The organism is Mycobacterium sp. E1214 (genome assembly GCF_001666755.1).
Taxonomy (GTDB): Bacteria; Actinomycetota; Actinomycetes; order Mycobacteriales; family Mycobacteriaceae; genus Mycobacterium.
In genome coordinates, this window is sequence record NZ_LZJC01000072.1 from 57,672 (window position 1) to 114,373 (window position 56,702).

54 protein-coding genes and 1 pseudogene (2 of these 55 cut by a window edge) are annotated in these 56,702 nt (G+C 68.4%); 36 read left to right on the plus strand and 19 right to left on the minus strand.

Annotation, left to right across the window (positions count from 1 at the left end; translation table 11 throughout):
• Positions 1-385, minus strand: partial view of a transcriptional regulator gene (locus A5700_RS08260; protein ID WP_068073062.1) — the 5' portion only. The gene continues 320 nt to the left of window position 1, outside the view; only the first 385 of its 705 coding nucleotides appear in the window; it begins with the start codon at positions 383-385; the stop codon falls past the left edge of the window.
• A gap of 116 nt (positions 386-501) precedes the next feature.
• Between A5700_RS08260 and A5700_RS08265 the strand changes: the two genes are divergently transcribed.
• From A5700_RS08265 to A5700_RS08300, 10 genes are all read left to right on the plus strand, one after another.
• Positions 502-777 (plus strand): helix-turn-helix domain-containing protein, encoded by a 276-nt coding sequence (locus A5700_RS08265; protein ID WP_369828247.1) that lies wholly within the window; start codon positions 502-504, stop codon positions 775-777.
• Positions 778-1,170 (plus strand): DUF2742 domain-containing protein, encoded by a 393-nt coding sequence (locus A5700_RS25230; RefSeq protein WP_082960621.1) that lies wholly within the window; start codon positions 778-780, stop codon positions 1,168-1,170.
• The gene (locus tag A5700_RS26915) at positions 1,167-2,444 is read left to right on the plus strand and encodes a hypothetical protein (RefSeq protein ID WP_068073060.1); all 1,278 of its coding nucleotides are present in this window, start codon (positions 1,167-1,169) and stop codon (positions 2,442-2,444) included. Before A5700_RS25230 ends, A5700_RS26915 begins: the two co-directional genes overlap by 4 nt.
• A 226-nt stretch (positions 2,445-2,670) precedes the next feature.
• Positions 2,671-3,129, plus strand: coding sequence for a hypothetical protein (locus A5700_RS08275; RefSeq protein WP_068073058.1), 459 nt, complete (start codon positions 2,671-2,673; stop codon positions 3,127-3,129).
• Positions 3,122-3,451, plus strand: a complete 330-nt coding sequence (locus A5700_RS26020) for a helix-turn-helix domain-containing protein (RefSeq protein ID WP_156671139.1) — start codon at positions 3,122-3,124, stop codon at positions 3,449-3,451. The genes A5700_RS08275 and A5700_RS26020 overlap by 8 nt, the downstream gene beginning before the upstream one ends.
• Before the next feature lie 166 nt (positions 3,452-3,617).
• Positions 3,618-4,214: a hypothetical protein gene (locus tag A5700_RS08280; protein ID WP_068073056.1), complete on the plus strand. Its 597-nt coding sequence runs from the start codon at positions 3,618-3,620 to the stop codon at positions 4,212-4,214.
• 234 nt (positions 4,215-4,448) lie between these two features.
• Positions 4,449-5,039, plus strand: coding sequence for a hypothetical protein (locus A5700_RS08285; RefSeq protein WP_068073054.1), 591 nt, complete (start codon positions 4,449-4,451; stop codon positions 5,037-5,039).
• 189 nt (positions 5,040-5,228) lie between these two features.
• Complete coding sequence (locus tag A5700_RS26920; RefSeq protein ID WP_068073052.1) at positions 5,229-10,277, plus strand: hypothetical protein; 5,049 nt, start codon at positions 5,229-5,231, stop codon at positions 10,275-10,277.
• Positions 10,278-11,046: 769 nt separating this feature from the next.
• Positions 11,047-11,349: a hypothetical protein gene (locus A5700_RS08295; RefSeq protein ID WP_068073051.1), complete on the plus strand. Its 303-nt coding sequence runs from the start codon at positions 11,047-11,049 to the stop codon at positions 11,347-11,349.
• Positions 11,346-11,723: a hypothetical protein gene (locus A5700_RS08300; protein ID WP_068073050.1), complete on the plus strand. Its 378-nt coding sequence runs from the start codon at positions 11,346-11,348 to the stop codon at positions 11,721-11,723. Before A5700_RS08295 ends, A5700_RS08300 begins: the two co-directional genes overlap by 4 nt.
• A gap of 94 nt (positions 11,724-11,817) precedes the next feature.
• Here the strand turns inward: A5700_RS08300 and A5700_RS08305 are convergent, their stop codons facing one another.
• Together A5700_RS08305 and A5700_RS08310 are read right to left on the minus strand one after the other, a co-directional pair.
• Positions 11,818-12,087 (minus strand): hypothetical protein, encoded by a 270-nt coding sequence (locus A5700_RS08305; protein WP_197502910.1) that lies wholly within the window; start codon positions 12,085-12,087, stop codon positions 11,818-11,820.
• A gap of 31 nt (positions 12,088-12,118) precedes the next feature.
• Positions 12,119-12,847, minus strand: a complete 729-nt coding sequence (locus A5700_RS08310) for a RelA/SpoT domain-containing protein (RefSeq protein ID WP_068073046.1) — start codon at positions 12,845-12,847, stop codon at positions 12,119-12,121.
• Positions 12,848-12,991: 144 nt separating this feature from the next.
• On the opposite strand from A5700_RS08310, the gene A5700_RS26025 reads away from it, so the two are divergent.
• A complete protein-coding gene (locus A5700_RS26025) occupies positions 12,992-13,180 on the plus strand; it encodes a hypothetical protein (protein ID WP_068073042.1) in 189 nt (62 codons plus the stop codon).
• Positions 13,181-13,201: 21 nt separating this feature from the next.
• Here A5700_RS26025 and A5700_RS26030 read toward each other — a convergent pair.
• Both A5700_RS26030 and A5700_RS08330 read right to left on the minus strand, forming a co-directional pair.
• Positions 13,202-13,387 (minus strand): annotated as a pseudogene (locus A5700_RS26030) (DNA-binding protein); the annotation flags it as partial.
• A 406-nt stretch (positions 13,388-13,793) separates the two neighbouring features.
• Complete coding sequence (locus tag A5700_RS08330) at positions 13,794-14,120, minus strand: hypothetical protein (RefSeq protein WP_068073037.1); 327 nt, start codon at positions 14,118-14,120, stop codon at positions 13,794-13,796.
• A gap of 297 nt (positions 14,121-14,417) precedes the next feature.
• Between A5700_RS08330 and A5700_RS08335 the strand changes: the two genes are divergently transcribed.
• Together A5700_RS08335 and A5700_RS08340 are read left to right on the plus strand one after the other, a co-directional pair.
• Positions 14,418-14,717 (plus strand): hypothetical protein, encoded by a 300-nt coding sequence (locus A5700_RS08335; RefSeq protein WP_068073036.1) that lies wholly within the window; start codon positions 14,418-14,420, stop codon positions 14,715-14,717.
• Positions 14,718-14,778: 61 nt separating this feature from the next.
• Positions 14,779-15,096, plus strand: a complete 318-nt coding sequence (locus A5700_RS08340; RefSeq protein ID WP_068073034.1) for a hypothetical protein — start codon at positions 14,779-14,781, stop codon at positions 15,094-15,096.
• Here the strand turns inward: A5700_RS08340 and A5700_RS08345 are convergent.
• Entirely contained in the window at positions 15,093-15,530 is a 438-nt protein-coding gene (locus tag A5700_RS08345; RefSeq protein WP_068073032.1) for a thiol-disulfide oxidoreductase DCC family protein, read from the minus strand. The genes A5700_RS08340 and A5700_RS08345 overlap by 4 nt on opposite strands.
• 90 nt (positions 15,531-15,620) lie before the next feature.
• Between A5700_RS08345 and A5700_RS08350 the strand changes: the two genes are divergently transcribed.
• The 4 genes from A5700_RS08350 (at position 15,621) to A5700_RS08365 (ending at position 21,831) form a co-directional block, all read left to right on the plus strand.
• A complete protein-coding gene (locus A5700_RS08350) occupies positions 15,621-16,334 on the plus strand; it encodes a TetR family transcriptional regulator (RefSeq protein ID WP_068073030.1) in 714 nt (237 codons plus the stop codon).
• A complete protein-coding gene (locus tag A5700_RS08355) occupies positions 16,334-18,952 on the plus strand; it encodes an ABC transporter ATP-binding protein/permease (RefSeq protein ID WP_068073028.1) in 2,619 nt (872 codons plus the stop codon). Before A5700_RS08350 ends, A5700_RS08355 begins: the two co-directional genes overlap by 1 nt.
• Positions 18,949-20,682, plus strand: coding sequence for an ABC transporter ATP-binding protein (locus tag A5700_RS08360; protein ID WP_068073158.1), 1,734 nt, complete (start codon positions 18,949-18,951; stop codon positions 20,680-20,682). Before A5700_RS08355 ends, A5700_RS08360 begins: the two co-directional genes overlap by 4 nt.
• Positions 20,683-20,754: 72 nt before the next feature.
• Positions 20,755-21,831 (plus strand): phosphotransferase family protein, encoded by a 1,077-nt coding sequence (locus tag A5700_RS08365; RefSeq protein WP_068073026.1) that lies wholly within the window; start codon positions 20,755-20,757, stop codon positions 21,829-21,831.
• Between the two features lie 3 nt (positions 21,832-21,834).
• Here the strand turns inward: A5700_RS08365 and A5700_RS08370 are convergent, their stop codons facing one another.
• The 3 genes from A5700_RS08370 to A5700_RS08380 are packed head-to-tail and all read right to left on the minus strand — an operon-like array spanning position 21,835 to position 24,336.
• The gene (locus tag A5700_RS08370) at positions 21,835-22,263 is read right to left on the minus strand and encodes a pyridoxamine 5'-phosphate oxidase family protein (RefSeq protein WP_068073024.1); all 429 of its coding nucleotides are present in this window, start codon (positions 22,261-22,263) and stop codon (positions 21,835-21,837) included.
• Positions 22,264-22,308: 45 nt separating this feature from the next.
• Positions 22,309-23,130: a mycofactocin-coupled SDR family oxidoreductase gene (locus A5700_RS08375; protein WP_068073023.1), complete on the minus strand. Its 822-nt coding sequence runs from the start codon at positions 23,128-23,130 to the stop codon at positions 22,309-22,311.
• 33 nt (positions 23,131-23,163) lie between these two features.
• On the minus strand, positions 23,164-24,336 hold the full coding sequence (locus tag A5700_RS08380) for an acyl-CoA dehydrogenase family protein (RefSeq protein WP_068073021.1): 1,173 nt from the start codon (positions 24,334-24,336) through the stop codon (positions 23,164-23,166).
• A gap of 117 nt (positions 24,337-24,453) precedes the next feature.
• Here A5700_RS08380 and fabG point away from each other — a divergent pair, with 117 nt between their 5' ends.
• The 6 genes from fabG to A5700_RS08410 all read left to right on the plus strand — a co-directional run bounded on the left by fabG (position 24,454) and on the right by A5700_RS08410 (position 30,014).
• The gene (fabG, locus tag A5700_RS08385; protein ID WP_068073019.1) at positions 24,454-25,233 is read left to right on the plus strand and encodes a 3-oxoacyl-ACP reductase FabG; all 780 of its coding nucleotides are present in this window, start codon (positions 24,454-24,456) and stop codon (positions 25,231-25,233) included.
• Between the two features lie 14 nt (positions 25,234-25,247).
• Positions 25,248-26,465: an acetyl-CoA C-acetyltransferase gene (locus A5700_RS08390; protein ID WP_068073017.1), complete on the plus strand. Its 1,218-nt coding sequence runs from the start codon at positions 25,248-25,250 to the stop codon at positions 26,463-26,465.
• The gene (locus tag A5700_RS08395; RefSeq protein WP_068073015.1) at positions 26,462-27,667 is read left to right on the plus strand and encodes a CoA transferase; all 1,206 of its coding nucleotides are present in this window, start codon (positions 26,462-26,464) and stop codon (positions 27,665-27,667) included. The genes A5700_RS08390 and A5700_RS08395 overlap by 4 nt, the downstream gene beginning before the upstream one ends.
• 13 nt (positions 27,668-27,680) lie before the next feature.
• Positions 27,681-28,874 carry an acyl-CoA dehydrogenase family protein gene (locus A5700_RS08400; RefSeq protein ID WP_068073013.1) on the plus strand — a complete coding sequence of 398 codons (1,194 nt, stop codon included), beginning with the start codon at positions 27,681-27,683 and terminating at the stop codon, positions 28,872-28,874.
• A gap of 4 nt (positions 28,875-28,878) precedes the next feature.
• On the plus strand, positions 28,879-29,571 hold the full coding sequence (locus A5700_RS08405) for a GntR family transcriptional regulator (RefSeq protein ID WP_068073011.1): 693 nt from the start codon (positions 28,879-28,881) through the stop codon (positions 29,569-29,571).
• An 80-nt stretch (positions 29,572-29,651) separates the two neighbouring features.
• On the plus strand, positions 29,652-30,014 hold the full coding sequence (locus A5700_RS08410) for a hypothetical protein (RefSeq protein ID WP_068073009.1): 363 nt from the start codon (positions 29,652-29,654) through the stop codon (positions 30,012-30,014).
• A 21-nt stretch (positions 30,015-30,035) separates the two neighbouring features.
• Here the strand turns inward: A5700_RS08410 and A5700_RS08415 are convergent, their stop codons facing one another.
• On the minus strand, positions 30,036-30,818 hold the full coding sequence (locus A5700_RS08415) for a TetR/AcrR family transcriptional regulator (RefSeq protein WP_197502909.1): 783 nt from the start codon (positions 30,816-30,818) through the stop codon (positions 30,036-30,038).
• Between the two features lie 220 nt (positions 30,819-31,038).
• Here A5700_RS08415 and A5700_RS08420 point away from each other — a divergent pair, with 220 nt between their 5' ends.
• Both A5700_RS08420 and A5700_RS08425 read left to right on the plus strand, forming a co-directional pair.
• Positions 31,039-31,836: an SDR family NAD(P)-dependent oxidoreductase gene (locus A5700_RS08420; protein WP_068073005.1), complete on the plus strand. Its 798-nt coding sequence runs from the start codon at positions 31,039-31,041 to the stop codon at positions 31,834-31,836.
• A gap of 34 nt (positions 31,837-31,870) precedes the next feature.
• Positions 31,871-32,878: a dihydrodipicolinate synthase family protein gene (locus A5700_RS08425; RefSeq protein ID WP_068073003.1), complete on the plus strand. Its 1,008-nt coding sequence runs from the start codon at positions 31,871-31,873 to the stop codon at positions 32,876-32,878.
• An 81-nt stretch (positions 32,879-32,959) separates the two neighbouring features.
• On the opposite strand, the gene A5700_RS08430 is transcribed toward A5700_RS08425, so the two are convergent.
• Complete coding sequence (locus tag A5700_RS08430; protein WP_068073001.1) at positions 32,960-33,196, minus strand: general stress protein CsbD; 237 nt, start codon at positions 33,194-33,196, stop codon at positions 32,960-32,962.
• A 251-nt stretch (positions 33,197-33,447) separates the two neighbouring features.
• Here A5700_RS08430 and A5700_RS08435 point away from each other — a divergent pair, with 251 nt between their 5' ends.
• Positions 33,448-34,494 carry an acyl-CoA dehydrogenase family protein gene (locus A5700_RS08435; RefSeq protein ID WP_068072999.1) on the plus strand — a complete coding sequence of 349 codons (1,047 nt, stop codon included), beginning with the start codon at positions 33,448-33,450 and terminating at the stop codon, positions 34,492-34,494.
• 66 nt (positions 34,495-34,560) lie between these two features.
• Here A5700_RS08435 and A5700_RS08440 read toward each other — a convergent pair whose 3' ends face one another.
• Genes A5700_RS08440 through A5700_RS08450 form a run of 3 tightly spaced genes read right to left on the minus strand, consistent with a single transcriptional unit; the run spans position 34,561 to position 38,116 of the window.
• Positions 34,561-35,772: a CaiB/BaiF CoA-transferase family protein gene (locus A5700_RS08440; RefSeq protein WP_068073156.1), complete on the minus strand. Its 1,212-nt coding sequence runs from the start codon at positions 35,770-35,772 to the stop codon at positions 34,561-34,563.
• 59 nt (positions 35,773-35,831) lie between these two features.
• On the minus strand, positions 35,832-37,487 hold the full coding sequence (locus A5700_RS08445; protein WP_068072997.1) for an acyl-CoA synthetase: 1,656 nt from the start codon (positions 37,485-37,487) through the stop codon (positions 35,832-35,834).
• Positions 37,488-37,495: 8 nt separating this feature from the next.
• Positions 37,496-38,116 (minus strand): PaaI family thioesterase, encoded by a 621-nt coding sequence (locus tag A5700_RS08450; RefSeq protein WP_068072995.1) that lies wholly within the window; start codon positions 38,114-38,116, stop codon positions 37,496-37,498.
• 138 nt (positions 38,117-38,254) lie between these two features.
• On the opposite strand from A5700_RS08450, the gene A5700_RS08455 reads away from it, so the two are divergent.
• Entirely contained in the window at positions 38,255-39,388 is a 1,134-nt protein-coding gene (locus A5700_RS08455; RefSeq protein ID WP_068073154.1) for a PHB depolymerase family esterase, read from the plus strand.
• Positions 39,389-39,433: 45 nt separating this feature from the next.
• Positions 39,434-40,486: a TIGR03857 family LLM class F420-dependent oxidoreductase gene (locus A5700_RS08460; RefSeq protein WP_068073153.1), complete on the plus strand. Its 1,053-nt coding sequence runs from the start codon at positions 39,434-39,436 to the stop codon at positions 40,484-40,486.
• On the opposite strand, the gene A5700_RS08465 is transcribed toward A5700_RS08460, so the two are convergent.
• The gene (locus tag A5700_RS08465) at positions 40,473-41,972 is read right to left on the minus strand and encodes an acyl-CoA carboxylase subunit beta (protein ID WP_068072993.1); all 1,500 of its coding nucleotides are present in this window, start codon (positions 41,970-41,972) and stop codon (positions 40,473-40,475) included. The genes A5700_RS08460 and A5700_RS08465 overlap by 14 nt on opposite strands.
• Before the next feature lie 145 nt (positions 41,973-42,117).
• Here A5700_RS08465 and A5700_RS08470 point away from each other — a divergent pair, with 145 nt between their 5' ends.
• The 5 genes from A5700_RS08470 to A5700_RS08490 all read left to right on the plus strand — a co-directional run bounded on the left by A5700_RS08470 (position 42,118) and on the right by A5700_RS08490 (position 47,610).
• Entirely contained in the window at positions 42,118-43,338 is a 1,221-nt protein-coding gene (locus tag A5700_RS08470) for a cytochrome P450 (RefSeq protein WP_068072991.1), read from the plus strand.
• 168 nt (positions 43,339-43,506) lie between these two features.
• Entirely contained in the window at positions 43,507-44,331 is an 825-nt protein-coding gene (locus A5700_RS08475) for an SDR family NAD(P)-dependent oxidoreductase (protein ID WP_068072988.1), read from the plus strand.
• 57 nt (positions 44,332-44,388) lie between these two features.
• Positions 44,389-45,015: a TetR/AcrR family transcriptional regulator gene (locus A5700_RS08480; protein WP_068072987.1), complete on the plus strand. Its 627-nt coding sequence runs from the start codon at positions 44,389-44,391 to the stop codon at positions 45,013-45,015.
• Between the two features lie 13 nt (positions 45,016-45,028).
• Positions 45,029-45,703, plus strand: a complete 675-nt coding sequence (locus tag A5700_RS08485; RefSeq protein ID WP_068072985.1) for a hypothetical protein — start codon at positions 45,029-45,031, stop codon at positions 45,701-45,703.
• 2 nt (positions 45,704-45,705) lie between these two features.
• Positions 45,706-47,610, plus strand: coding sequence for a YhgE/Pip domain-containing protein (locus A5700_RS08490; protein WP_068072983.1), 1,905 nt, complete (start codon positions 45,706-45,708; stop codon positions 47,608-47,610).
• Positions 47,611-47,619: 9 nt separating this feature from the next.
• Here A5700_RS08490 and A5700_RS08495 read toward each other — a convergent pair whose 3' ends face one another.
• Positions 47,620-48,777: a Zn-dependent alcohol dehydrogenase gene (locus A5700_RS08495; RefSeq protein ID WP_068072981.1), complete on the minus strand. Its 1,158-nt coding sequence runs from the start codon at positions 48,775-48,777 to the stop codon at positions 47,620-47,622.
• 7 nt (positions 48,778-48,784) lie between these two features.
• Complete coding sequence (locus A5700_RS08500; RefSeq protein ID WP_068072978.1) at positions 48,785-50,011, minus strand: cytochrome P450; 1,227 nt, start codon at positions 50,009-50,011, stop codon at positions 48,785-48,787.
• Positions 50,012-50,207: 196 nt separating this feature from the next.
• Between A5700_RS08500 and A5700_RS08505 the strand changes: the two genes are divergently transcribed.
• The 3 genes from A5700_RS08505 to A5700_RS08515 all read left to right on the plus strand — a co-directional run bounded on the left by A5700_RS08505 (position 50,208) and on the right by A5700_RS08515 (position 53,663).
• On the plus strand, positions 50,208-51,179 hold the full coding sequence (locus A5700_RS08505) for an alpha/beta hydrolase (protein ID WP_068072976.1): 972 nt from the start codon (positions 50,208-50,210) through the stop codon (positions 51,177-51,179).
• Positions 51,180-51,264: 85 nt separating this feature from the next.
• Positions 51,265-52,407 (plus strand): acyl-CoA dehydrogenase family protein, encoded by a 1,143-nt coding sequence (locus tag A5700_RS08510; protein ID WP_068072974.1) that lies wholly within the window; start codon positions 51,265-51,267, stop codon positions 52,405-52,407.
• Entirely contained in the window at positions 52,404-53,663 is a 1,260-nt protein-coding gene (locus tag A5700_RS08515) for an acyl-CoA dehydrogenase family protein (RefSeq protein WP_068072972.1), read from the plus strand. The genes A5700_RS08510 and A5700_RS08515 overlap by 4 nt, the downstream gene beginning before the upstream one ends.
• Here the strand turns inward: A5700_RS08515 and A5700_RS08520 are convergent.
• Positions 53,660-55,627, minus strand: coding sequence for a SpoIIE family protein phosphatase (locus A5700_RS08520; RefSeq protein WP_068072970.1), 1,968 nt, complete (start codon positions 55,625-55,627; stop codon positions 53,660-53,662). The two genes, A5700_RS08515 and A5700_RS08520, sit on opposite strands and share 4 nt — an antisense overlap.
• A gap of 374 nt (positions 55,628-56,001) precedes the next feature.
• Positions 56,002-56,702: the 3' portion of an amidohydrolase family protein gene (locus A5700_RS08525; RefSeq protein ID WP_068072968.1), read on the minus strand. The gene runs 505 nt beyond the window's last position; 701 of the gene's 1,206 nt are visible here — the last part of the coding sequence; the start codon falls outside the window, past its right edge — the gene reads right to left on this strand; its stop codon occupies positions 56,002-56,004.

Genomic DNA, 56,702 nt, shown 5'->3' on the forward strand with positions numbered 1-56,702 from the left:
GCAGACGCGTAAAGCCGTACTTTTTCCGCTGACCGGGCTCCGTGAAGTTCTTGCCGCGGCAGACATCGGCCAGGTGATCGCCTGGTACGTCCAAGGTGTCCGTGAGTTGCACTAGGCCGTTACCGGCCAACAAATCGGCCAGCGTGAAACCGCCAGCGTCGGCTTCGCCCGAATCTGCGGCCGCGAGGTTCAATGCGAGGAGTACAACGAGCACTGTGGCGAAGGTGGGCGCGTAGCGGCCCGCTTCGAAGTCGCCCACCTTGCTTGCGGTCCACCGCAGCCCGAGACCCTTGGTATATCGCGCCAAATCGTCTTGGGTGATGCCGAGCTGGGTGCGGATACGGCGGCAGCTCGCGCCGACTACCCACCCCAACGACTCGCTCACAACACGCACCGTAACGCGAAACCGCGATGCTTGACAAGGAATCACGCGGATGCAATTCTCGGAGCCACATATCACGCGTAATCGCATGACATGAGAGTAGAGAAGGGAACCGCGAAGTGAGCACTCCAGACTCTTCGACCATCGAGGCGGCCGCCAGATCAGCGGCACCCCTGTCCTGCATAGATACCGAGTTGCCGGCGGTGGCCACCCCGGAACAGACGGCGAAATTCATCCAGACCAGCGAGGGCAGCCTCGCGCAGGACCGCTACCGCGGCACGGGCATCCCCTTCGTCAAGATCGGCGGCCGCGTCCGCTACCTACGGCAGGACATCCTCGACTACCTCGCCGCCAACCGGATGCAGCGCACTGACGACCCTAGGGGCGCGGCATAGGTGCTTCAACGAAGAAGCCCGGGCTCAGAGGCCCGGGCACCCTCGACGACGCCAATCGCTGCCGCAGAGTCTACCGCCGGATCATCCAGGCAAGCGGCGTGGTGGCCCTGCCACGAGTTTCTCGAAGCTGTTCTTGCGCAGGCAAATGTCGGACCGCTACCGCACGCGGGAACACCAGCATGGTGTGCTCTGGGCGCAGAAGATCCGCGAAAGCTTCTGGCCCTCGCGGTCGCCGGGGAGCACCACGTTCTGAGGGTCGAAACCGCACAAACCGCGTGCGCCGACGCCAGTCGGGCGATATCCGCGACCGCTGACTGGGCCGCCGTCAGCCGTGAAATCCGCACCCGCACAGAGTTTTCACGGCAGAAGCCCTGGATGAGGCGATCGCGATGACGTACCTCGAAACGAACCTGTACGGCCTCGAGGCACCGCCGCCGGATGAACCATCCAGCGACGACCGCCAGCGCAACGGCGCACAAGCGCAGGAGGCGCCCACCACGTGGGAAGCGATCGACCTCGGACCCTACCTCCGCGGCGAAGTCGATAGACCCCAGCCGAGCATGGGAATCGCCCGCTCCGATGGCACACGGGTCATCTACCCCGGACTCGAACATGTCGTCCTCGGCGAAACAGAGTCGGGCAAAACGTGGTTCGCGGACGCCTGCGTCGCCGCCGAGCTCAGGCAAGGTCGCTACGTCCTGTACGTGCACTACGAGGAGTCCGATCCGACCAGCACGGTAGAACGGCTACTGCTCCTCGGCGCCGACCCCGTCGTCATTGCCGCGCGGCTGCGGTTCGTCGCACCTTCACGGCCCCTGCATAAGGGCTGGCTCGAGCCGCTTCTGGACCCGGCCCCCTCCCTGGCCGTCCACGACGGCGTCAACGAGGCCATGGCGCTGCACGGCGCGGACATCATGGCCGCCGAGGGTGCCTCGCTGTTTCGCCGGCGCCTGATCATGCCCTGCTTGCGGGCTGGTGCGGCGACGCTGGCCTGTGACCACCTGCCCAAGTCAGCGCGGGAAAGCGGGCGCCGCGACGCGGCTTACGGCTCGGTCCACAAGGGCAATGCGATCAACGGCGCGCGGATTCTGCTGGAGAACGTGGAGCCATTCGGCCGCGGCCTCCGCGGCCGCTCCCACGTGTTCATCACCAAGGACCGCCCGGGCAGCTTGCGCGCGCTGGGACGGCCGACGAAAACCCCCGGCACCACGTTCGTGGGCTCGCTGGTGGTCGATGACTCCCAGACATTCGGTCCCGACTTCGTGATGCGGTTCTACGCGCCAAGAGACGACGAATCACAGCCCGTAGAAGACGATCCGGGTGGCGAGCTGGCCAACGCCGTGCACGACGTCATCTGCGCCCTACCCGATCACGAAGTCGGGTCGATGCGGCTGCTCCTCGCCGAACTCCGCAAAGCAGGCCACGGCTTCAGGCACGCCGCTGTCCGGGAAGCCGTCGACGACCTGATCGTGGCGGGTCTCGTCACCGAGATTCAGGGCCCCCGAAACGGGAAACGGTACCGAGCTGCTCCGACCGTTTCCGCGACCGTTTCCCCGAGCGTTTCCCTCTTAGGGAGGGAAACGCGGGAAACGGTCGCACACGGACCGCTGCCCACCGTTTCGGAAACGGTGGGAAACACTCGGAAACAGTCGGAGGGCAAGCAATGAAAGGTCGACCTATCCGGGCCGCATACACCGATACCGGTGCTCTGGACATCAGCTGCGCGCACTGCGGCGCTGAGCCTGGCCAGTGGTGCATGACCGATGACGGTGCTGCGCGCCGCGTCCCCTGCGTCGATCGCGCAACTGCTGGCGTCGGCACTGGAGACGGCAAGGTATACGCCCGCGATTTCTCCGAACCATGCCACCCCGCACCCGACACTGAGGAGACACAGTGACACAGCAAGGCGCCCTCGACGCCCTGAAATTCCTTGCGGCCGAAGGCCACGGGCAGTTGGGCGCCGTGCTCGGCCGCTTGCGCAGTGTTGCCGTCAAGCAAGGTTCCGAGGCGGAGTTGGAGACCGCCATCGACCTGGTTCGGCAATTCCGCGGCCTGGCGGTTGAACTGGCCTCCCGCTTGTGCGCGGACGCTCACGATTTCAACCACTACTCCGATGGCCGCCAAATCCAAACGAGCGTCGAGATCGAACCGGGCTGCCGTTTGGATTACCGCTGGTTCCCGGACCCCGCTGATCCCGCCAACCAGCCGCGGACGCTGGTGGAGCGGCATGTGTGCGCCAACGGTCGGCAGGTGTCCGTAGTGGTCAGTGCGCCGGGGATTCTGGATGTCGTCGGCGCGGACCGGCCACCGATGTTCATTGATGCTCCGGCTGAGGGTGACGCTGATGCGTGACGAGGACGTCACTGCCGCCTTGGCGTGCGCGTCAAAGCTGCTCGACACTTGGCGGCTTCAAGGTATCCCGCTACCTGCATGGCTGGTTCGTCATCATGGCCGCATGCAGGCACTTTCCGCACGCGGAACGCGGAGTGGCACTGGCACAACATCATTGGGTCATGAGCCCGCGCTCAACTCCCAGGACGTCGCGGTGATGCTGAACGTGTCGACGCGGTGGGTACGTAAGCACGCCGACGAGCTCGGTGGCGTGAAGACGGGTCGCGACTGGGTGTTTGATCGTCGCGCGGTGCTCGAGCATGACGAAGGACGTAGGTCGTGATGATGGGAACGATGCCGGCGTTGGAGCTATTCGACGCCGCAGTGCGCGAGCGTGTCCGCTTGATGTCGGCCGAGGAGTTCCAGCTCTTCATCGTCGAGACTCGGCCACCTGACGAGCCACAGCTGCAAAGAACCGCCAAGTAAGCACAACCCAAGGAGAACTCCCGATGCCCACCCTTGACTACGACGAACCGAAGCGCCATGCGGCTGTTATCCAGCAGCGCCTCAACGCGGCAGTGGAGGAGATCCGCGCGAATCGATCCCTGACGCAGGAAGGCAAGCGCCGTGAGTTGGCCTTGGCGACGTTGTCAGCCCGCCGTAGCGCCGATAAGGCACGCCAGGAGCGGGCTGCCGAGCGTGAACAGCAGCTGGCAACAAGCCGTCGGATCGCCTTCGGCAACTTCGCGGGCGACATGACGGCGGCCGACGCGATGTCGGCGCGCGACGCGGCCGACCGGGCGGCCAAGATCACCAACCACGCCGCCGCCAAAGCCGCGTTATCGCAGGCCATCTTGCTCGACGACCAACCGTATGCGAAGGCTATCGCGGCCCACGCGCACAGCCGTGGATGGTCCGACGTCACCAACACCTACGGCCAAGAGTTCGGCGTGCAAAGCTTCATCGACGACCTCAACAACATCCCGAGCGGCCCCCGCACGGACGCAGCCGATGCCATCATCTGGCGCGTCGCGCCGCCCGACGAGCTCCGCCACTACAGCAACGAGGCCCTGCAGCAACTCGCGGACTCGAAGGTCGGCGAGTAAGGCCGAGATGGTTCCCACAAGCAGCGCGCTCCCCAGGGCATGGGCCGAAGTTTCGGCGGCTCTCCTTTCGCCCCATGGCGACTTCGGTCGGGGATGTTGCGCGTCAGCCCGCCGCGGCGCCGGAAGTCATGCCGCCCCGGCGCTGCGGCGGGCGCACCGGGTGCCCGGGGCGGTCAAAGGGAAGGCACGCCCTGGGCATTCGGGTTCACGCCGACACGGGTTGGAGGACGGCTAGTGACGGCGACTAACGGGCGCACCTTCACGCAGGCGCAGCTCAACTCCTACCTCGCACAAGAACGGCGCCGGGTCGAAGCCAGGTACGCGGACTACGACGACTTGAAGGCCAGAGTCGACCAGTTCGATGCGCTGCTCGCGACGGCATCCGCCGGCGACGACTCCCACACCACCGGCACCGAGGACGAGAGGGGCAGTGGCTCAGCGCATACCCCGCCCGTCGTGTCGGCGCCCAATGATGCTGAAGACGATGCGCTGGCCGCTTCGGTTGCGCCCAAGGGTGATTCGCAAGGAAACTCTTCAGAAGCGTCTCATCAGGACGGCACCCTCGAGGCCGACAACCAGAGCTTGAAGACGCAGCTCCTGCGTCAGCAGATTAGTGCCAAGGCTCACCTTGACCCGGACCTGTGGGACCGAGTCACGGGAAGCACCGCCGATGAGATCGCGGCCGACGTCGCGACCCTTGTCGGAAAGTTCGGTGCCCACACCTCGCGTCCCCCGCGGAGCCTCCAGTCGGGTGCATCGGTTCGTGACTTCTCCACGCCGAAAGAACGTGCGGTCGCTGCGCTGCGGGGAATGGGTAGGGCGTGATGGCGGAGGGAGGCGGGTCCGATCACTGATTACAACCTGGGCACCGCGCGCGGAAAGCTCGAGATCGACTACGAAGACAGCGGCATCAGCAAGGCGATCGTCGACCTCGACAAGGCCACCGGCTCGGCGGGGAAGCTCGAAGACCAGCTGACCGAGACCAACAAGGCGCTCGGCGACACCGACAAGCAGATGCGGCAGTCGGGCACCGCGGCGCAGGGTTACGAGCAACGTCTGCGCGACGTGCAACGCACCGGCGCCGAGGTCAACCAGGCCGAGAAGGCGTACAACGCGACCCTGCTCGACACGCGGGCATCGCTGCGCGACGTCCAGGTGGCGCACGAGCGGGTCACCGAGGCCAAGAAGCAGCACGCCGCGGCGACCAACGCGGAGCGCGACGCGTCGCGGGCGCTGAGCAATGAGCTGAACGTCGGCGGCCGCGTCATGCGCTCGCTGAGCGGCATCATCCCGGCGCTCGAGCGCAACATCACCCGCCTGTCCACGGTGCAAGAAGACGCCGAACGCAAGTCGACCGCGCTGGCCCGCGGACTGACCGGCGTCGCGAAAGTCCTCACCGTGCTCGGCCCCGAGGCCGAAGGTGTCGCTGGCGGACTCGAATTGGCCGCCAAGGGATTCGACGGTATCAGCAGGAGCGCATCAGCCGGATCGCAGCACGTCCGGAACTTCATCCGCGACATCGCGGGATTCGAGGCCGCGTTCGCCAAGATCGGCGGCATGACGCTGGCGCTGCCGTCACTCGGCGGCCTGGCCGGGCTTGCCGGCGCAGCTGGTGTCCAAGGCATCATCGAGGTCGCCGACGCGGTGCGGCAACTCTCCGGTGGTCTCGGACTGCTGCCCAGCGTGATAGCTGGCGTCGGATTCTCCATGGGCACACTGAAGCTCGCATTCCACGGGGTCAGTGACGCGCTCAAGGACATGATGAGCGACGACCCGAAGAAGTTCCTGCAGGACATCGCGGAGATGGGTCCGGCGGCCGCGCACACCATGCTGCAGATCGCCAACTTCCGCGACATGTTCAAGCTCGCCGGGGGCGCGGTACAGGACTCGTTCTTCACGAAGGTGATGAATGACGTTGCGCCGCTTATCCAAACGTGGCTTCCGGCGCTGACTGCAGCGATGTCACGCGTCGCCGGGATCTTCGGTGAGGCCGCCGACATCTTGGCCAAGGGCTTCATGACGCCGCAGGCGATGGCCGACTTCCAGATGTTCGTCGACAACATCAGCAAGGGCCTGCAGGCAATGATGCCGGCGATGCAGCCGCTCCTGGACATCTTCACCACCCTGACCGTCGTCGGCTCCGGCTTCTTCCAGGAGATCGGCCAAGACATCACCCGCATCCTCGGATTCTTCGACCAGGTGGTGCAAGGCGCAGCGCAGAGCGGCGCGCTGCAGCAGTGGATCCAGACCGCTATCAACGCATTTGACCACCTGGTGAACATCGCCTACTCGTTCGGTGCGTCGTTCAACAGCATCATGAGCATCGCCGACAAGTTCGGTGGCGGCGGCCTTCTCGGCTTCCTCGACAAGATCACCGCCCAGCTCAACGGCTGGACCCAGTCGGAGCAGGGACAGAAGGCGCTGGCCGACTTCTTCAGCACGCTGCGCACCGCCACGGATGCGTTCACGCCGATGCTCAAGCCACTCTTGGACGGATTGGTCGCTCTCAGTTCGGCTTTCGTCAATCTGGGTGTCGCGACTGCGCCGGGCTGGCAGACGGTGTTCAACACGTTTGCCTCGACTATGCAGGCGCTCGGCCCGTCGATCGTCGGGATGGCGCCGGCCATCAATTCGTTCCTCACCGGCATGTCTACGGCGTTCGCCCAGCTGATGGCCACCATCGGGCCGCAACTGCCGCAGATCTTCCAAGACCTCGCGAACGCGTTCGTCGCGCTGCTGCCGCAGTTGCAGCCGCTGGTGCAGGCGTTCTTGGACCTCGTCGAGCACGTCGGCCCGCAGCTCCCGAAGTTCTTCGGGGCGATCACGTCCTTGATTCAGGCGACCCAACCGTATTGGCCGATCATCATCGGCTTCGTCCGTGACTTCGTTTCAATCCTGACGTGGTTCACCAGTTCCGGTGCGTCCGTTATCAACTGGTTCACTGGCTTCCTCGAGAACGTGAAGAAGTGGGTATCGGACGTTCCGGGCGCGTTGACCGGAATCGGCAACGCCATCAGCAACTTCTTCACCGACCTGCCGAATAAGGCGCTGCAGTGGGGTAAGAACCTCATCAGCAACTTCATCAAGGGCATCACCGACATGTCGGGTACCCAGCTGCTGACTGGCGCTCTGACGGGAATCAGTGGGCTCGTCACGCAGTTCCTGTCGACGAACTCGCCCGCCGATCGCGGTCCGCTGCATGACGTTTCGCCCAACCAGATGGGCGCGAACCTCACCAAGAACTTCGCGGCGGGCATGGCGTCGGCGCAGCCGAGCGTCCAGGCGGCCGCGCACGCCACCGCGGATTCGGTCGTCGGTGAGCTCAGCGCCGGGACTGCGGGGGCGGGCACGGCAGGCGCGGCCGCGGCGTCCGGTGCTGGCGGTGGGGCGCCGGCGGCAGGCGGAGCGGGATCTGAGGGCGGCGCTCTGCTGCCGAACAACATCGCCCACGCCAACGTCAGCATTCTCGACAAGTACCTGACGCACGAACCGTCGAAGAACCGCGGTCTGGCCGGACTGGCCACCGATCTCGGTGCCATGCTGCAGGCGGTCCAGAGCGGAACGAACCTGCTCTTCCAGAACCTCGCGCAACCACTCGGTCAAGTGATGGGCATGATCCCCAGCCTCAAGACACCGACGTGGCGCAAGCTGAGCCCGCAGCAGCTCTCGGAGCAGCAGCAGGAGGAGCTGCAGCGAAAGGCGTTGTCGCAAGGCCCATCGTGGAACGACGTGCTTGGTAACAGCGGCACGAACCCGGGCACGCACACCGCGATCGGGCCGGACGGCACAAAGCCGCTGACGGCCACCTCGACCGTCGAAGACAAGCAACTCGCGATCATTGCCAAGGGCAAGTCGCTCGGTCTGTCCGACCAAGAGATCCAGGGCATCCTCGGCATCGCTCAGGAGGAGAGCGGATTCTCGAACGTCGGTTTCATGGGCTTCGGCCCGGAGGCCAAGGCGCAGGGCATCGACATCGACAAAGATCCGCAGGCCGCGATCGACCTGTTCTTCAAGAACTACATGGCCGGCGGCCTCGGCTCTGGCGGCCCGACCAAGTCGCAGGTGGTCGGCCCGGGCGGCACGATCACCGACCAGCAGGGATTCATCAACTTCCTGTGGCACCGGATGCAAGGCGCCGCGGACCCGAGCTACGGAGACAAGCTCGCCAAGGCGATCGCTGACCAGACCAAGGTCTACCCCGCGTTGCTCGACAAGTTCGGCAAGCCCACGTGGGCGTCGACAACCGGCGCCGCGGCGCCTGGTGACATTCCTACGGCCGGCGCACCGGCCGCGGGGCCCGCACCGAGCACGCCGCCGATCACGTTGCCTCCTGGCGTGCGTATTGGCCGCGACGGCTCGCTGTCGTACCCCGAAGGCACCGTGTTGCCTCCCGGCACGCCGCAACGGTTCCCGGCCGGGGCCACCGTCGGCCCGGACGGCAAGGTCGCGCTTCCACCGGTGCCCGCCGCTGGCAGTAGCGGCGGCGGAGCGACGCCCAGCTTCCCGCCGCGCGTTCAGATCGACGGCCAGCCGGTACCGCCCGCCGCGCCCGGCGCCTCGCCTGCCTCTGCTCCCGGCGCGCCCGGTGGATATGCCGGCGACGCGGCGTTGCTCGCCAATGTGCCGTCGGGCATCTACTTGCAGACGCAGGCTGCGGACCTCGCCAAGGGCATTGGCGACTGCTCCAGCGCCGTCGAAGACCTGATCAACATGATGGACGGCGCGTCGACCGCTGGCCGGCAGATGGCGACGAGCAACGCAGCGCAGTGGCTGACGTCGCGCGGTTTCATGCCGACTAACGCGCTGGTACCCGGCGCGTTCAACGTCGGCTTCAACGACCACCACATGCAGGCCACGTTGCCCGGTGGAACGCCGTTCAACTGGGGGAGCGACGAAGCGGCGGCCGCTCGCGGCATCGGCGGCACCGGAGCCTTCGACCCAGCGTTCACCCAACACTTCTACCGCCCGGTCACAGGCTCACCCGGCGCTCCGATTGATCCCACACAGGCCCAAGCCGCCGGCGCCGGGGGAGCCCAGCCCGGCCAGACGCCGTACCCGGACGTCAACAACGCGCTCAAGGTGCTGCAGGACAACACCGGGCAGAACAAGACGATCAACGACAAGCTCCTCAACGCCTACCTCGCCGGGAACCCGGCGCTGGCATCGCAGATCGACGCCGCGAAGACGCCAGGCGCATCCGACCAAACGGTGCTGTCGACGCTCAACAGCATCTCGACCACGATCACGGGCCTCAAGACGCAAGACGCGATCGGCAACAAGAACACCATCGACGCCTTGACCAGCGCGCAGAACCAGATCGCCCAGCAGCAGGGCTACACGCAAGACCAAAGCCCGGCGCAGATGTTCAGCTCCATCGCCGGCAGCGCATCCCAAATCGCCAGCAGCATCATCCAAGCCATCCAAGGCGGCCTCGACTCGCTCACCGCGACACAAGACATCGCCGACCGCCTCGTCTACGGCGTCCGCAACACCGAAGACATCAACAAGCTGATCGACGACGTCCAGAAATACATCACCGAGGCCGCCAACATCGCCAACGCCGTCGGAGCCGTCATATCGGCAGTCGGCGCAATCGGAGGCGCCTCAGGCGGCATGGACATGGGCGCCAGCGCAGCCGTCTCCTCCGCAGGCCAAATCGCCCAACTAATCGGCAGCATCCTCCAAGGCGTCAACGCCGCCATCGACTTCGGCCAAGAGGTCTACCACCTCATCGGAAGCTACGTCGGCCGCTGGCTCACCGACATCGAGGGCGCCGCAGGTGCCAACCTCATGGGCAACGTCCACCTGCAGCTCGACAAGAACACCAACCAGCTGATCGCTTACAGCGACGACAATCCCGAGAACAAGGACACCTTCAACGTGCCGAAGGGCCTGTACCCGACCTACGACAGCGGATCGGGATCCGAGCCGAACCCGCAAGTCAACGCGCAGTACAACCTCTACGCCGGCCCCGGAACGTCACCGGCTCAAATGTTCAGTGCCGCAACGTGGATGGTCGCGACGAACGGCACCTCTGGTGCCCTGGCAGCGAGCAACTTCTGATGCAGCACGCCGAGCGCCACCACGCAATGCCGCAGACTAGCCCTCTATCGTCGCAAAAACGCTGTAGATGGCAGCCGGAGGCGGCGCGGCACCCAATAAGTCCCACAACTTCAGAATCACAACAGCAGTCCCGTTCAGCAGTCGAAGATAATCATTCAGGTGCGCTGGAGTGGCAAGCGATCGTAGGCGGCCCGCTAGCGCGGGAGCGACCCCGGCGACGACTGCAACCGCCTTACTGGAGTCCGAACGGTCGAGCGCAGCAAGCTGCTGGAGGTCCGGCTGGGTTAAGGCCGGATAGATCGACGGGAGGTCCGCTGCGAAGACTGAGGCTGCGGGACTGGGCTGGTTCACTGGCACGGATTCCGTTCATACGAGAAACTGACGGTGCGCGACTGCGCAACCCTCGAGCCTACCGACGCACCGCGACGACCGCCCGCAGAAGCACTCAGATCGCGAAGGCAGGCCCACCAAGCCGGAATCAGCCACCGCGAGCTATTGGCGCCGTGGCGACCGCGCGTCGAAGGCTTTCTTCCATCGCCGCTGCGTGTGCGGCACACCCTGGGGGGGTAGTCCCGCACGCCTACATGGCCTCGCCGGTTGGCATAGCGTCTCGGCCTCCGTCGCATGCGATGAAAATTTTCGGCAACGCGGCGACTCGGCCGTCGACGAACGGGCGGGGTTGATGGCTGGATCTGAACAGGTCAAACGGCGGCGTCGGCGTCGCAAGCCGAAGGCAGGTCAACAGCTTCGGTATCGGTTGAATGCGGCATTGGAGCACGCCCGCGAGGAACTCCGAGAGCCGTTTCTCGAGCTCACCGAGCGGGAACTCGAGGCCGTCGATCGGGCGTGTGCTTCGGCCGACAGGGCTGAAGAGCTGCGCTGGGTCTACGACGAAGAGCTCGTCGGCGAGCGACGCCCGTCAATCCTGACGAAGCTCAGCAGCGAGATCCGGTTGTGCGACCGTCAGGTGGTCGACCTGGTGTCGCGCGTCCAGTTCGGTGTCGGTCAAGCCAAAAGCGCGCGGCACGCCTATTCAGCAAACCAGCGGTGGCACCGAGATGGGAGCGCATGATGGCCAGGATCGGCACACCGAGGGTCGATTCGGCGGGTGTGTACGCCGCGCTGCGGCACCACTTCGAGGCGGACTTGCGCCTATGGGAGGCGAACGGCAGTCGCACGAATCGTCAGGGTGTTCCGTTCCCTCGGCAGCGGATCCTCGACGGCTTGCGGGCCGGCGAGACGGTCAATGTGCCGTTCGGCGCTCTGCCTTCGGCCGTCCGGTTCGCGGCACCGACACGCAAGGGGAGGCTAGGGCTTGCGACGATCTACCCGCCACGGGCGATTGTGACTCCACTTGACAGAATCTCGTGGTCGGACGACGACGCTGGACGGCTTTGGCTCGAGGAGAACGGCGAAGTCGACGTCACCGACTACCGCGACCTCTGACGCTGGAAGGTTAGAGGTCGAAGTTCGCGAACCACGACAGCCGAATGAGGGTTACGCCGGGCGCCATCTGCGGTGGTCTCGACCTGCGCAGGCCCTAAACCGTCTGCGGGTCGCGGAGGAACTCCGAGAAGATTGAGCTCTCGGATGGGTTGAAGTAGTGGCCGTGCGTCTTCATTACCGTCGCGATGCTGTCGGCGCCGATAAGGACGATTTCGAAGCGGTCCAGATGCGGTCGGTACTGCTTCTCGGCTGCGTTGTACGCGGCGATCGCTTCATCGCTGTTTACGTAGTCCATCTGGTGAATCAGCCGACCCTCATCGAAGCTGAAAACGAGTAGGAAGTACACCGCGTCGCCTCTAGCCACAACATCCCCTATCTGACCTGCTCACTTGATTCTACCCGCTGTAGTAGCCCTGACTGATCACTGCACGGCGCGCAGCCTCGACCCTCGCAAGTAGCTCTGAGGATACGGGTAACCGATATTCACGTCGGTAAATCAAATCACCGGTGGCCGCGAAGTATTCCAACATCTCCACAGGCGCCTCCCCATCCTTGAGGTTCACCCCCCGATGTCCGAGCCGGGCATCCGCTGCCTCTGCAGCCTCGGCCCACTGCTGTTGGCCCCGCGTACGCAACTGAACTTCAATCGCTCGGTCATCGCGAATGACTACAAAGTGCACCGCGCGGTAGCCGATTTCCTTGGGAGAGGTGATGTAGTCACGCGGTTCGCGCCGGAATTGCTGTTTCCAGTTCTTCTCGACACGTCGGCGAACTCGATTCAGCTCGTCGCCGTCCCTCAAAATCGCACGGACCCCGCCGATGTCTTCCAGCCTCGCCAGCATCGTTGTGCCAGTCGGTGAGCCGACCGTGCGCTGGAGCTTCCGAATGATTCGTGGTACCCGTTTCAGACGCTGGCCGATCACGTCGTCCGCGATCTCTGTTCTGACCATGCTGGTCAATCCGTTTCGTACCTTGAGCAGCGGATACGCGTGCGCTTCCCGAAAGCTGTGGATGACGTGCAGCGCCTCGTCGATGGCGGCGTCTGAGACGTCAGCATCCTCGTACGCGTAGCGGCGGACCAGTTCCCCGCACCTGTTGAGCTTGTTCTTGCTCACCTCCACCACGCGCTGACTCTACGGCGGGAAAGGTGGTCTCTCCAACTATTCCTCTGGTCTCTGTATCACCGATCTTCGCGACGCGGGCCAGGGAACGACTCTCCTACCAGATTCGGTCACGTGACAGGGGATTGGCGGCTACCGTCCGTAAGCATGTCTGGGGAGAACATCAGGGACCTTATAGCCGGCACGGCAGAGACATTGCTGCATGCGATCAAGGCGAGCGCCGGGGAGTACACCACCCCGGCGAACCTTGAGCAGCTTGCGAACGCTTATGCGACGGTGGTGGGCGCCGCCCCAAAGCCGCCGCCGGCGGCGCCGCGCGCTGCCGTGGTGCGGTAGACCCCGGCGGCCTTGTTACTGCATCTCCATGGCGCCAGGGTTCTTCTCGCGGGCCCGCGCCAGCCGCACCGACTCGGCCGCCATCTGCTCAACCCGTTCGTCGGTGAGACGCTCACCGTTGACGTACACCGCTTCCTGCTCGAGGTCGACGTCGTCAACCTCGACGTCGTCGCCAATCACGTACGCGCTCGGATCCTTCGCGGTCATCGGTTCTGATCACCCCCGACTCCATAATGGCTCGGTCTTCGACCAATGATCGGCCGCGCACCGGCTTCGGCTTTTTCGGGGCAATCCGAAAAAGACTGGTGGCGCGGTGAACTGCCTTTTTAGGGTCAACCCTGAGAAGTGCTTCGCCATCAGTGCTCGGTGTTCCCAGTCGGCCCTGGCGGCGATGGCCGCGCGCTGGCGCATCCTGCGGTCGACGACCACGGCGCAGGCGACGACGAGCACCGGCACGAAGAACCACGGGTACGCCAGGATTACGCCGACCACGGTGTAGAGCGAGGGTAGGCCGATGAAGGCGCCGACGCATACTGCTGCAGCTGGGTGTCGATCCGCCCAGGCGGCCCTTATGGACCGCCTGGGCGCGTAGCCGCACCGCTGGCAGGGGTGGCTAGCCATCGCTGTGGCCGTCGGCTTCGGCTTCGTTGACCGCGGCGAGGATCGCCTCGCCGAGTGCTCGAGCCTGCTCCAACGTGAGCGGATGGTCGGCGTGCGTCCGATGGACGAGCACCTCGCGTTGCACGGTGCCGTCCTGTTGTTGGGTACCGGCGATCACTACATCGATTTCCGAACACGCGGCGACCGTGCGAATGGTGCCGGTGAAGTAGCGCGAGGGCTGATTGTCTCCGGTCCGAGTGGGAGGCTCCCACTCGTTTACTTCGGCCGCGCCGGCAGGCAGCGGATAGTTCGGGCGCGGGGTGGTGGTGGTGGTGATCATGGTCTGTTCCTTTCGAGGGCTGGATGAGGGATGAACGGGTCGGTTGTCAGTGCGGGAGGTGCTCGGGGCCTATTAGAGCGGGCGTGGCCGACACGTGGCCGCAATTTGGCCGCAGTTACAGATAACTGTGGTGAAATACCGTTATGTATTTTCGCAGTTGAGGGCCTTTTCGCCACCGTCATCAGGTAGCTGAATAGGGTTCGAGTCCCTCCGCCCGCACTCACCGATCAGCGCCGCCGCGGCGGGCATGCTGGCGTTTCCGGCTCAGCCGCTGCCGCGGCCGGGTATCTTTCCCCCATGCGGTTCACCCACGTCGGCGCCGCGCTGATCGCCGCGCCGCTCGCGCTACTGGGGGCCTGGCCGGCGCACGCCGACACCGGCGTCCCGGGCTACGTCGCGTGCGTCGGTGGGGATGCCAAGCCTCCGCCGCCGGGAGTCAACGCCGAATTCTGGTTTCCCAGCGTGCACGTGATCGCGGTCGACCTGGATTCCGGCTGGTCCTCCGACCAGGTGGTGCAGCGACTGGTCGGCATGGGCGTCAAGCCCGACGACGCCGCCAAACGGGTGCGCTGCTTCATGGCCAACCAGCCGCACTGAGCCGACAGGCTTCAACCGCCCGGCGGCGGGTACGTGTAGTCACGGACCCGAGGGAGCAGCCATGGCCAGCGAATACGAGCCGCCCGCACTGCGCGAGGCGGCGGTCACCGACCAGGAGATCGCGCGCGCCGAGCGCCGGGCCGCGCAGGCGCGGGAGCGGGCCGCCCACGCCGGCCTGTCGGCCGCGCGCAGCTTCGAGGAGTCGGCGCGCCAGCACGATCGGGTTGCGCGGGTCCAGGACCAGACCATCCGCCAGGGCGCGTCCCACGACGAGATTCACCGCGAATCGGCGGCCCGCCACCGCGAGGCCGCGATCGACGACCGCAAGTTGGCCGAGCTCAAGCGCAAAGAGTCCGAGGCGGACCTCGCCGGCGACTAGGCGTCGAGGAAGCGGGCCCGCACATCCGGCGACGGCAACGGGCACGTGTCGTATTTGCCGAAGATGCGGTAGCGGATGCCGGCGAAGCCGTCGTAGAGCCGGTCCCGCAGGGGGCCGGGGATCACGCCGGCGGCCGTGAACAGCTTCCACGGGCCGCCGAGGTAATCCGCGACGCGGATCGCGGCCGCGGAGCGTACGAAGACCCGCTCGCCCGCGCCGCCGGGCGCCTCGACGAACACCATGGAGTCGACGTCCTTGATCGCGGGGTGCCGGCCGAAAACGCCTTGCGCGTAATCGCTTTGCAGGGCGGCGAACCGCAGGGTGCCGCGCCGGTCGAACCGCAGAATGGTGCGCACCGCCCAGTTGCAGACGCCACACACGCCGTCGTAGAGCAGCACCGGCGCCTCCGGCCGGCCCAGCGCGTCACCGCTCATGAGTCCAGGTTACCGACCGCCCACCGGAGTTGACCTATGGTTAGGCAACCCTTAGTTTATGGGGTAACTTACCGAGTCGGAGTGAACCGGATGCAGACAGTCGCGCCGCGACAAGGGGGACGGCCCCCACTGATCACGCTGGACGACGTCCTCGCCATCGGCCGCGACCTGGGCATGCGGCGGTTGAGCATCAGCGCGGTGGCCGCGCGGCTCGGCGTGTCCACGACCGCGTTGTACCGGCACGTCGACGGCCGGTGGGATCTCGAACGGCTGGTCGGCGAGAGCCTGCTCGGCGAGCTGGACCTGCGCGACGATCCCGACGCGACCGTCGAGGAGCACCTGGTGTCGTTCGCCGCGCAGCTGCAAAGTTTCACCGCCGCGCACCCGGGACTCGCGTCGTATCTGCAAGTCCTGTTTCCGCGCGGCGACGGCGGGCGATGGTTGCTGGCCGCCGAGGTCGACGCGTTGAGCCGGCGCGGCTACTGTGCCGACGCGGCCATCCTGCTGAGCAGCGCGGTCGCCGGCGTCGCGATCAGCCTGGCCGCCCGCGAGGAGAGCAACGCCGGCGCGACGGGGGGAGACCACGCCGGCGAGTTCGCGGCGGAACGCGACGCCGTCGCCGACCGGCTCGCCGGTGATCCGCAGCTGGGCGCCGCCCATATCGGCGTGTCGCAGGTGTCGGCCGCTGAATTTCTGCGACTGCTGCTGGTCGCATCGATCCGCGGCCTGGTGGCGCAGATTCCGCCGGGGCGCCCGATCGACGACATCGTCGCGGGCCTGGCGCCCGCGGGAAGGGACCGTTGATGGCTCGGGGTTTCTCCGGCGTGATGCTGCGGAGCTTCGGCGCCCGCGACCACGTCGCCACGGTGATCGAAACCGTCCGGATCGCACCGCATCTCGTGCGGATCCGGATGAGCTCGCCGACCTTGTTCGAGGACGTCGACGCCGAGCCGGCGGCGTGGCTGCGGTTCTGGTTTCCGGATCCGGACGGATCGACCACCGAATTCCAGCGCGCCTACACGATTTCCGAGGCCGACGTCGCCGCCGGCCGGTTCGCGGTCGACGTCGTGCTGCACGAGCCGGCGGGCCCGGCGTCGCAATGGGCCCGCGCCGTGCAACCCGGCGCCACCATCGCGGTGATGGCGCTGATGGGTTCGTCGCGCTTCGACGCGCCCGAACAGCAGCCCGCGGGTTACCTGCTGATCGGCGACTCGGCCTCCATCCCGGGCATGAACGGCATCATCGGGGTGGTACCCGGTGACGTACCGATCGAGATGTACCTCGAGCAACACGACGCCAACGACCCGTCGATCCCGATCGCCGAGCACCCCCGCCTGCGCGTGCACTGGGTCGCGCGCCGCGACGAGAAGTCGCTCGCCGCCGCGATCGAGAGCCGGGACTGGTCGGACTGGTACGCCTGGGCGACGCCGGAGGCAACGGTGCTCAAGCACGTGCGGGCCCGGCTGCGCGACGAGTTCGGCTTCCCCAAGTCGGAGGTGCACGCCCAGGCCTATTGGAGCGCCGGACGCGCGATGGGCACCCGCCGCGGCGACGAGCCGGGCGGGGCCGACGGTGTGGCCCCCACCGTGTCCGCGGAAGACGTTGCCGCGCAGCTCGAGTCGGCCCAGCAGGTGCCCGCTGCGGCGCCCGCCGTCGCGACGCCGCGCGGCAACTGGCGCGCGCAGGGTGCCGGCCGGTTGCTCGCGCCGCTTCGGTCGGCGCTCATCCTCTCCGGGGCGCTGCAGGCGGTCATCACGCTGGTGCAGCTGGCGCCGTTCGTGTTGCTGGTCGAGCTGGCCCGGTTGCTGGTAGCCGGCGCGCCGGCGGCCCGGCTGTGGCAGCTGGGCGTCGCGGCGGTGTCGCTGCTGGGGTTGGGTGCCCTGCTCGGCGCCGCCCTGACGCTGTGGCTGCACGTCGTCGACGCCCGGTTCGCCCGCGATCTGCGTTCGCGCCTGCTGGGCAAGCTGTCCCGGTTGCCGTTGGGCTGGTTCACGGCCCGCGGGTCGGGCTCGGTCAAGCAGCTGCTGACCGACGACACGTTGTCGCTGCACTATTTGGTCACCCACGCCATCCCGGACGCAGTCGGCGCGATCGTCGCGCCGGTCGCCGTGCTGGTGTACCTGTTCGTCGTCGACTGGCGGGTCGCCCTGGTCCTGTTTCTGCCGGTCCTGGTCTATCTGGTGCTGACGTCGTCGCTGACGATTCAGTCGGGCCCGCGCATCCCGCAGTCGCAGCGCTGGGCCGAGCGCATGAACGGCGAGGCCGGCGCCTACCTCGAGGGCCAGCCGGTGATCCGCGTGTTCGGTGGCGCCGCCGCGTCGAGTTTCCGCCGCCGGCTGGACGAGTACGTCGGCTTCCTGGTCGCCTGGCAACGCCCGCTGGCGGGCAAGAAGACCTTCATGGACCTGGTCACCCGGCCGTCGACCTTTTTGTGGCTGATCGCGCTCACCGGCACCTCGCTCGTCGTCACCCACCGGATGGACCCGGTGAACGTGTTGCCGTTCCTGTTGCTGGGCACCACCTTCGGCGCGCGACTGCTCGGCATCGCCTACGGGGTGGGCGGCATCAGCGCCGGCATGCTGGCCGCCCGGCGCCTGCAGAACACCCTCGACGAGCCGGAGCTGGGCGTGCGCGAGGGCGCACGAACCGGCGGTGAGCCGACGGCCACGGTGGAGTTCGACCACGTCAGCTTCGGCTATCGCCCCGGGGTTCCGGTGATCCACGACGTGTCGCTGACCCTGCGGCCCGGCACCGTCACCGCCCTGGTGGGGCCGTCGGGCTCCGGGAAGTCGACGCTGGCCGCGCTGGCGGCCCGGTTCCACGACGTCGACCAGGGCGCGATACGCGTTGCGGGACAAGACGTCCGGTCGTTGACCGCCGACGAGCTGTACGCGCGGGTCGGTTTCGTGTTGCAGGAGACGCACCTGGTGCACGGCACCGTCGCCGAAAACATCGCCCTCGCGGTGCCCGAGGCCTCCGCGGAGCAGATCACCGACGCGGCGCGCCAGGCGCAGATCCACGAGCGCATCCTGCGGCTGCCGGACGGCTACGACACCGTGCTGGGCGCCGGCAGCGGGCTGTCCGGCGGCGAGCGGCAACGGCTGACCATCGCCCGGGCGATCCTGGCCGACACCCCGGTCCTGATCCTCGACGAGGCCACGGCCTTCGCCGACCCGGAATCGGAATACCTGGTCCAGCAAGCGCTCAACCGGTTGACCCGGGACCGCACCGTGCTGGTGATCGCGCACCGGTTGCACACCATCACGCAGGCACACCAGATCGTGGTGCTCGATCACGGCCGGATCGCCGAGCGCGGCACGCACGACGAGCTGTTGGCCGCCGACGGGCGCTACCGGCGGCTGTGGGAGGGCGGCCGCCGCGACCCGGTGTCCGCCGGCACGGCGCAGGGGGGTGGCCGATGATCCGCACCTGGTTGGGCCTGGTCCCGGCGGACCGGCGCACCCAGGTCGTCCGCTACGCCGCGCTGGGCCTGCTCTCGGTCGTCGTGCGGGCGGTCGCCACGGTGCTGTTGGTGCCCTTGGTGGGGGCGTTGTTCAGCGACGCGCCGCGCGGGGCGCTGATGTGGCTCGGCTGGCTCACCGCCGCGACCGTGCTGGGCTGGGTGCTCGACACCAGCACCGCGCGCATCGGTTTCGACCTGGGGTTCGCGGTGCTCGACCACAGCCAGCACGACGTGGCCGACCGGTTGCCCGACGTGCGGCTGGACTGGTTCACCGCCGAGAACACCGCGACCGCCCGGCAGGCGATCGCCGCCACCGGGCCCGAACTCGTCGGGCTCGTGGTGAACCTGCTGACGCCGCTCAGCTCGGCCGTGCTGTTGCCCGCGGCCATCGCGGTCGCCCTGCTGCCCATCTCCTGGCAACTCGGGGTGGCGGCGCTGGGCGGCGTGCCGCTGCTGCTCGGCGCGCTATGGGCCTCCGCCCGGTTGGCGCGGCGCGCGGATCAGGCGGCGACGCAGGCCAATACGGCTTTCACCGAACGCATCATCGAATTCGCCCGCACGCAGCAGGCGTTGCGCGCCGCCCGCCGCGTCGAGCCGGCGCGCAGCCTGGTCGGTGACGCGCTGGCCGCGCAGCACGGCGCGACCATGCGGCTGCTGTCTTGGCAGGTGCCGGGGCAGTTGCTGTTCAGCCTGGCCAGTCAGCTGTCGCTGATCCTGCTGGCCGGCGCGACCACCGCGCTGACCGTCGACAAGACCCTGACGGTGCCCGAAGCCGTCGCGCTGATCGTCGTCATCGTGCGCTACCTGGAGCCCTACACCACCATCAGCGAGTTGGCGCCGGCGCTGGAGAGCACCCGCGCCACACTCGAGCGCATCCGGTCGGTGCTCACCGCGCCCGTGCTCACCGCGGGAGCCGCCGCGCTGCCGGGCGCCGGCGCGGCGCCCCGCATCGAATTCGACGACGTGGCCTTCTCCTACGACGGCGCCCCGGTGCTCGACGGGGTGCGCTTCGCGCTCGAACCGGGCAGCACAACGGCGATCGTCGGCCCGTCGGGGTCGGGCAAGAGCACGATCCTCGCGCTGATCGCCGGGCTGCACGAGCCGACGCGTGGCCGCGTCCTGATCGACGGCGTGGACGCCGCGACACTGAGCGCCGAGGCCCGGCGCGCGGCCAGCAGCGTCGTCTTTCAGCACCCCTACCTGTTCCACGGCACGATCCGCGACAACGTGCTGGCCGGTGATCCCGGGGCCGACGCCGAGCGCTTCGGGCGGGCCGTGGCGCTCGCGCGGGTCGACGAGCTCGTCGGCCGCCTGCCCGACGGCGCCGACAGCGTCGTCGGCGAGGCCGGGTCGGCGCTGTCCGGCGGGGAACGTCAGCGGGTCAGCATCGCCCGCGCGCTGCTCAAGCCCGCGCCGATCCTGCTGGTGGACGAGGCGACCAGCGCCCTGGACACCGAGAACGAGGCCGCCGTGGTCGACGCGCTGACGGCCGATCCGCACGCCCGCACCCAGGTGATCGTCGCGCACCGGTTGGCCAGCATCAGCCACGCCGACCGGGTGCTGTTCGTCGACGGCGGGCGGGTGGCCGAGGACGGGACGATCGACGAATTGCTCGCTGCCGGAGGGCGTTTCGCCGAGTTCTGGCGCCAGCAGCACGAGGCCGCGGCGTGGCGGATTCTCGCGGACTGACCCACGGGGCGCGTGTGGTATGCCTGTAGCGGTTTGTGCGTTGCGTCGGGCCGACTGCGAGGAGAGCTGCCGATGAGTGCTGTGGTGTCGATTCCGCGTCATCCGGCCGACGTCACGCCGGCGTGGTTGTCGGCCGCGCTCAGTAGCCGCGGCGCCACCGTGCAGGTCGCCGAGGTCGAGGTGGTCGCGATCGGCACCGGCCAGACCGGCGCCACCTACCGGGTGAGCGCCCGCTACGCGAGCGACCCCGGGGACCTGCCGTCGACCTTCGTGATCAAGCTGCCCGCCCAGGACGACACCGTGCGCGACCGGGTGGTGATCGGGTACCGCAGCGAGTGCGCGTTCTACTCCGCCGTGGTCGACCGGGTCACGGTGCCGACGCCGCGCTGCTTCTACTCCGAAATCTCCGCTGATGCCATGGAGTTCGCGCTGTTGCTGGCCGACCAGGCCCCGGCGGTGCAGGGCGATCAGCTCGCCGGCTGCGACGAGGTCGAAGCCCGGCTGGCGGTGACCGCGCTGGCCGGCCTGCACGCGCCGAGTTGGTGTGATCCCGTCTGGCTCGACTTCCCGGAGATCCCGTTCGCCCGTCCGGACGAGGCCGGCGCGCAGGGAATGGGCGCGGTGGCCACGATGAGCGCCGAGATCACCCTGGAGAGGCTGGGCCACCGCATGAGCGCCGAGGACCGGGAAACATTCTCGGCCGCAATGGGATTGGTGACGCCGTGGCTGTTGTCCGAATACGACCGGTTCGCCCTGCTGCACGGCGACTACCGCCTGGACAACCTGCTGTTCGACCCCCAGCGCACCCGGGTCAGCGTGGTCGACTGGCAGACGCTGGGCGTCGGCCTGCCGGCCAGGGACCTCGCCTACTTCACCGCCACCAGCCTCGACTCGGGCCTGCGCGCCGCCCTGGAAGGGCAGCTGGTCGCCGACTACCACCTCGCCCTGACGGCCGGCGGGGTCGGCGACTACGACCATGAATCCTGTTGGCGGGATTACCGTTTGGGGGCGTTGCAGGCACCGCTCATCTCGGCGCTGGGTTTCGCGTTCGCGTCGGCCACCGAGCGCGGCGACGACATGGTGCTCACGATGCTGCGCCGCGGGTGCCGGGCCATCCGCGAGCTCGGCACGCTGGAGCTGATCGGCTGACCCCTACAGGTCGCCGGTGAAGTCCGCCGTCAGCCAGCGGTCGGGGCGGATCGTGTACAGCACCTCTTCGACGCCTTCCATGCTGCGGACGAAAGCCTTCCCGCCCTCCTCGCCGAGGTAGCGGATGGCGACGTCCTCCGCGACGTCGACCGGCGCCGGCTTGGTGGTCTCGATCACCGTGCCCTCGACGACGACGTACTGATACGGCGGTTCCTCGCGCTGGACCACCAGCGTCACCGCGCCGGCCCGTTCGATCAGCTTTGCCTTGCGGCTCGACGCCCCGGTCATGATCTGGACGTTGCCGCCAGGGGAGTAGCGGTACCAGATCGGCACGCTGGCCGGCGGCCGGCCGTCCGCGGCGTCGACGGACAGCACGGCGACGTGCTTGTCGGCGAGGAATTCCTGACGTTCGCTTTCGGTGAAGTGCTTCATGTGGCCTCCAAGCTCGCGGATCTAGGAATCTATTCCCTCGACTGCTCAGTATTGCGTCGAGCCCTGGTCGACCGGGATCCGGGCGGCGGTGATCTTGCGCGACTCGTCGCTGGCCAGCCAGCACACCGCGTCGGCGATCTCGTCGGGCTCGGCGACCCAGTCCGGCAGGAACGGCGTCAGCACGTTGGACAGCTGCGGGTTGGTCTCCATGGCCCTGCCCACCGCCGCGACCATGTCGCCGGTGCCCATCGGCGTGTTCACCGGCCCGGGGTGCACGCTGTTGACCCGGATGGAGTGCTTGCCCAACTCGGCGGCGAAGGCGCGCGCCATCCCGGTGACGGCGTGCTTGCTGGCGGTGTAGTGAATCATGAACGGCTGCATCTTCATTCCGGCCGCCGAGCTGATCAGGATGATCGAGCCGCCGCGGCCGCCCTCGATGATCTTGTCCGCGCCGGCCATCACGGTGTTCCAGGTGCCCGTCACGTTGATGTCGATGACATCGCGGAAGTTTTCGGGCGTGATCTCGTTCCACGCCTGCGGCGCCGCGACGCCGGCGTTCGCGACGATGATATCGAGCCGGCCGAGCGCGGCGAAGCCCTCCTCGACGGCGCGACGCAACCCGTCGTAGTCGCGGGTGTCCACCACCGAGGCGACGATGCGGCGGTTCAGTTGCTCGACGAGGCGCACCGTTTCGCGCAGGTCGTCGGGAGTCGCCGGGTCGTAGGGCACACACGACGGCAGCGTGCCGGCGATGTCGACCGCGATGATGTCGGCGCCCTCCCGCGCCATCCGCACCGCGTGCGCGCGCCCCTGGCCGCGCGCCGCCCCGGTGATGAAAGCCACCCTGCCCTCAAGCCGACCGCTCATCTTCCCTCCTCTAAAATGCGCTGTGGTGCAACGTTATCGCTGCGCGGCCTTGATCAAGTTGGCCCCGATGATCAGTCGCTGGATCTCGCTGGTGCCCTCGTACAGCCGCAGCAGGCGCACGTCGCGGTAGATGCGTTCGACGGGCACCCCGTGCATGTACCCGCTGCCGCCGTGGATCTGCACCGCGAGATCGGCGACCTTACCCGCCATTTCGGTGCAGAACAGCTTGGCCGACGACGGCGCGATCCGGCGGTCCGTGCCGGTGACCCACGCCCGGGCGGCCTCGCGCACCAGCGCTCGCCCGGCCAACACCCCGGTCTGCTGGTCGGCCAGCATGGCCTGCACCAGCTGGAAACTGCCGACCGGCGCGCCGCCTTGCGTCGCGGTGGCGGCGTACGCGACGGACTCGTCCAGCGCGCGCTGCGCGGCGCCCACCGCCAGGGCGGCGATGTGGACGCGACCGCGGGCCAACGACGTCATCGCCGCGCGGTAACCGATGTCCTCGCTGCCGCCGATCAACGCGTCACCGCCCACCCGGACGTCGGTGAAGTTCACGTCGGCGGTCCACGCCCCCTCCTGGCCCATCTTGGCGTCCTTCGCGCCGACCTCGACGCCCGGCGCGTCCGCCGGCACGAGGAAGACGGCGATGCCCGGCCCCCGGTCGTCGGCCGGCCGGGTGCGCGCGAACACGACGAACAGGTCGGCGACCGGCGCGTTGGTGATGAACCGCTTCTGCCCGGAAATCACCCAATCATTGTGCTCGGCAACCGCTTTCGTGCGCAGGCCAGCCGGATTGGAGCCGGCCCCGGGCTCGGTGAGGGCGAACGAGGCGACCACGTCGCCGGTCGCCATCGGCTCCAGCCACCGGGTCCTTTGCGCGTCCGTGCCGAACCCGACCAGCACCTGCCCTGCGATGCCGTTGTTGGTGCCGAACATCGACCGCAGCGCCGGCGAGGTGTAGCCCAGCTCCATCGCCAGTTCGACGTCCTGCACGAGGTTCAGCCCCAGGCCGCCCCAGCGCTGCGGGATGGCATAGCCGAACAGCCCCATCTTCTTGGCCTGATCGCGCAGGTCGTCGGGCACCCGGTCGTCGGTCAGGATCTCCTGCTCGCGCGGCATCACGGCGGTGCGGACGAAGTGGCGGGTCTGGGCGAGGATCTCGCCGAAATCCTCGTCGGAGACCTCGGGGACTTCTGTGCTGGTCATGGTGACTCCCTTGTCGACACCGGTCGGCGCGGTCGCAGTGAGGCGGTGGCCCCGTACGACCGTCCGGGGCTCCCCACCCCGGCACCGGGCGTGATCCTATATGAAATACGATATTGGATGCCCGGGTCCCCGGTGCGGAGAGGATGCGTGGTCGAGGTGTCATTGCTCAGCGGTCAGACGGCGGTAATCACGGGCGCCGCTCAGGGGCTCGGGTTCGCCATCGCCGAGAGATTCGTCGCCGAGGGCGCTCGGGTCGTTCTCGGTGACCTCAATCTGGAGGCCACCGAGGTCGCGGCCAAGCAGCTGGGCGGCGACGACGTCGCGGTCGCGGTCCGCTGCGACGTCACCAAGGCGGCGGAGGTCGAAGCGCTGATCGACGCCGCCATCGAGCGGTTCGGAAGCCTGGACGTCATGGTCAACAACGCCGGCATCACCCGCGACGCGACGATGCGCAAGATGACCGAGGAGCAGTTCGATCAGGTCATCGACGTGCACCTGAAGGGCACCTGGAACGGGATCCGGTTGGCGGCCGCCGTGATGCGCGAGAACAAGCGCGGCGCCATCGTGAACATGTCGTCGGTCTCCGGCAAGGTGGGCATGATCGGCCAGACCAATTATTCGGCGGCGAAGGCGGGCATCGTCGGGATGACCAAGGCCGCGGCCAAGGAGCTCGCCTATCTGGGCGTGCGCGTCAACGCGATCGCCCCCGGCCTGATCCGCTCGGCGATGACCGAGGCCATGCCGCAACGCATTTGGGACGAGAAGGTCGCCGAGATTCCGATGGGCCGTGCGGGCGAGCCCAGCGAGGTCGCCAAGGTGGCGCTGTTCTTGGCCTCGGACCTGTCGTCGTACATGACCGGCACCGTCATGGAAGTCACCGGCGGCCGGCACATCTGAGCGGGGTAACGACCATGCGCGACGCCGTCATCTGCGAACCGGTCCGGACGCCGATCGGCCGCTACGGTGGGATGTTCGCCTCGCTCACCGCGGTCGACCTCGGGGTGGCCGCGCTGACGGGGCTCCTCGAGCGAACGGGCCTGCCGCCCGAGGCGGTACACGACGTCGTGCTCGGGCACTGCTATCCCAGCAGCGAGGCGCCCGCGATCGGGCGGGTGGTGGCGCTGGATTCCGGCCTGCCGGTGACTGTTCCGGGCATGCAGGTGGACCGTCGCTGCGGGTCGGGCCTGCAGGCGGTCATCCAGGCGTGCCTGCAGGTGGGCAGCGGTGCCCACGACCTCGTCATCGCGGGCGGTTGCGAGAGCATGAGCAACGTCGCGTTCTACTCCACCGACATGCGCTGGGGCGGCGCCCGCGGCGGCGTCGTGGTTCACGACGGCCTGGCGCGGGGGCGCACGACCGCCGGTGGCCGGCACCATCCGGTGCCCGGCGGCATGCTCGAGACCGCCGAGAACCTGCGCCGCCAGTACGGCATCTCGCGCCGGGAACAGGACGAGCTGGCCGTGCGGTCGCACCAACGGGCGGTGGCCGCGCAGAAGGATGGCATCCTCGCCGAGGAGATCGTGGCCGTCAGCGTGCCCGCCCGACACGGCGACGAGCGGGTCGACACCGACGAGCATCCCCGCGCCGACGCGTCGGTGGAGGCCCTGGCCAAGCTCAAACCCGTTCTCGCCGACCATGATTCGGAGGCGACGGTCACCGCCGGCAACGCCAGCGGGCAGAACGACGCGGCGTCGATGTGCGTGGTCACCACGCCCAAGACGGCCGCCGCGTACGGCCTGACGCCCTTGGTGCGCCTGGTGTCGTGGGCGACGGCGGGCGTCGCGCCCCGCGTCATGGGCATCGGCCCGGTGCCCGCGACCGAGACGGCCCTGGCCAAGGCGGGCCTGCGACTGGCCGACATCGACGTCATCGAACTCAACGAGGCCTTCGCCGCGCAGGCGCTCGCGGTGCTGCGCGAGTGGAAATTCGGGCCCGCCGATCAGGACCGGACCAACGTGCACGGATCGGGCATCTCCCTCGGGCATCCCGTCGGCGCGACGGGCGGGCGGATGCTGGCCACCCTGGCGCGCGAGCTGACCCGTCGCGAGGCGCGGTACGGGCTGGAGACCATGTGCATCGGCGGCGGCCAGGGGCTGGCCGCGGTCTTCGAACGGGTGGCGTCCGCGTGACCCGAGCGCCACTGAGCGGCCTGACGGTCGTCGAGGTGTCCAGTTTCGTCGCCGCCCCACTGTGCGGCATGACCCTGGGCCAACTCGGCGCCCAGGTGGTCCGCGTGGACCCGATCGGGGGTGGCGCCGACGCGCAACGCTGGCCGCTCACCGCGAACGGCACCTCGATCTATTGGACCGGCCTGAACAAGGGAAAGCGCTCGGTCACCGTCGATCTGCGTTCGCCCGAGGGGCAGCAACTCGTCCAACGCCTCGTCGTCGAGGGCGACGGAGTCGTGGTGACCAACGCCGCCGGCCTGTCGTGGCTGAGCCACGAGCGCCTGTCCGCGCAGCGGCCCGATCTCATCCACCTGCAGTTGCTGGGCCGCGGCGACGGCTCGACCGGGGTGGACTACACCGTCAACGCGGCGGTCGGCTACCCGCTGGTCACCGGGCCCGCCGAGCACGCGGGGCCCATCAACCACGCGCTGCCCGCCTGGGACGTCTGCTGCGGCCTGTACGCCGCGCTGGCGGTGGTCGCGGCCGTACGCGACCGCGACCGGTCGGGGACGGGCGCGCGGATCAGCCTGGCGCTCGAGGACGTCGCGCTGGCCACCGCGGGAAATCTGGGCCTGCTGACCGAGCCTCAGGTCACCGGCACCCAGCGCGCGCGGTTGGGCAACGCCATCTACGGCCAGTACGGGCAGGACTTCGCCAGCGGCGACGGTGCCGCCTTCATGGTTGTCGCGTTGACCAAGCGGCACTTTCGTGACCTGGTCGAGGTGACGGGCACGTCCGGGGCGGTGTCGGCGCTCGCCGAGGCGCTGGGCGTCGACTTCGCCGACGAGGGCGACCGGTACCGCTACCGCGACGTCCTCTCCGGCCTGTTCGCTCCCTGGTTCGCCGACCGCACGGCGGATGAGGTCACGGCGGCCCTGTCGCAGACCACCGTCTTGTTCGAGCGGTACCGCACCTTCGCCGAGGTCGCGGCAGGACCGAAAGTGACTGACAATCCGCTGTTTTCGCGGTTGGACCAGCCCGGCGTCGGGGCATACCTCGCAGCCGGCCTGCCGGCCGCATTCGACGGGATGCACCCGGCCGGTGGCGCCGCCCCGGCGCTGGGGCAAGACACCGCCGACGTGCTGACGCAACGCCTCGGGCTCAGCACCGCCGACATCGAGCGCCTCACGAGCGCCCGCGTCATCGCCCACGCACGGGCGTAGGAAGGACAGCGCCATGACGAAGCTTGCGCAGACCCTGGGCCTGACCGAACTCCAGACCGAAATCATCGCGACCGTACGGCAATTCGTCGAGAAGGAGGTCATTCCGCAAGCGCCCGAGCTGGAACGCGGCGACACCTATCCCCAGGAGCTCGTCGACCAGATGCGGGACATGGGCCTGTTCGGATTGATGATCCCGCAGGAGTTCGGCGGCCTGGGGGAATCGCTGCTCACCTACGCCCTGTGCGTCGAAGAACTGGCGCGCGGCTGGATGAGCGTCTCGGGCGTGCTCAACACCCACTTCATCGTCGCCTACATGCTGCGCCAGCACGGTACCGAGGCGCAGAAGCAGCGCTTCCTGCCGCGCATGGCGGCGGGGGAGTCGCGGGGGGCGTTCTCGATGTCGGAGCCGGAACTGGGCTCCGACGTCGCCGCCATCCGCACCCGCGCCGTCCGCGACGCGGACGGCAATTACGTCATCAATGGCCAGAAGATGTGGCTGACCAACGGCGGCAGCTCCACGCTGATCGCGGTGCTGGTGCGCACCGACGAGGGCGCCGACAAGCCGCACCGCAACCTGACCGCGTTCCTGGTCGAAAAGCCCACCGGCTTCGGCGAAGTCGTGCCCGGCCTGGTGATCCCCGGCAAGATCGACAAGCTGGGCTACAAGGGCATCGACACCACGGAACTCGTCTTCGACGGCTACCGCGCCGCGGCCGACGACGTCCTCGGCAGCATCCCGGGCCGGGGGTTCTTCCAGATGATGGACGGCATCGAAGTCGGGCGCGTCAACGTGTCGGCCCGCGCTTGTGGCGTGGGCATCCGGGCCTTCGAGCTCGCGGTGCGCTACGCCCAGCAACGACGAACGTTTGGCAAGCCGATCGCCGAGCACCAGGCCATCGCGTTCCAGCTCGCCGAGATGGCGACCAAAGTGGAAGCCGCACACCTGATGATGGTCAACGCGGCGCGGCTGAAGGACTCGGGCGAACGCAACGACGTCGCCGCCGGCATGGCCAAATACCTGTGCAGCGAATATTGCACCGAGGTCACCCAGCAGAGCTTCCGGATCCACGGGGGTTACGGCTACTCCAAGGAGTACGAGATCGAGCGGCTGATGCGCGACGCGCCGTTCCTGCTTATCGGCGAGGGCACCAGCGAGATCCAGAAGAACATCATCAGCAAGCGGCTACTCGCCGAGTACCAGGTGTGAGTCGATGACCGTCCCGGATTTCGCTGCGCGGCCGCAACTTTCCGACGACGTCGCGCGACTGATCCGGCAGCGCATCTTCGACGGGAGCTACGCCGCCGGCTCCTACGTCCGGCTGGACCAGCTGGCCGCGGAGTTGGGGATCAGCGTCACCCCGGTCCGCGAGGCGCTTGTCGCCCTGCGCGCCGAGGGCTTGATCACCCAGCAGCCGCGCCGCGGATTCATGGTGCTGCCCGTGACCCACCGGGACGTCACCGACGTCGCCAACGTTCAGGCGCACGTCGGCGGGGAACTCGCCGCCCGCGCGGCGCGCCACATCACCGACGACCAGCTGCGCGAGCTCCAGCGCATCCAGGCCGAGCTCGAAAGCGCCTACGCCGGCGACGACAGCGATAAGACCGTTCGGCTCAACCACGAGTTCCACCGCGCCATCAACGTCGCCGCCGACTCGCCCAAGCTGGCCCAGCTGATGTCCCAGATCACCCGCTACGCACCGGAATCGGTGTTCCCCGCCATCTCGGGGTGGCCGGCCCAATCGATGCGCGACCACCGCCGCATCCTGTCGGCGCTGAAGAAGCGCGACGACGACGGCGCGCGTGCGGCGATGTCGCAACATCTGGCCGCCGGGGCGGTCCCGCTGATCGATCATCTAATCGCCCGCGGGGTGGTCGTCGACGCCGACCGGCCGCCCATTCCCTGACGGCGCGCCGGCGGTTGTCGCCCGGCCGCCGATCGGCTTACGCTGCGCAGTGCGGGGGCGACACGGCAGAGCGAGGAGACATGTCCCGAACGCTTCGAGCACCGGCCGTCCTCGTCGTGGCCGCGACGGCCGCCGCCCTCGCGCCCCCGGCGGTCGCCGATCCGGTCGACCCGATCCCGGGCAACGGCGTCTTCGTCGTGGGCCCCGACGTCGCTCCCGGCCTCTACCACACCGGTGGGTCGGGGTCCGCGTTCGGCGTGTGGATCAACGACGTGCCGACCCAGGAGTCGATGTGTTCGTGGTTCACCTACAGCACCCCCGACGCGAACAAGGAGCACGTGCTGCAGACCAACACCTCGATCGGCCCCATGTACGCCAACATCAACTCGTCGGTCAAGGCATTCGAGTCGCAGAACTGCCAGCCGTGGACAAGGGTTCCCTAGCAACGGGTTTCGCGCGCAGGACTAGCGGGTTGCCGGCGCCTTCGCTCGGCCGCGCGCGGCGGGTGACTTGGCGGGGCTGCGCTTGCGGGCCCGCGACGCCTGGGCGTTCGTCTCGATCAGACGGCCGGCGTGGTCGAGGATGCAGTTGAGGCCGTACTCGAAGTTCGCCTCATCCGGGGCGGCGATCCGGTGGCCGATGCCGGAGACCTGGGCGAGCAGCGGCGTTTTCTCGGGATCGATCGCGACGGCTTCCTCGATGGCCCGCTGCCCGATGTCCGAGGACTGGTTCTTCTCGTAGAGCCGCTGCAGCACCACCGAGCCGCGGACGTGGATCGACATCGCCGAGTAGGTGTCGAAGGCGTCCTCCGCGGACAGCCCGGCCTCCACCAGGTTCGCGATGGCGCGCTCCATCTCCTGGGCACCCAGGCGCGCCGCCTTTGGGCTCAGGGCGGCGCGGATGAGGATCAGGTCGCACAAGATGGGGTTGCCCATAAAGGTTTTGCGCATCGAGCGCGCATGGTTGCGCAGGGTTTCGCGCCAGTCGCTGGCCTCCACATAGGGAGTGGCGAACACGTACTTGCTCAGGGCGCGGTCCGTCATCGCGTTGAGCAGGTCGTCCTTCTTGCGGAAGTACCAGTAGATGCTCGTCACACCGACGCCCAGGTGTTTGCCGAGCAGCGGCATGCTCAGGTTGTCGATCGATACCTGTTCGGCGAGTTCGAATGCGCCGCTGATGATGTCGTCGGGATTGATGGACCCGCGTTCGCGCCGTTGCCGCTTGTCGGCGGTTGCTTGCTTGGCCACTGCGGGCACCTCCAAGAAGATCCGTATAGTGCATGCGATGTGACATCCGCGGCGCCGGTACGATGCAATCTACCCGGCAAGTTCGCCCGCAGGTCGCCTCTGACCTGGGTATTCGCCCGCGTGTCGCGCTGCCCGTCTGTTACTGTAATACCTATCGTAGGCTTTTTGGTAAATCGGATCGACGGGCGAAAAGGGCCATGATGACGCTGCGGAGGCGGCGATGGACCTAGGGCTCGCGGACGCCGCCACGCTCGTCGTCGGCGGCAGTCGAGGCATGGGCCTGGCCACCGCCCGCTGCCTCGCGGACGAGGGCGCCCGGGTCGCGGTCCTGGGACGCAACCGCGACGCCCTGGACGCGGCGGTGACCGATCTCACGAGGCGCGGCAGTCCCGACGCCCTGGGCCTGGTCGCCGACATCGCGGACGGTGTGGCGGTCGACAAGGCGATGGCGGCGCTCGCCGGTCGCTGGGGTGGCGCGCTCAACGCGCTCGTCGTCACGGTGGGGCCCGGTGCCGCAGGAACTTTCGAGGACCTCACCGACGACCAATGGCGTCAGTCCGTCGAAGACGGCGTGCTGGGCATGGTGCGCTGCGTGCGCGCGGCGCTTCCGCTGCTGCGCAACGCGGCGTGGGCGCGGGTGGTCACCTTCTCGGCGCATTCCACGCAGCGCCAAAGCGTGCTGCTGCCCGCGTACACGGCGGCCAAATCGATGCTCACCAGCGTCTCGAAGAACCTGTCGCTGTTACTTGCGAAGGACGAGATCCTGGTCAACGTGGTCTCACCCGGCAGCATAGCGTCGGAATCGCTGCGCGGCTGGGCGGATTCGGTGGGTGTCGACGGCAACGACCTCTACGCCCTGATGGACGCCATAGGGACGCACTTCGGGCATCCCGCGCAGTTGCCGCGCGCCGGGTTACCGGAGGAAATCGGGCCGGTCGCCGCCTTTCTCGCCTCGCGCCGCAACTCCTACATGACCGGCGCCAACATCAACGTCGACGGCGGTTCGGACTTCACCTGACTTCACTTCCATTGAGCGACAAAAGGAGTCGACCATGGCAACGGCGAGCGAGGCACACGCCTGGGCGCGGGGCGCATTGCGGGGCATTGGGGACTCCCTCTACACGCCGTTTCGTGGGAGCGACGGTGACGAGATCGACTGGGACGCATACCGGACGCTGGTGCGCTACTGCGTCGGCGACCTCGGGCACCCGATGTTGTGGTGTACCAGCGGCATCGCCGAGTTCTGGTCGCTGACCCTCGACGAACGCAAGAGGCTGCTGGAGGTGGCTGTCGAGGAGGCACGCCGCATCAACCCCGACGTGGTGGTGCAGGCGTGCACGGCGGCCACGTCGGCCAAGGACTGTGTGGAACTGACCCGGCACGCCCAAGAGGCGGGCGCCGACATCGCCTACATTCAGACGCCGATGATGGAGACGCACGGGGGCGCCGGGGTGTTGCGGTTCTTCCGGTACGTGGCCGCGCGGACGGATATCGCGCTGGGCATGTTCAATTCGCCGTCCTCCGGCTACGTGCTGACCCCGGCCGAGAGTGCTCGGATCTATGAGGAGATACCCGCGGTGTGCGCCACCAAAGAGGGCGCGTTCCGGCCGGGCAGTAGCCGCCTGCTGCACCAGCTGGCGCCGGGCCTGGTGTTGTGGGAATGTGACAAGACGGTCTATCGCGCCGGGTGGCTGCGCGACGGCATCGTGTGTGCCGCCCAATTGGGCACCGCCGGCTACCTGTTCGAGACCCCGTCGCAGCGCATCTTCTCCCACTACTGGGATCTGGTGACCAGCGACAAGCTGGTCGAGGCGATGGACTATGGGCGCGAATCCGGCCTGGACCAGTTCGACCTCGACATGGGCTCGTGGTGGACCTGCTATCCGGGCCGCGCCGATTACTTCACCCACTGGGGTGCGGCGTTCAAGCACGCCGCCTCGCTGCTGGGCCTGCCCGTCGGGGATTATCCGCACTCACGCCCGCCGCAAGCGGAGCTGCCTCCCGAGCCCAAGGCGCAACTGGAGCGCGCCTACCGGCGGCTGGGCCTGATCGATGCCTGACCTACATCGCGCGGCGGGTCCTGCGGGAACGCGAAAGGCCCGGCCGCATGTCGCAGCCGGGCCTTTCGCATCTGGGTTCTGCTACTGCTCGGCCTTCTGGCGGGCCTCTTCCGCCTTGGCCTTGCCGCGAGCCTTCTCGGCGGCGGCTTCCTTCTTGGCGGCGTCGCGCTGCGCCTCGGCCTTGTCCTGCTGGGCCTTGCCCTCGTCGATGAGGTCGTTGCGGCCGATGACGGTGCCGATGATCTCCTTGGCCTTCCCGAAGACATCCTCGACGATGCCGCGGATCAGCTCGATCGGCCCACTCTTGACGTCCACCATGTGTTTTCCCTCCCTGGTGTTGGGTATCTGTATGGACTTTTCCCGCGACCGCGGGGCGGGGAAACGTGATCGGGGGGTGGCGCTCACCACAGTGCTCACCACAGTGCGGCCGGGCCCTCGCCCGGCGAGCCGTTCGGGTCCGGTGGGCGGCCCGCGGGCGCGCGCGAGCTGTACCGAGCCCCCGCCGCGCTCGACAATGAGCTACATCGCGCCCAAGATTTCTTCGTCGGTGGCCGGGAGGAAGGCTGAGGATGGACCGCTATGAGCTGCGCAGGCTCGACTACAGCCTGACGTCCGACCACGAGGCGCTGCAGGCGGCGTACCGCGACTTCTTCGACACCCACTGCACGATCGACACGGTTCGCGCCGCCGAGCAGACCGGTTTCGACGCGGATCTCTGGAACCGGTTGTGCGCCATGGGCGCAACGAGCATGGCCGTGGCGGAGTCGGCGGGCGGCGACGGTGCGACACTGGTCGACCTGACACTGGTGGCCGAGGAGATCGGCCGGTCGCTGGCCCCCGTTCCGTGGATCGACCAGGTCTGTACCGCGCGGTTGCTGGCGCGGCTGGGCGCCGTCGACTCCGACGTCGTCCACGGCAGGCGGCTCGCCGCGTTCGACCCCCAGCACGACACCGAGTCCGGGAGCCGGCTGCTGCCCAGCGGGTCGATCGCGGAGCAGGTCGTCATGCGCGACGGTGCCGAGATCGTTTCGCTGACGTTCGACGGCCCACCGGCCAGGGTGGACAACGTCGGCCGGCTACCGATGGCCTGGGTGGATCCGGCGGCCGCGCAAACGCGCACCGTGCTGGCCAGCGGTCCGCGCGCCGTCACGGAATATCAACGGGCGCTGGACGAATGGCGGGTGTTGACCGCCGCGGCGTTGGTGGGCCTGGTGGAGCAGGCCATGGCCATCGCCGCCGAATTCGCGAAGACCCGCTACACGCTGGGTGTGCCGATCGCGACGCTGCAGGGCGTCTCGCATCCGCTGGCCAACATCGCGATCACCGTGCAGGGCGGCCGCAATCTCGCGCGCCGCGCGGCCTGGTTTCTGGACAACGAGCCGCACGCACGCCCGGAGCTGGCGCCCGCGGCCTACGTGTTCATGGCCGAGGAGGCGCCGAGGGCGGCGACCATGGCGGCGCATGTCCAAGGCGGTCTCGGCGTTTCGGTGGAGGCGGCCGCGGCGGCCTACCTGGTGCGGGCCCGTGGCTGGGCGTTGGCCGGCGGCGACCCGGGCGCCAGCGCCAAACACGTCGGCGAGCTGGTCGCCACCCGGGAGGGCGGGACTTTCGGCTAGCGGGCCGCCGCCACCGCGGAGAATGCGCTTGGCGCGCAGCAGGTTCGCGGTGGCCCGCCCGGCGGTTCACGCGATGGCGCCCGCCTTCTTGAGCTCCTCGATCCGATCCCAGTCCATCCCGAGTTCCATCAACACCAGCTCGGTGTGTTCGGAGGCCTGCGGCGCCCTGGTGGTCTGCAGCGGCTCGTGGTTGAACTGGACGGGCCCACGCACGACGCGGAACGGCCTTCCGCCGGCCGCGAGTTCCACCTCACAGATCATGTCGTTGGCCAGCGCCTGCTCGTCGTCGACCAGGTCGATGAGGCTCTGGAACGGCGCCCATTGACCCTTCATGGTCTTGAGGTGCTGTCGCCAATAGTCGAAGGGCTTGGCCAGGAACGCGTCTGCGATCAATGCGGAGGCCGCGTCGGCGTTCTGGATCAGCGGCAACACATCGGAGAACCGCGGGTCGTCGGCCGCCTCGGGGATGCCGAGGTGCTCGAAGGTGTCGCGGATCAGGCCCGTCGGGCTGATGATGCACAGGTTGATCGTGCCGCCGTCGGCGGTGGTGTAGTTGCCCATGAACGGGTTGACCGACGCACCGGAACCCGGCATGGGCGTGCGCATCACCTCGCCGGTTTCCATGCCCTGCGTCACGCTCGCCCCCGCCGCCCACCACGCCGTGCTCAGCAGCGACACGTCGAGCTCCACGGCCTCGCCGGTGCGCTCGCGATGCAGCAGCGCGGCCGAGATGCCGCCGGCGATGAACATGCCGCCGATCGAATCACCGAACGCCGGAATGCCCTGTCCCAGTGCGCCACCCAGTGCCTCGGGTGTCAGCGCGTAACCGATGCCGCTGCGCGTCCAGAACACCGTTCCGTCATAGCCGCCGGTGTCGCGCTCGGCCCCCTTGTCGCCGTAGGCCGACCCGCGGGCGTACACAATGTCGGGGTTCGCCGCCCGGATGTGCTCGACGTCGAACTTGTGTTTCTGCCGCTGCGCGGGAAGGTAATTCGTCAGGAACACATCCGCGGTCCTGGCCAGCTCGTAGAGCACTTCCTGACCACCGGGCGTGGAGACGTCGATCCCGACGCTGCGTTTGCCGCGGTTGGGGTGCTCCATCAGCGGATGCCGTTCCGGATCCACCTGGATGCCGCCCATGTTCACAAAGCCGCGCTGGGTGTCGCCGCGCGCCGGGTGCTCGACCTTGATGACGTCCGCGCCCCAGTCGGCAAGGATCGCTCCCGCCGCCGGCACGAACGTGAATTGTGCGACCTCCAAGACCCGGAAGCCGGCCATCACTTTGGTCATCGTCGCGCCCATGTCCTCACCCCGATCCGATCCGATCCGCCGCCGACTCAACCCGTGATCGCCTGCTCGCGCGCCCACCGGTAGTCGGCTTTCCCCGATGGGCTGCGCTCGATCGCCGGACGGAACACGATCTCCTTGGGAAGCTTGTAGCGCGCCAGCGTCCGCGCGGCGTGCGCCACCAAATCCGCGGGCTCGGCGCTGGCGCCGGGAGCCAGCGCCACCACGGCGACCACCTCCTGACCCCACCGCTCGCTGGGCCGGCCCGCGACCACGACGTCGGCCACCGCGGGATGCGACGCGACGGCCGTTTCGACCTCCTCGACGAAGATCTTTTCTCCACCGGAATTGATGGTCACCGAATCGCGGCCCAGCAATTCGATGGAACCGTCGCGGCCGTGGCGCGCCCGGTCGCCCGGTACGGCGTAGCGGACGCCGTCGATCACCGGGAAGGTCTTGGCCGTCTTGGCCGCATCGCCCTTGTAGCCGAGCGGGACGAAGCCGCGCTGCGCCAGCCAACCCATGCCGTCATGCCCCCGCGGCAGCAGCGCGGTCAGGTCCTCGGCGGCGACGAAGGTGTCCGGTCCGGCGTTGAAGGTGCCGGTGGCCACCGATCCCGCCGTCGACAGGTGGTGCATCTGCGCGCCGGTCTCCGAGGACCCGACGCCGTCGACCACCATGGCGTTCGGCAGCACCTCGATCAGCCGCTGCTTGACGAATGGGGTCAGCAGGGCACCACCGTTGGCGATGACCGCCAGCGACGACACGTCGGCGATCCCCTTCTCGATGGCGGTGACCAGCGGGCGCGCCATCGCATCGCCCACCACGGTCACCACCGAGACCTTCTCGCGTTCGATGGTGCGCACCACGTCGTCGGCGTCCAGATGGTCGACCACCGTGGGGAAAACGACGGACTGCCCCGTCGTGAGCGCGGTCATGACGCTCCATTGGGCCGCGCCGTGGATCAGCGGCGGCAGGACCATGAGTTTGGTGCCGGGGCCCCCGGCGGCACGTTCGACGATCTCGTCGAGGGAGTTCGACGGCTCGCCCGTCATCAGGTTGCGCCCGCCAAAGGACGTCATGAAGATGTCGTGTTGCCGCCACAGCACGCCCTTGGGCATGCCCGTGGTGCCGCCGGTGTAGAGCACGTACAAGTCGTCGGGCGAGTGGTTCAGCTGCGGAGCCGGCAGCCGCGCGCCGGTCGCGATGGCGTCCTCGTAATCGACTGCGCCGGGCAGCAATTCGTTTCCGGATTCGTCGGCGATCTGAATCAGGACGCGCATCTGCGGCAGCTCGGGCAGCACCTCGGCCACGCGGGGCGCGAAGGCGGCGTGATACAGCAGCGCGGTCGCTGCCGAATCGTTGAGCAGATACGCGAGCTCGGCTTTGACGTAGCGGAAGTTGACGTTGAACGGCGCGACGCGCGCCTGGAAAGCGCCGAGCAGCGCTTCGACGAACTCGTTGCCGTTGTACGCGTAGAGGCCCAACAGATCCTGCCCGACCTCGTGCCCGGCGAGGGCGGCGCGCTCGGTGTGGCAGCCCAGCCCGCGGGAGTGCAGGTAGGCGGCGAGGTGCTCCGCCCGCGCGATGGTCTGGGCGTAGGTGAATCGTCGCTCGCCCTGGATCAGCAGCTCGCGGTCCCCGATGGCGGCGGCGACGCCCCTCGCGACGGCGGGCACCGTGAACTGCGTTGCGGTGTCGGACATCGTTCCCCTCACGGCTGGTGCGGCAGTAGACGAACCATCAGGCCGTTAGCCTCGCTCAGCACGGTGCCATCGGCGGCTGTCATAGTAGCGTCAATGAAAACCTTGCGGCCGTCGACGCGATTGACGCCGCCCCAGGCGGTCAACGGTTGGTCGATCGGGGTGATATTGCGATAGTCGACGTGCAGGAACGCCGTGCGCGTCGGCCGGATGCCCGCGGAAGTGACGACCATCCCGAAGAGCCAGTCGTAGAACAGCGGGATCACACCGCCGTGCACGGCGCGGTTGCCGCCGACGTGCGCGGTGCTGAAGTGGCCCGCCATCCGCACGCCATCAGGCCCCAAATCGGTCACCAGCCACGGCGGCATCAGGGGGTGGGCCAGCCCCGGCAGGCTCAGCACCCGGCCGGCCACCGCCTCGGTCTCCGGGACCTGATGGCCGTCCAGCAGCGCGCAGGCGTCCCGCAGGTGTGCGGTTGCGGCCGCCCACTGCGCGGCGTCCGGCTTGGTGGACACGGTCAGGTCTTGGAGGCGGCGCAGCGCCGCGATGAACGGCCCCAGTTCCTCCGGCGCATCCGTGACGGGCTTTACCTCGGGGAATCCGCCACGGACTTGCGGCGCGGTGTCGGTCATCGCGTCCTTTCGATTGAGCCCGCCCGGCGGGCCGCGTCGCGGCCCCGGGCGCCCGATACTAATTTGGTTACAGTATAGGTTTCAGCTGATCGGTGGTAGGTGGTGCGCAGCGCGCGGTGCCAGGGAAAGGTGGGTGAGGTGTCGTCAAAGGCGTTGAGCGGGTTGGGGGTCGCCACGGACATCGCTCGCGAGTTGAGCCTGCTGACGCCGCGCACGCTGATCGGGCTGCACGAATCGACCGGCTGGTCGGCGCTGTCGCCGCGCGGGGCCCGGCAGTTCGGCGAGGTCATGCTCGACGAGCTTGTGCTGAGCGGCTTTTCGGTGCTGGGCCGGAACCCGGCGGCGGTGCGGCCGCTCGCCTCCTGCGCCGCGGCGGCCGACGAGCTGGCGTCGCTCGGCGTCGACGGCGCCCACGCGGACCCGGCGCCCCTGCGGGTGACCTCGCTGCGGCGGCGCAGCATCGCCGGACTGGCCTACGAGCGGATGACCTTCGAGCACGATCCGGCGCTGCCGGCGACGCTGGAGGCCGACGGGCTGGGCGGCCCGGCCAGGGCCGTGGTGCACCTGTGCCGGCATAGCGACGGGCCGCGGCCCTGGCTGGTGTGGGTGCACGGCGCCGGGCAGGGTGGGGCCGAGGACCTCGTGCTGTCCCGGATCGGTCGGATCCACCGCGAGCTGGGCTACAACGTCGCGATGCCTGTGCAACCCGGCCACGGCTGCCGGCGCCGCGAATGGCCGACCTACCCGGACATGGACCCGCTGGGCAACGTCGCGGGAATGATCCGGGTGGTCTCCGAGGTGCGCGCGGTGCTGCGGTGGGTACGCCCGCAGGCCAATGCCGTTGTCGTCGCCGGCATTTCGATGGGTACCCCGGTCGCCACGCTGGTCTCTCACTTGGAGGACGGCGTCGACGCGGTGGCCTTGTACACGCCGATCCTCGGGCTCAACGCGATGATCGCCCGGCACCTGGGACGCTGGGGCAGCTCCCGCGACGAGTTCCGCGCGCTGCTGGCCTCGCCGGAGGTCACCGCGTTGACGTCGGTCATCGACCCGTTGGCGGTCACACCCAAGCCGCCGCCGCACCGCCGGCTGATCGTGGGGGCGTGGCACGACCGGATGGCCATGCGCGGGCCCGCCCTTGCACTGCAGGAACGTTGGAACGGCCAGCTCTACTGGTACGACGGCAGCCACGTCGGACACGTGTTCTCCCGGCGGGTGCAGGGGGTCACCCGCCGCTTCCTGCGAGAGGTGGCCGATGCGGCGCCAGACTGACGCGACGAGGTGTCGGATTGCGGTTTCAGGGCAAGGAGTGTGGACGTGAGTGAGCGGGCGCTCGACGAGTTGGGCTTCTACTTGCTGGCCGGGGCCGGGGGTGCGGGCCCGGCGTCGTTGATGGACGAGGCCCGCCGCGGCGAGGAACTGGGTTTGGGCACCGCGTTCATCTCCGAGCGCTGGAACGTCAAGGAGGCCTCGTCCTTGGTCGGGGCCGCGTGCGCGGTCACCGACCGCATGCAGATCGCTACCGCCGCAACCAATCACAACACCCGGCACCCCCTGATCACCGCGTCGTGGGCGACCACCATGCATCGGCTCTCCGGCGGGCGTTTCACGCTGGGCATCGGCAGGGGCATCGCCGCGATCTACGGCGCCTTCGGCATACCGGCGGTCACGACGGCGCAGATGCAGGACTGGGCCCAGGTGATGCGCCGGCTCTGGCGCGGCGAGCTGATCCTCAACCACGACGGGCCGATGGGCAAGTATCCCATCCTGTTCCTCGACCCGGACTTCGACGAGGACATCCGCCTGGCGCTGGTGGCGTTCGGACCCAACACCCTCGAACTCGGCGGCCGGATCTTCGACGACGTCATCCTGCACACCTACTTCACGCCCGAGACGCTGCAACGCTGTGTGGCGACCGTCAAATCCGCCGCGGAGCGGGCGGGCCGTGACCCTTCCGACGTCCGGGTCTGGTCGTGCCTGGCCACCGTCGGTGACCACCTGCCCGAACACCTCCGGCTGAAGAAGACCGTCGCGCGCCTAGCCACCTACCTGCAGGGCTACGGTGACCTGTTGGTCCGCACGAATGACTGGGATCCTGCTGCGCTGCAACGGTTTCGGCAGGACCCGGTGGTCACCTCGATCGCGGGCGGAATCGACCACAAGGGCACCCCGGAGCAGATCGAGCACATCGCCACGCTGATCCCCGACGCATGGCTGGAGCCCGCCGCCACGGGCTCGGCCGGTCAGTGCGTGGACCGGATCCGTCGCGAATTCGACTACGGCGCCGACGCGGTCATCCTGCACGGCGCGACGCCCGATGAGCTCGAGCCGATCGTGGCGACGTATCGGTCCGGCCTCACGGCAGGATGACGGTCCGGCTCACCGGTTCGGCCGCGGCCTGCCGCGCCGAGATGCCGCGCAGCAAGGCCGCCAACAGCGCGTCGCGGGTCTCGCGCGGGTCGATCAGCTCGTCGAACCCCAGCCGCTCGGCCGACCGGTAGGACGCCTGCAACTCGGCGTCGCGCAACGCGGCCGAAAGGTCCTCGCCGGCGCGGGCGGCGCGGCTGAGCGCCGCGGCGCTCATGGCGCCCATCGTCGCGGCGGGATAGGCGAACGTCGCCACCTGATGGTCGAAGCCCAGCAGCGACATCACCATCGAGCCGAACCCGTACGCCTTGCGCAGCGTGAGGTGCAGCTTCACCGTGGTCGCCGCCGTCTGCGCGGCGAACATCCGCCCGCCGGCGCGCAGCACCCCGGCGCGTTCGGACCGGCTGCCCGGCAACATGCCGGGATTGTCGGCGAGGAACACGAGCGGCAGATGGAACGAATCGGCGACCATGATGAAATGCGCCGCCTTGTCCGCGGCGGCGGCGTCGATGGAGCCCGCCAGCACCTGCGGCTGGTTGGCCACCACCGCGACCGGCTGGCCGCCGAGGTGTGCGAGTGCGCAGATGATCGCCCTGCCGTACCGCGGTTGTATTTCGAACCAGTCCGGCCGGTCGAACACCACGTCGAGCACCGCGCGCATGTCGTAACCGCGGCGGTTGTCGCGCGAGACGATGTCGAGCAACTCGGGGGTGTGCCGCGGGCCGCTCGACTCGCCCGGGTCGGCCGCGGGCGGCGGGTAGGACCACGCGCTGGGCGGGAAATAGGACAGGTAACGGCGGATGTCGTCGAGCACCTCTTCGTCGGATTCGGCGACATTGTGGATCACCCCGCTGGGCAGGGCGACGCCGGGTCCGCCGAGCTCCTCCTTCGAAACGTCCTCTCCCGTCGACTCTTTGACCACGGGCGGCCCGGCCGTGAAGATGGCACCCTGGGCGCTCATGATCCGGAAGTCACAGACGGGAGCGACCAACGCGCCGTGCCCGGCGGACGGCCCGAGCACCGCGGCGACGGTGGGGACGCGACCCGAGCACTGGGTTTGGGCGAGCAGGTCCGTCGGGGTGCGGCCGTAGTGTTCCTCAGCGGCCCGGAACCCGGCGCCTTCGAGCAGCATCACCAACGGAATCTTGTCGCGCAGAGCCAATTCCGCGATGCGAAATCGCTTGGCGTTGTTACCCGCGCCGATGCTGCCCGCCAGGGTCGTGAAGTCTTCCGCCCCCAGCATCACCGGGGACCCGTTGATCCGGCCCGATCCGACGACGATGCCGTCGGCGGCGATCTCGCCGCCGGCCAGGGTGCCGATCTCGCGGAAGCTGCCAGGGTCGAGGAGGTAGTCGATGCGAGCCCGGGCGTCGAGCTTGCCGCGGCCGCGGTGCTTGTCGAGCCGTTCGGCGCCACCCATCGCCCGCGCGTGCCGCCGACGACGGTCGAGATCGGCCAACGTCTCGTCCCAGCCCTGCGATTTCGTCATCCTCTGTTCCTACCTCGTGCCGTCCCGGACGTCCGAGCGGGCTCTGCGGCCTTGCATACTGAATTGCTTACGGTAAAGTTGCCCACACTGTCGATGGACCCGGCAAGGTCCTTGGCGCCAAAGGAGTCCGGTGACCGCAACGACTGTGGAGGAAGCCGCTAACGCGCTGGCCGATCCGGATGCCTACACCGACGAACGGGCGCTGCACGCGGCGCTGACCCACCTGCGCGCCCGGGCGCCGGTGTCGCGGGTCGAGGTGGCCGGGTACCGCCCATTCTGGGCGGTCACCAAACACGCCGATGTGATGGCCATCGAACGCAACAACACGCTGTTCACCAACTGGCCGCGTCCGGTGTTGACCACCGCGGCCGGCGACGACCTGCAGGCCGCCGCCGGCGTGCGCACGTTGATCCACCTCGACGATCCGCAACACCGGGTGGTGCGGGCGATCGGCTCGGACTGGTTTCGGCCAAAGGCCATGCGCGCGTTGAAGATGCGCGTCGACGAGCTGGCCAAAAGTTACGTCGACAAGATGCTGGCGGCCGGCCCCGAATGCGACTTCGTGCAGGAGGTGGCCGTCAACTACCCCTTGTACGTGATCATGTCGCTGCTGGGTTTGCCCGAGGCGGACTTTTCCCGCATGCTCACCCTCACCCAGGAGTTGTTCGGCAGCGACGACTCCGAATACCGGCGGGGCGCCACGAACGACGATCAGCTGCCGGCGTTGCTCGACATGTTCGGGTACTTCAACGGCGTGACCGCCGCGCGCCGTGAGCGCCCGACCGAGGACCTCGCGTCGGCGATCGCCAACGCCCGCATCGACGGCGAACCGTTGTCGGACATCGAGACGGTTTCCTACTACCTGATCGTGGCCACCGCCGGTCACGACACCACCAGCGCGACCATCTCCGGCGGCTTGCAGGCGCTCATCGAGAATCCGGACCAGCTCGACCGCCTGCGCGACGACCTCACCCTCATGCCGCTGGCGGTCGAGGAGATGATCCGCTGGGTGACGCCGGTCAAGGCCTTCATGCGCACCGCCGCCGCGGACACCACCGTGCGCGGCGTCCGGATCGCCGCGGGGGAGTCGGTCTTGTTGTCGTACGTCTCGGCCAACCGCGACGAGGACGTCTTCGCCGAGCCGTTCCGCTTCGACGTCGGGCGTGACCCCAACAAGCATCTGGCCTTCGGCTATGGCGTGCACTTCTGCATGGGTGCCGCCCTGGCCCGAATGGAGGTCAGCAGCTTCTTCACCGAGCTGTTGCCCAGACTGAAATACATTGAGCTGCAGGGTGATCCGGAGTTGACTGCCACCACCTTCGTCGGCGGCCTCAAGCACCTGCCGGTGCGCTACGCGCTGAGCTAAGCGGCCTGTTGGCTCGCTACTTCTGCGAGATCCGCTGCGGCGACGCCAACACCGCAGCGGCCCTGCGCGAATCGCGTCAGAGCTTCGACGTCGAGTTGCGGTCCAATTCCCGTCGCTGAGCGGCCCGCTTACCGCGTGCTCGCTACACTCCGGCCTGGAGGTCTCGCAATGACGCGCAGGACGGTAGTCATCACCGGTGCCAGCGACGGCATCGGTGCGGCCGCGGCGCGGCGCCTCAGCCGCAGCGGCGATCGGGTCGTCGTCGTCGGCCGCTCCCCATCGAAGACCGCGGCGGTGGCCGCCGAGTTGGACGCGGACTGCTTCGTGGTCGATTACGCCGACCTGTCCCAGGTGCGGGCGCTCGCGGACAAGCTGCGTTCGCAGTACCCGCGCATCGACGTCCTGCTCAACAATGCGGGCGGGATGGCCAGCAAGGTGGAGCTGACGCCCGATGGCTATGAGCGCACCTATCAGGTCAACTATCTCGCGCCGTTCCTGTTGACCACGAGCTTGCTGGACGTGCTGCTGGAATCCCGCGCCACGATCGTCAACACCACCAGTTCGTCGCACAAGCTGATCGTCCGTGCCGGCGTCGACGACTTGGAGAACACCGCCAGCCGCCGGCCTGCCGCCGGTTACGCGCTTTCGAAGCTCGCGATCGTGTTGTTCACCAAGGAATTACACCGGCGCTACCGTGTCGGCGGCCTTGCCGTCGCGGCCGTGCATCCCGGCAACGTCAACTCCAACATCGGCGTCGCCTCCGGGTCGCGATTCCTGGTCTTCATGCAGCGGCACACCCCGGCGGCGCTGTTCATCTCCACCCCGGACCAGGGCGCCGAACCGTTGGTGCGGCTGGCGTCGAGCGCGCCCGTGGCCGACTGGACGCCCGGCGCGTACTACGCCAAGCGCAAGATCGCCAAGACCAGTCGCCTGGCGAACGACCCGCGATTGGCCGCCGACCTGTGGGAGCGCACCGCGGCCAGGCTCGGCTGAGCACGCCGGCCCGGGTGATCTTTGATACCGACTAGTATCGAAACGATACTGACGGGTATGCTGCTGCACATGTCGCCCGTCAAACCGCTGCGCACCCGCCCGACCCGGGGCGAGGTTCGCGACCGGATCCTGGACGCGGCGGCGAAGGTGTTCGCCGCGGAGGGTTTCGCCGGCGCCACCATCGACGCGATCGGTCAGGCCGCGGGCTTCACCAAGGGTGCGGTCTATTCCAATTTCGAATCGAAGGATGAGCTGTTCCTGGCTCTGCTCGACCGCGAGTTCGAGTCGCGCGGTGAGCAGATCGCGATAGCGCTGGACCGCAGCGACGGCGACACCGGCGCCGCCGCGCGCGAGGTGAGCCGGTCGGTGCTCGACTCGGTCCGCGACCATTCCGACTACTACGTGCTGCTCGTCGAGTACTGGCTGCGCGCTCAGCGCGATCCACAGCTTCGAGACCGCCTGATCGAGCGCCGGCGCGCCGCGGCCGGCCAGGCGCTGCGCATCGTCGAATCGAGCGACACCGTGCCGGGCGACCGGCGGTTGACCGACATCGCGCAGCTCGTCGTCACCCTCAACCTGGGCGTCGCGATGGAAGAGGTCCTGCGTCCGGGAACCATCAACCCCGACCTGCTTTCGCGGCTGATCACCGCACTGCTGCAATCGATCCCGGTTTCGGGCGAATAGGGAAAGCCACACCATGGATGCCAACGAACCAGACGACACCGCACCGGTGATCACCGCCGCCGGGTTGGGGGTCGACGGTGAGCACGGGCCGCTGTTCTCCGGAGTCGACTTGGCCTTGACGCCGGGATTTCACGCCATCCAGATGCCCGGGGGTCCCGGTCAGACGACGCTGTTGTTGACGCTGGCGGGACGATTCAAGGCCAGTCACGGCACGCTGAGCGTGCTCGGCGAAACGACGCCACGCGCGATCCGCCGCCTGTGCGCGATCGCGGCGTTCGACGACATCGATGAACTCGAAGAGTCGGTGACCGTGGCGACCGTCCTCGCCGAGCAACGCCGGTGGTTGGCGCCGTGGTATTCGCTGGTGCCGCTGCAAGCCGGTCAGGCCGAGCTGACGGAGGTCTTCGGCGACATGCCGCCGCCGTCTTCGGACACCTACATCGTCGAATTGTCGGACCTGGAACTGTTTTTGCTGCGCATCACGCTCGCGCTGCTGTCGAATCGTCCGCTGCTGGTGGTCGGTGACCTCGAGCAAGTGCGCGACAACTCCCGGCGAGCGATCGCGGTGGAACGGCTGGGCGTGATCGCCCAGCAGCGCACCGTCGTCGTCGGGGTGACCAATCCGCTCGGCGCCGACGCACCCGAGCACGAGCTTCACGATCGCCGCGTCCTGACCGGAGGAAATTGACGATGTTGGCTGGACTCGCATTCGGCTCGGAGATCAAGCGTTTCGGTCGCAGCCGGTTGACGCGCGTGGCGATCGTCGTGCTGATGTTGCTGCCGCTGGTCTACGGGGCGCTGTACCTGTGGGCGTTCTGGGATCCCTTCGGCCACACCAACAAGATGCCGGTGGCGCTGGTCAACTCCGACCGGGGCGCCGTCGTGTCCGGGCAGCAGTTCAACGCGGGCGCGGAGATCGCCAAAAGCCTGACCGCGGACGGCGGCCTCGACTGGCACGTGGTGGACTTGGCCGAGGCGCGCAACGGGGTCGACCACGGCCAGTACTACTTCATGGTGGAATTGCCGCCGGACTTCAGCGCGGCGATCGCGTCACCGGTGACGGGGCAGCCCAAGAAGGCCAACCTGATCGCCGTCTACAACGACGCCAACAACTACATCTCGACGAGTATCGGTCGCACCGCCCTCGGCCAGGTGCTCAACGCGGTATCCAGCCGGATCTCGGGGCAGGCCGTCAATCAGCTGCTGTCGGTGGTGATTTCGTCCGGATCGGGGATCAAGCAGGCGGCGGACGGGGCCGCGCAACTCGACGACGGGGCCGGTCAGCTGGTGGCCGGCCTGGACACCGCGCGGTCCGGCTCGGCGAAGCTTTCCGCCGGTGCCAAGCAACTGTCGGACGGAATCAACCAGGCCACCGACCCGCTGCTCGCCGTGACCAAGGCGTTGTCGCAAATCGGCGGCAGCACGCAGCAATTGCAACAGGGTGCCGCCGCGCTCACGCAGGCCAACGACCAGATCGGTGCCATCTCCGCGGCACAGGACGCCGCCGCGAACTCGCTGACGTCGGTGATCGATCAGCTTTCCGCACGGCAGGATCCGCTGGCGAACAACCTGCGCGGCGTCCAGGATCAACTCCGGGGTCACCAATTCACGCCGCAGATCCGCCAACAGCTCGTCGATGCGCAGAACGCGGCGATCAATCTGACGTCGGGGTTGCGTAATCCCGGCAGTCCGCTCGCGTCGGGGCTCGACCAGGTGGGCAACAAGGGACAGGAGCTGACCAACAAGCTCACCCAGCTGCGCGACGGAGCCCAGCAAGTGTCCACCGGTAACGCGCAATTGGCCGAGGGCATCGCCAAGCTCGACGACGGCGCACACCAACTCAAGGCGGGGTCGGCCGAGCTGGCGACCAAGCTTGCCGACGGTGCCAAGCAGGTGCCCAACTGGACCAGCCAGCAAAAGGACTCGGTCGCCGACACCATCGGTGGTCCGGTGCAACTCGAAGCTTCGCATGAGAACGCCGCGCCCAACTTCGGCACCGGGATGGCCCCGTTCTTCCTCACGCTCGCCCTGTTTTTCGGCGCATTGGTGCTGTGGATGGTGTTACGGCCCTTGCAGACTCGTCCGATCGCCGCGGAGGTGCTGGCGATTCGCGTGGTGCTTGCCAGCTACCTGCCCGCTGCCGCGATCGCGTTGTGCCAGGCCGCGGTCCTTTACTGCGTGGTCCGGTTCGCCCTCGGGATGCACGCCGTGCATCCGGTCGCGATGCTGATGTTCATGGTGCTGATCTCCGCCGCGTTCGTCGCCGCCACGCAGGCGATCAACGCGCTCGTCGGTCCGGCAGTGGGCCGGGTGCTGATCATGGCGCTGCTCATGTTGCAGCTCGTGAGCGCGGGCGGCATGTATCCCGTGGAAACCACGTCGCGGCCGTTTCAGGTCCTGCACCGCTTCGACCCGATGACCTATGGCGTCAACGGATTGCGCCAGCTCATCCTCGGCGGCATCGACGCCAGGCTGTGGCAGGCGGTCATCGTGCTGATCGGGATAACGGCTGTCGCGCTGGTGATCTCGTGCCTGTCGGCGCGAAGGGACCGGCTGTGGAACCTCAGCAGGCTGATTCCCGCGATCAAGATGTAGGCGGCGCCGTCAGCCGATCCCGAAATCGATGACGCCGCGGATGATCTCGCCGTTACGCAGGTCGTCGTAGGCGTCGTTGATCTGGTCGAGGGCGTAGCGCTTGGTGATCATCTCGTCGAGCTGGAGTTGGCCGGTCTGATACAAAGTGGCCAGGCGGGCGATGTCCGCCCTCGGGTTGCACGAGCCGAAGACGGTGCCCGCCAACGTCTTGTTCATCAAGATGAAGTCCTGCAGGTCGATCTTGACCGATCGGGTCAGCTGCGAGGTCATGCCGGTGAGTACGCACGTCCCCCCTTTGCGGGTGAGCGCCAGGGCGTCCCGGACGTCACCGGCCGCGATCAGCGACGGCGACACCACCACCGCGTCGGCCATCACCCCGTAGGTCAGTTCCCGCACCACCTCCGCGGCCTCGGCGACCGTGGCGACGCTGTGGGTGGCGCCGAACCGCAGCGCCGACTTGCGTTTGAACTCCACCGGGTCGACGGCGACGACGGCCGCGGCGCCGCCGATGCGAGCGCCTTGCACCGCGCCCGTTCCGATCCCGCCCACCCCGACCACGACGACGGTGTCACCGGCGCGCATGCCCGAGCGATTCGCGACGGAGCCATAGCCCGTGGGAATGGCGCACGATAGCAGCGCGCTGGGCGCCAACGGCAGGTGCGGTTCGATCTTGACCAGTGAATCCGTCGACACCACAGTGTGTTCGGCGAACGCCCCCACCTTGGCCAGGTGGCCCAGCGGCCGGCCGTCGACGGTGTGGTGGCGAAACGTGCCGTCGGTGGGCATGCCGGGAACCATGGTGCCGATGCCGGCATCACACAGGTATTCCATCCCCGTGGCGCACCATCGGCACTGGCCGCACACCGCGACGAACGACATGACCACGTGATCACCGGGAGCGAATCCGGTGACGCCGCTGCCGATTTCGCGGACGATGCCGGCGCCCTCGTGGCCACCGATGGTCGGGAACATCGTCGGCAGGCCCAACGATCGCATTACCTCGTTGGGTGCCGACATGTCGCCCTGCAGGATGTGTTCGTCCGAGTGGCACAGGCCGGCGGCGGCCATCTGGACCAGCACCTCGCCCGCGCGGGGCGGGTCGAGCTCGAACTCCTCGACCGACCACGGGCCGCCGACGTCGTGCAGGACCGCTGCCCGGCTTCTCAACCGCGCCTCACGCGGCCGGGGCGAACGTGACGGGCAGCTTGTTCGGCGACCGGAAGGTGAGCCCGACGATCTTGGGCTCCTCGCCCGTGCCGTCGTCGGGAGCCAAGGCCAGATCTTTGACACGATCGAACAGGCTGTTGAGCATGACCCGGGTTTCCAGCCGCGCCAGATGCATCCCGAGACACATGTGGATGCCGCCGGCGAACGCGATGTGGGCTTGGCGCGGTCGGCGGATGTCGAAGGTGTTGGGGTCGGCCCACCGGTGCTCGTCGCGGTTGGCCGAGCCCATGCACATGTCGATCTGCGCGCCGGCCGGAATGGTCTTGCCGCCGAGGACCACCTCCTCGGTGGTGGTCCGCATGACCATCGTCAGCGGCGTCTCGAACCGCAGTCCCTCCTCGATCGCCATCGGGATCAGCGAGCGGTCCCCGGTGACCAGCGCCAGCTGCTCGGGGTGGGTCAACAGCAGGTACAGCAGGTTGCCCGACGACCGGTAGGTGGTCTCCAACCCGGCCGGCAGCAGCAGGCGCAGGAACGCGATGATGGCCTCGTCGGTGAGCCGCTTTCCGTCGATCTCCGCGGTGACCAGGTCGCCGATGATGTCGTTGGTGGGCGCGCGCCGGCGCTGCTCGACCTGACCGAGGAAGTAGTCGTAGAGCTCGGTCGCGGCATTGAGGCCGGCCACGATGTCGGTCGGGATCGAGATGAGGTCGAGCGACAGCCGCCGGAACAGGTCGAGATCCTCCGGCGGCAGGCCGAGCAGCGTGGCGATGATGCGGGTGGGAAATTCGAAGGTCACCGCCTTCACCAGGTCGGCGTGGCCGTCGGCCTTGATCTCGTCGACCAGGCGGTCGCAGACCGGTGCGACCACCGACGGCTCCCAGCGCGCCAGCGCGCTGGACCGAAAAGCCTTCGCCACCAGGTTGCGGTGGTCGTGGTGTTCCTTGCCGCCCATGGCCAGGATGGTGTGGCCCATCACCAGGCCGATGGTCTTGTCATAGGCCGCCGACGTGAACGTCCGGTCGTCGCGAAACGCCTGGTGCACACCGTCGTAACCGAACAGCACCCACTCATCGGACGGGCGTAGCTCCTCGGGCAGCTGGCTCGGGTCACCCAGGGCTCCGTGCCACACCGGGTCGGTGCGCCGCATGTATTCGAAGAAGGGGTAGGGGCTGGTCTCACCGGTGAAGTCGAGCGAGACGGGCTGTCGGTCCGGGTCGGTGCTCAGCGTCATCGGCGCCCCTCCTGAAGCCAGCGGAATTTCGCTATCATAATATAGATAGCAACGAAGCCCAACGGCGCTCCGCCGCCCGCGCCACCTCGTCGTTCGCCCCCCGAAATCGCAGGTCTACCTTGAAGGTGGCTCTGTTCTCGGCCACCGGCCCCGTCCCGACGGTCGGCCCGCACCATGCACCGGAAGACGAGAGGCTATGACACAGACGAATGTGACGCGGCCGCAAGGCCTTAACCGCCTCGACCCGGCGCTGCGCGATGCCGCGCTCGAGCTTGGCGTGGTCGAGTTCCGCAGCGAGACGCTGGCCGACGAGCGGACCCACGCCGACCGGCTCGCCGCCGAGCGCGCTGCGGCCGCCGACACCGACGGCGTGCACATCGAGACCCGGTCGATCACCGGTCCCGGCGGCCATCAGCTGAGCCTGCGTTTCTACCGGGGGCCCGACCTGGACCGGGCGGCCGCCGGGTCACCCCTCGTCCTGTATGCCCACGGCGGCGGCTTCGTGACCGGCAACCTGGACACCGACCACGCGCAGTGTGTGGAACTCGCCCGGGCCGGCGGTTGCCTGCTGGTGTCGGTGGACTACCGGCTGGCGCCCGAACACCCCTGTCCCGCCGCGCTGGACGACGTCGAGGCGGGCCTGTACTACGCCCTGCGCAACTGCGCGGAGTTGCGCGTGGACGTCGGCCGCATCGCGGTGATGGGCCGTGACGCCGGCGCCGCCCTGGTGGCCGGGCTGAGCCAGCGCATGTTCGACGACGAGGGCCCGCAGATCCTGGTGCAGATCCTGCACCAGCCGATGCTCGACTCCGACGCGACGCAGTCGCGGCGCGAGTTCCAACGCACGCCGGGCCTCAACGGCCCCGCCGTGAGCCGCGCGTGGGGCCACTACCTGGGGCACGCCAGCGCCACCGGGCAACACGTGCCGGCGCATCGCGCCAATCTCGAAGGGCTGCCGCCGACGTTCATCGACTGCGCCGAGATCGACCCGTGCCGCGACGAAGCCATCGACTTCGCCAACCGGCTGCTGCACGCGTACGTGCACACCGAATTGCACGTCATCGCAGCGGCATTCAACGGCTTCGACGCGTCCGTTCCCGGATGGGACGTCTCGCAGGAGAACTGGGCCCTGCACGCGCGCTCCCTGCGGCGTGTGTTCGCCATGTGACGCCCTATCGATTCGGCTCCGGTAGCTCTTACCGTAGCGGCCATTGCTACCATCGAAGCCGCCGGCGAACTCGACGAGAGGCAGCATGACCACACTCGACTCTCCCGAGAAACTTCTCTTCACCTCGACCACCCAGGCCTTCCTCGACAAGGAGGCACCCCTACGCCGCGTGCGGGAACTGCATGCCGCGGGAGCGTCGTTCGACCCGGCCTGGTGGCGGCGCGCCGCGGAACTCGGCTGGACCGGCCTGCTGGTCCCGGAAGAGCTGGGCGGGGGGAGCGTCTCGGAGAGCGGGCTGGCCGATCTGGCCGTGGTCGCCGAGCGGCTCGGCCGCACGGTGGCGCCCGGACCGCTCTACCCGGTGAGCGTCGTGCTGACCGCACTCGTCGACGGCGCGGATCCGCTCGCGCATGCGGCCGCCATCGAGGCGCTGATCGCGGGGGAGGCCGTGGCGTCGTGGGCCGTCTGCGAGCCCGGGCAGGGCTGGGCGCCCTTGGCGCCCACGTTGACGGCCACCCGCACCGAGGCCGGTTACCGCATCGACGGCACCAAGGACCGCGTCGAGGCGGGCGCCCAGAGCGCGTGGTTGCTGGTGGTGGCGCGCTGTGACGAGGCCGTCCGCCAGTTCCTGGTGCCCACCGACGCCGCCGGGCTTCGCGTCGAGCCGCAGCAGTCGGTCGACCTGGTCAAGCAGTACGCCCGAGTCCATTTCGACGGCGTCGTCGTGCCCCCGACCGCCGCCGTCGGCACCGCCGAGCAGACCGCCGCGCTGGTCGACCGGCAGAGCCAGATCGCCCAGGTGCTGCAGTGCGCCGAGGTCGTCGGCGTTCTGCAGACGGTGTTCGACATGACCGTGCAATGGGCGCTGGACCGCCACTCGTTCGGTCGCCCGTTGGCGTCCTACCAGGCGCTCAAACACACGTTCGCCGACATGAAGCTGTGGCTGGAGGCGTGCCGGGCCACCACGGCCGCCGCGGTCACCGCCGTCGCCGCGCGGCGCTCGGACGCGGGCCTGTCGGCCAGCATCGCCAAGTCCTACGTGGGCGAAATGGCCGGGCAGATCGTGCAGTCGTGCGTCCAGCTGCACGGCGGTATCGGGGTCACCTGGGAATTCGACCTGCACCTCTACCTTCGGCGGGTCACGTTGTATCGCAACATGTTCGGAACGCCGCAGGAGCACAACCTGCGCGTCTACGAGGCCGAGAAGGCGGGTCGAGCCCACCGATGACCAGCACCGCGCACACGCCCACCGAGTCGGTCGCGCAGTTCGCCGCGCGGGCCAGGGCCTGGCTGGCGGACAACATGCCGACCATCGACCCCGACAACCCGCCCCCGGCCCCGCGGGACGACGAGGCGTCGTGGTCGCGCGCCCGTGAACTCCAAAGGCGGCTCTACGACGGGGGATTCGCCGGCCTGTGCTTCCCCCGCGAATACGGCGGCCAAGGCCTGCCGTATGAGTACCAGAAGGCGTTCGACGCCGAGTCGCTGGGCTACGAGATGCCGCTGATCCTCAACACGCCCACCTTCACCATCTGCTGCGCGACGCTGCTGGACACCGGCACCGAGGAGCAGAAGAAGCGGCACATCGCCGCGGCGCTGCGCGGTGAGGAAGTGCTGGTGCAGCTGTTGAGCGAGCCGAGCGGCGGCTCGGACCTGGCCGGGGTCATCACGCGGGCCGAACGCCGCGGCGACCGTTGGGTGCTCGACGGCGCCAAGACATGGAGCACCAGCGCGTTCGCCGCCGACTACGGGCTGTGCCTGGCCCGCACCGATTGGGAGGTGCCCAAGCACGAGGGCCTCACCATGTTCCTGGTGCCCATCGCCCACCCCGGAATCACGTTGCGCCGCATCACGATGCTGAGCGGCTCCACCGAGTTCTGCGAGGAGTTCCTCGACGGGGTGGATGTCGGTGACGACGCGGTCGTCGGAGAGGTCAACGGCGGCTGGGCGGTGGCCTCGCGGCAGCTCTACCACGAACGCCGGGCCGTGGGGCAGGGATCGGAGTTCGCCAGCGGCAGCGGCAGCGAGGGTGGCAACGCGAATCCCGTTGACTTCGTGTCACTCGCGGAGAAGACGGGCCAAGGTGACGACCCACGCGTGCGGGAGCTGGCCGGCCGGGCCCTGGTGCACCGGGCGGTGGCCGAGCAGTTGATCGACCACGTCTACCGCAACGTCCGCGACGGCGTCCTGCCGCCGGCGGCCGGCACGCTGATCCGGCTGTTCCACTCCGAGACCGTGACCCTGGACGTGGACACGGCGCTGGAGATCGCGGGAGCCGCCGGCGTGGTGGGCGCGGTGGGGGACGGATTGCAGACCGGCCTGCGCTACCTGTCCCGGCAAACCGTGGCGATCGGGGGCGGCACCACGGAGGTTGCCCGCAACGTGATCGGCGAACGCGTGCTGGGCTTCCCGCGCGAGTACGCCGCGGACCGCGGTGTGCCGTTCAACCAAGTCCGGCATGGCCCCCGGAGCGATCGCCCCTAGCCCTCGGCCACCAGGTTCTCGACCAGGCCGGTGGCGACGGGAATCTGCACCAGCGACAGCACATGGTGGGCCGCACTGCCCGGCGGCGCCACCAACGCGAACTCGCTGCCCTGCCGACGCGCCCGGTCGCGGGCGGCGACGAGCGCGCTGACACCCGCCGAGCCGAGGTGGGTGACCTCACTGAGGTCGATGGTCAATGATGCTATGCCGGAACGGCTTTCGACAGCGATCTGGCGGTCCAGGGTGGCCGCCGTATTGGCGTCGACCTCGCCGCTGACCACCAGGCGGCCGGGCTCGGTGACCGCGGAGGCGAAGTCCGAGTTGGCCTCCCGCTGGTGGGCCGTCCCGGCGGCCAGGGTGTCGGTGATGAAGTTCGCCGGTCGAGACAGGCGGTGCACCACGGTGGCGGTGGTGCCCCCGGTCCCGTGGGTGATGTGTGCCTGGGACACCAGGGCTTCGGCCATGGCCAGCCCGCGCCCGCGGCCCGTCTCGCCTTCGCGGTGGTCCTTCCACTGCCCGTGGTCGACGACCGAGACGTGCAGGTTGCCGTCGCCGGCCAACGACGCCTCGACGACGACGCCGTCGGGGACTTCGGTGGCATAGCCGTGTTCCACCGCGTTCTCGACGAACTCGGAGATTGCGTGCACGATGTCGGAGATATCGTCGGCCACGGCGCCGATCTCCGTCAGCCAGTCGCGCAGCGCGGCGCGCACCACCCGCGCCGTGCGGATCGTCGCGTCCAGGGTGAGGTGCAGCGGTGCCGGCGGCGTACGCCGTTGTGCCGCAAGCAAAGTCACGTCGTCGCTGTATCCCGTCGAGCGCAGCAGGATCTCCAGCGTCTCCGAGCAGAGCCGGTCGACGGGCCGCGCCGAAGACTCGATGACGAAGCCGCTCTGGCCGCCGGCGATGTTGGCCGCAAGCTCGGCGAATTCGGCGGTGCTGGCGACCAACGGCCGGCCGGGGCGTTCGATCAGACCGTCGGTGTAGAGCAGGATCGTGTCGCCCACATCGAGAACCTCGCAGCGTACCGGGAAGCCCGACCCGCTGCCCAGCGGGCCGCCGCCCGACGGCGCGAGGTAGCGCGCGGCCGCGTCGGCGCCGACCAGCAGCGGTGGCGGGTGCCCGGCGGTGCAGTACTCGAACTCGCCGGTGCTGACGTCGAGCGAACCGACGCACAGCGTCGCCGACCTCGAGCCGGGCACGTGCTCGTGGAAGCGGTCGACCGCGGCGAGCGCCTCGGCGATCGGATAGCCCGCCACGATCTGCATCCGCAGCGCGGTGCGCAGTTGCGACATCACCGCGGCCGCCTGGACCCCGTGCCCGACGACGTCACCGACCACGAGGACCAGTCGATCGCCCAAGGGGATGGCGTCGAACCAGTCACCGCCGGCGGCGGTGTCCTCGGCCGCGACGAGATATTCCGCCGTCACGTCGGCGCCGGGAACCACGGGCACCGACGGCGCCAGCAACGCCTGCTGCATCACGGTCGCCGAATCGCGGATGTTGCGGTAGCGCGCGGACAGCTCGTGCATGCGGTCTTCGGCGACCTGCCGGCTGCGCACCCGCTGCGTGACGTCGATGAAGGCGAGCTGCACGCCCTCGACCGAGCCGTCGGTCGCCCGGCGCGCGGTGACCACGAAGTCGAAGAAATGCTCCTGCGCGTCGCCGGCGCCCTCGAAGTCGGCCTGCACTCGCCATTCCGAGCCCGTCTGTGGCTCGCCGGTCTCGTACACCCTGTCGAACATCTGGAAAATCTGCTGGCCCTCCAACTCGGGGAAGACCTCGCGCGCCGACAAACCGATGGGATCGAGGGCGGGACTCAGCGCCCGGTACGCCGCGTTGACCGCGATGAACCGGTGGTCGGGACCCTCGAGGCCGACCAGCAGAGCCGGGACGTTCTCGAAGACGCGTCGCACGTCCTCGGCCGCGCCTACCGTTGCATCCCAGCCACTTTCGGCCGTCATCTGGCCGTGCCTCCTCGCAAGTCCTCGAACGACCGGCTAGCCCGACGAGGGTCGGGTCTACGCGTCGACCTATTCAACACACGTCGACCAATAGATTAGCAACGACCGACGCGTATATATTGCAACAGTTTCGTCGCGGCGGGTATATGGCGCGGTATCGGAAGTGACGGCCTCACGAGGTCAACGCGGCAGCGGTTCGGTTGCGGAGGTGTCAGATAACGATTCGCACGCCCACGATGACCGGTGGTCGTCAGCGGTGCGGCACGGGTCGCGGCGTCAAAGGGCCTGCGCTAGAGGAACTTCCGGCTCCCTGGTCGAGGAGCTGTAGGCTCCTTGCCGGGTGCCGTTTGGGCACAGGCGGTTTCGGCGGCTCGTCAGGCCGACACCGGCTTCTTGGCCGGCGCGGTCACCTTCATCAGCTTCATCAGGTTGCCGCCCATGATCTTCGCCTGGTCCTCTTCGCTGAAATCGGACAGCTCGTCGACGAACGAGATCGGGTCTTTCAGGCCCTCGGGGTGCGGCCAGTCGGAGCCGAACACGACGCGGTCCGTGCCCACCATGTTGACGATCTCGGTGAAGCGGTCCTCCCAGAACGGGCTGACGTAGACGCACCGCTTGAACGTCTCGATCGGGTCCTCGGCGAAGGCCTGGGGCATCTTCTTGTAGACGCCTTTGAGGCCCCGGAACAGCGTCGGCACCCAGTCGGCGCCGTTCTCGATGGACAGGATCCGCAAATCCGGGTTGCGGCTCAACGCGCCATGGCAGATCAGGGCGCCGAAGGCGTCCTCGATGGGGCGGTGGCCCATCGCCAGGCTGCGGAAGGCGGTCGGCTTGAACGGCAGGAACTCGTCGCCGGGTTCCCAAATGTTGAGCAGCTCGGAGTAGCCACTGTCCGAGGCGTGCATCGACACCGGGATTTCGGCGCGCACGCAGGCCTGCCAGAACGGGTCGAACTCCGCCAACCCGAAGGATCGGCTGCCGCGATAGCCGGGCACCGGAGCGGGGCGGACCAGCACGGTGCGGGCGCCGCGCTCCAGACACCACTGCAGCTCCTCGAGCGCCCGATCGACGATCG

Excerpts from the sequence above, each read along its gene's own strand:
- A5700_RS08445 (WP_068072997.1), bottom strand. The coding sequence starts at position 37,487 with ATGTCCGACACCGCAACGCAGTTCACGGTGCCCGCCGTCGCGAGGGGC.
- A5700_RS08370 (WP_068073024.1), bottom strand. The coding sequence starts at position 22,263 with ATGAAGCACTTCACCGAAAGCGAACGTCAGGAATTCCTCGCCGACAAG.
- A5700_RS08335 (WP_068073036.1), top strand. The coding sequence starts at position 14,418 with ATGCGGTTCACCCACGTCGGCGCCGCGCTGATCGCCGCGCCGCTCGCG.
- A5700_RS08475 (WP_068072988.1), top strand. The coding sequence starts at position 43,507 with ATGACGCGCAGGACGGTAGTCATCACCGGTGCCAGCGACGGCATCGGT.
- A5700_RS08480 (WP_068072987.1), top strand. The coding sequence starts at position 44,389 with ATGCTGCTGCACATGTCGCCCGTCAAACCGCTGCGCACCCGCCCGACC.
- A5700_RS26920 (WP_068073052.1), top strand. The coding sequence starts at position 5,229 with ATGCGGCAGTCGGGCACCGCGGCGCAGGGTTACGAGCAACGTCTGCGC.
- A5700_RS08280 (WP_068073056.1), top strand. The coding sequence starts at position 3,618 with ATGCCCACCCTTGACTACGACGAACCGAAGCGCCATGCGGCTGTTATC.
- A5700_RS26025 (WP_068073042.1), top strand. The coding sequence starts at position 12,992 with ATGTCTGGGGAGAACATCAGGGACCTTATAGCCGGCACGGCAGAGACA.
- A5700_RS26020 (WP_156671139.1), top strand. The coding sequence starts at position 3,122 with ATGCGTGACGAGGACGTCACTGCCGCCTTGGCGTGCGCGTCAAAGCTG.
- A5700_RS08515 (WP_068072972.1), top strand. The coding sequence starts at position 52,404 with ATGACCAGCACCGCGCACACGCCCACCGAGTCGGTCGCGCAGTTCGCC.
- A5700_RS08490 (WP_068072983.1), top strand. The coding sequence starts at position 45,706 with ATGTTGGCTGGACTCGCATTCGGCTCGGAGATCAAGCGTTTCGGTCGC.
- A5700_RS08435 (WP_068072999.1), top strand. The coding sequence starts at position 33,448 with ATGGACCGCTATGAGCTGCGCAGGCTCGACTACAGCCTGACGTCCGAC.
- A5700_RS08520 (WP_068072970.1), bottom strand. The coding sequence starts at position 55,627 with ATGACGGCCGAAAGTGGCTGGGATGCAACGGTAGGCGCGGCCGAGGAC.
- A5700_RS08405 (WP_068073011.1), top strand. The coding sequence starts at position 28,879 with ATGACCGTCCCGGATTTCGCTGCGCGGCCGCAACTTTCCGACGACGTC.
- A5700_RS26915 (WP_068073060.1), top strand. The coding sequence starts at position 1,167 with ATGACGTACCTCGAAACGAACCTGTACGGCCTCGAGGCACCGCCGCCG.
- A5700_RS08375 (WP_068073023.1), bottom strand. The coding sequence starts at position 23,130 with ATGAGCGGTCGGCTTGAGGGCAGGGTGGCTTTCATCACCGGGGCGGCG.
- A5700_RS08410 (WP_068073009.1), top strand. The coding sequence starts at position 29,652 with ATGTCCCGAACGCTTCGAGCACCGGCCGTCCTCGTCGTGGCCGCGACG.
- fabG (WP_068073019.1), top strand. The coding sequence starts at position 24,454 with ATGCCCGGGTCCCCGGTGCGGAGAGGATGCGTGGTCGAGGTGTCATTG.
- A5700_RS08355 (WP_068073028.1), top strand. The coding sequence starts at position 16,334 with ATGGCTCGGGGTTTCTCCGGCGTGATGCTGCGGAGCTTCGGCGCCCGC.
- A5700_RS08350 (WP_068073030.1), top strand. The coding sequence starts at position 15,621 with ATGCAGACAGTCGCGCCGCGACAAGGGGGACGGCCCCCACTGATCACG.
- A5700_RS08390 (WP_068073017.1), top strand. The coding sequence starts at position 25,248 with ATGCGCGACGCCGTCATCTGCGAACCGGTCCGGACGCCGATCGGCCGC.
- A5700_RS08485 (WP_068072985.1), top strand. The coding sequence starts at position 45,029 with ATGGATGCCAACGAACCAGACGACACCGCACCGGTGATCACCGCCGCC.
- A5700_RS08365 (WP_068073026.1), top strand. The coding sequence starts at position 20,755 with ATGAGTGCTGTGGTGTCGATTCCGCGTCATCCGGCCGACGTCACGCCG.
- A5700_RS08505 (WP_068072976.1), top strand. The coding sequence starts at position 50,208 with ATGACACAGACGAATGTGACGCGGCCGCAAGGCCTTAACCGCCTCGAC.
- A5700_RS08340 (WP_068073034.1), top strand. The coding sequence starts at position 14,779 with ATGGCCAGCGAATACGAGCCGCCCGCACTGCGCGAGGCGGCGGTCACC.
- A5700_RS08510 (WP_068072974.1), top strand. The coding sequence starts at position 51,265 with ATGACCACACTCGACTCTCCCGAGAAACTTCTCTTCACCTCGACCACC.
- A5700_RS08420 (WP_068073005.1), top strand. The coding sequence starts at position 31,039 with ATGGACCTAGGGCTCGCGGACGCCGCCACGCTCGTCGTCGGCGGCAGT.
- A5700_RS08360 (WP_068073158.1), top strand. The coding sequence starts at position 18,949 with ATGATCCGCACCTGGTTGGGCCTGGTCCCGGCGGACCGGCGCACCCAG.
- A5700_RS08440 (WP_068073156.1), bottom strand. The coding sequence starts at position 35,772 with ATGGCCGGCTTCCGGGTCTTGGAGGTCGCACAATTCACGTTCGTGCCG.
- A5700_RS08330 (WP_068073037.1), bottom strand. The coding sequence starts at position 14,120 with ATGATCACCACCACCACCACCCCGCGCCCGAACTATCCGCTGCCTGCC.
- A5700_RS08500 (WP_068072978.1), bottom strand. The coding sequence starts at position 50,011 with ATGACGCTGAGCACCGACCCGGACCGACAGCCCGTCTCGCTCGACTTC.
- A5700_RS08380 (WP_068073021.1), bottom strand. The coding sequence starts at position 24,336 with ATGACCAGCACAGAAGTCCCCGAGGTCTCCGACGAGGATTTCGGCGAG.
- A5700_RS08345 (WP_068073032.1), bottom strand. The coding sequence starts at position 15,530 with ATGAGCGGTGACGCGCTGGGCCGGCCGGAGGCGCCGGTGCTGCTCTAC.
- A5700_RS08300 (WP_068073050.1), top strand. The coding sequence starts at position 11,346 with ATGATGGCCAGGATCGGCACACCGAGGGTCGATTCGGCGGGTGTGTAC.
- A5700_RS08425 (WP_068073003.1), top strand. The coding sequence starts at position 31,871 with ATGGCAACGGCGAGCGAGGCACACGCCTGGGCGCGGGGCGCATTGCGG.
- A5700_RS08430 (WP_068073001.1), bottom strand. The coding sequence starts at position 33,196 with ATGGTGGACGTCAAGAGTGGGCCGATCGAGCTGATCCGCGGCATCGTC.
- A5700_RS08465 (WP_068072993.1), bottom strand. The coding sequence starts at position 41,972 with ATGACGAAATCGCAGGGCTGGGACGAGACGTTGGCCGATCTCGACCGT.
- A5700_RS08450 (WP_068072995.1), bottom strand. The coding sequence starts at position 38,116 with ATGACCGACACCGCGCCGCAAGTCCGTGGCGGATTCCCCGAGGTAAAG.
- A5700_RS08400 (WP_068073013.1), top strand. The coding sequence starts at position 27,681 with ATGACGAAGCTTGCGCAGACCCTGGGCCTGACCGAACTCCAGACCGAA.